Below are 57,671 nucleotides of genomic sequence, written 5' to 3' on the forward strand. Positions count from 1 at the left end.
ATGTGCTTGGGCTTCAGCGGCGGCTTTGCACCGACGATTCGGCCGGCATTCCACGGTTCGCGCTGGGACAGGGTTTCTTGATTGATGTGCACGGCGCCCTCCTTGCGAGGAGCAGCCCCATTGTAAGCTAACGCCATGATCGGGAATCGGGAACAGATTGAAGCCCGTCCCCAGCGCCAAAAGCGGAACTTGGAGCGAAGCCAAAGAGCGGACGCTCCCTGCGGTGGGCAACGTCAATGCCAGCCTAGCAGCGCGCCGGTGTCGTCATCGACAATCGCAATGCGTTCCGATTCTGCGTCATCCTGAAACGTTAGGCGCGCCGCGGGCGAATGAGAATCGGCGTGGGGTCTACGGCTTGAGGCGCGGATGAGCCGTATTGGGGTCGCTTTCGACCATGGCGCGGACCAGTTCGGCCAGCGTCGGTGAGCCCATCTTCTGCATCATCCGCGCGCGGTGAACTTTGATGGTCTTGACCGCCGTGCCGAGCTCGGCCGCGATCTGCTTGTTCTGCCAGCCACGCACGACGAAATCGAGCACCTGGCGTTCCCGGGGCGTGAGCGTGTCGAGGCAGCTCCTGAGATCGGCATTGGCTGAACGAACAGCGCGACGGGCGCTGTCGATCGCCAAAGCCTCTTCGATGGCTGCGAGCAGGGTCGCGGCATCGACGGGCTTGGCCAGGAAATCGACCGCGCCGGCCTTTATTGCGCGAACGCTCGCCGGAATGTCGCCGGTTCCCGTGAGAAAGATGACGGGCAGAGCCGTTCCTTGGGCGCTGAGCGCGTCCTGGATGCCGAAGCCATCCATGCCCGGCAAATCGAGATCAAGCAGGATGCAGCCCGACCCGCCCGGCTCGTAACCCGAGAGAAAGGCCTCCGCGCTCTCGTAAAGGACACGGCCATAGCCCACCGCCGCCAGCAGCCGAGAGAGAGCCTTGCGGATCGCCGGATCGTCATCGACGACGTGAATGGTCGGTGGCTGGGTGGTCATGGCGCTCCTTGCGGCTCGGGCAGGACAAGGACAATGCGGGCCCCGCTCTGTGCACCGAGGGCGAAGTCGAGCGTGCCGCCATGCGCCCGCGCGATCGAGCGCCCGATCGACAGCCCTAGCCCTAGCCCCTCTGGCCGAGAGGTGACGAAGGGTCTGAAAGCCTCGGCCGCCGCCTCGGCCGAGACGCCGGGACCGTTGTCGGACACCGTCAGAGCGCGCCTGCCGTCGCCGAGAATATGGGTCTCACAAAGGATGCGGCGCTGCGCCGGCGGCAGGTCCTTCATGGCCTCGGCGGCATTCATCAGAAGGTTGAGCACCACCTGCTGGAGCTGCGTCATGTTGCCGAGGACGGGGATGCCCCTTGGGCCGCGCCGGAACTCGACAGTGGTGGACCGCGCGATGAGCTCGCTGCTCAGAAGCCGAAGAGTGGCTGAGACCGCCTCGTTGAGGTCGATCGGCGAGAAGCTGACCTTGCCTTCCTTCATCATCCGCCGGAGCTGGACAATGATTTCGGCGGCGCGGCGGTCGTCCGTGGCGATGTCCGACAGGATCTCGGAGATCTCGGCCAGATTCGGGGGCTCGGCCTGCAGCAGGCGCGTGCCCGCCTCGACGTTCGACAGGATGGCCGTCAGCGGTTGGTTCAGCTCATGGGCTATGGCGCCGGAGAGCTGGCCGAGCTGCGAGCTGCGCGCCGCACGTGCGAGCGCAAGCTGTCCTGCCTCCAGTTCCTGAGCCGCGTGCTTGCGCCGCCGCATCTCAACGATGAGCGCGCCGATCGTGACCGACTGCAGCAGCAGCACCATGGCGGCGAGCGCGATCTCGCGTCGGTATCGCTGCCATGCGGGCGGCTCGTAAAAAAGGCGCGTGGTCCCGGGCGGGACGCGATCCTCGTCGATGCCGAAGCGGGCGAGCTGGGGCCAGTTCACCATATTGGCGGCCGGCGCATCGACGATCGGCAACCTGCTGTCGCTCCCATTCTTGGTCGAGGAAAGGGCCTCGGAAGCCAGGATCCTGCCGACGTCCCGATAGCTCGTCACTTGCCCGGCCGTGATCCCCGCCTGCAGATAGGTGCTGTAGAACCCATAGGTTGGCGCGCCGGAGGTCGCCGCGATGGCCTTTGCTGCGTCGCGGGGGATGATGGTCTGACCGCTGGAATCCTGAAGGATGGTCAGAAGGAGCAGGATGGTGTCGCGGCCGTATCCGCGCGCCGCTGCAACGAACCCAGCCAACGGCAGGCCCGAGACATACGACACGGGAAGGCCCGCAAACGTCGTGCCGAGCGCCTTTTGTGCCCGCTGCTCCATGTTGCGATCGAACCCGGCCGAGCCCGACATCACGACGACCTGGCGCGCCGCGGGCTGGAGCTCCATCGCGAATTCGACCGCCCTGGCGATGTCGTAGTTCTGCAGAATGCCGCCAACATCGGGCGGCAGATCCGCTTCATCGATTCCCTCACCGGCGATCGCGTTGAACAGGATCGGGGCGCCCGGCGCCAGTTCCGCCCGCCGTTCCAGCGCAAAGGAAAGGGCGCCCCGTCCGATCGCCAGAACGGCGTCGAAGGTCATGCCCGCGAAATTGTCCTTGAGCAGACGCAGGAAATGCTGCGACGTCGGGTTGCCGGGAAACCGCGCGGTGTCGAGATAGACGCTGTAGATTTCGCGTTCGGTCGGCAAGGCCTCCGACAGCTTCTCTTCGATTCCCTGGGCGATCTCGATGTTCGCGATGAGCGAAGTGTCATATTCGTAGATGACAAGAAAGCGGCGCGGGGAGGTATCTGCATGGAGAACCTGCGCGGCATCCGCAAGCAACGCCATCAGGACTGCGCCGATGAGCAAGCACCGGCTTTTAGCTCCCCATCGTCGTCCCACTGTAGGCCCCAGGTCCCATTACGCCGCAACGTGGGAACTTGTAGCATTCGTCAGGCGAGGGGCAAGGCAACGCTTGGTCTCCCGCTCTCAAGGGGCGCGCGATCGAGAGTGACCGAACAGAGTTGAGATTCCGAATGTTCTTCCATGTCCCCTCGGACGAGGCGCCATCCACCGCCGAGGGGGGGCGTGCGCACCCGGCGCACCCTCTAAGCCTTCGCGGAATGCAGGTCCGCGGCGCCTCTCCGTGGCGCCTCCGCGTGGGCCGAGCCCCTGAGAAACGCCAACGATCGCCGGGGTGGCAAAGCGCGGTTCTGCATGCCCCCCAACCATTGGCCGACCTGGGGCGCCAACACTGCTTCAGCGATCCACCCCGCGCGAAGGCTGCAAGCTACTAAAAAGGCAAAGACCTTTGCAGAACGCGAGCGATGATTTATGCGGCAAGGAAGAAAGCAGATGCTTATAAGAAAGTTGTTTTCAGTGACGCCCTGCGCCATGGCGTTGGCGACATTCTCTTTGGCGCTGTCCCCCATTGCGATCGGCCAGAGCGGCCACGCCAGAGCGGATGAGACGGCGCAATATTCGCTCGAGCAGGCTGCGGCTATTTCCAAATGGGGGCACGCGCTCGCCCTCGAGGCGGCGACCTTCGCCGCCCCCATCGTCGCCATGTACAACTTGCGCCAGACCGTTGCGACCGGAGCCAACCCCAAGGCCAAACCCGGCACGCTGTGGCGGATGCCGAACATCAGCACGCCCCAGCTGGCCGAAGAGTCGGGCTATGTGACGCCCAACGTCAACGTCATCTACGGCTTCGGCTTCATGGATGTGTCCCAGGAGCCGGTCATCCTCACCGCGCCGGATTCCCATGGCCGCTACTACATGATCGAGATTGTCGACATGTGGAACAACGCCTTCGCCTATGCCGCGGGCAAGAACGCCGGCTACAAGGGCGGAAAATTCGCCATCGTCGGTCCTGGCTGGAAAGGAACCCTGCCGGATGGCGTGAAGCGCATCGACAGCCCCACGGCCTGGGTCGAGCTCCAGCCCCGTGTGCATGTGAAGGATCAGGCCGACCTGCCCGGCGCGCAAGCGGTTCTGTCCGCGATCACCGTGCAAAGCCTATCGGAATATGAGGGCAAGGGGGCTCCGGCGCCGAAGGCCTACGATTACTTGACCCCGAAACTCGATCCGAACGTCGCCAGCAGCCGGCTGACCTTTGAGGATCCGCTCCAGTTCTGGACGATCTTCGTCGACGCGATGAACGAGAACCCGCCGCCGAAGACGATGATCGAGGCGAAGCTCCCGAGCTACAAGTATCTGGGTATCGAGCTGGGCAAGGCGTGGGACCCCGCCAAGGTCGACCCGCTCTTTCTCGCAGAAATGAAGAAGGTGGTGCCGGAGATCGGCCCCATGATGGCCGAGATGGTCTATGTGATCGGGCCCCACGCCAATGGCTGGATGGCCACGCCGTATAATCTCGCCGCCGCCACCACCCCGCCGCATGCGGATTACCTCACTGCCGCCATCAGCGCCGTCGTCGGGCTCACGGCCAATACGGCCGAGGAGGCGTTCTACCTGTGGGGTCAGTATGACTACAAGATGCAGGGGCTGACCGGTGAGAAGAAGTACACCCTGACGCTGCCGGCCAACTTTCCCTATTTCCAAGTCGTTCCGCCAGGCTTCTGGTCCGTCACCATGTACGACCTGAAGTCGAACTACACGGTTCCCAATCCGATCAATCGCTATACGCTTGGTAGCGACAACGACCTGAAGAAGAACGCGGACGGTTCGATCACCATCTATCTTCAGACGGAGAGCCCGGGCAAGGACAAGGAGTCCAACTGGCTGCCCACGCCAGCCGGGCCGTTCTACATGGCGATGCGCAACTACGCGCCCACGGAAGCGGCATTCGGCGTGCTCAAGGATCCCGCCAAGGCGGCGGAGTTCATGCCGAAGGTCGTGCCCGTCCAATAATTGCGGGCAACGGCACTGAACGAAGCGGTCGGCGGCGCCATCACAGGCGGCGCCGACTGGCGTCCGCTTAGGCTATGGCAGCGGCTCTGCCACTGTCGACCAACGCACCGCCCCCGCCATGTTCCTCGACCACTCGGCGCCGGATCCGCATCTCCCTCTCCACAAGCAGACCTTGCATAGGTCCGCGATGGGTCATCTTTTGCCTTTGCAAACAGGGGTACTCCGGCCCGATCGTTTGCCTCGATAAACCCTGAAGCACAGTCCCGTTGGAAGCGGAGATACGGCGCCTGCTGCGGCTGCTGTGCCCTGGTTCAGAACGGTGAGATAGCGCCACCATCGCACGACGCGTCCGTCGCAGGGCATGTTCAGATCGGTTGCCAACGAACGGGAAGTGAAAGCGAGGGCTCGGCGGCAGGATGAAAGACGGGAGCTGTCCCGGTGCTTGGAAAGGAAGGCCGGATCGCCGCAGCGAGGCATAGGGGGCTACCGACCTCGTGGCACGCCAGAGGCCGAGGGAGCCAGGGGCGCCAAGCCGCGCGTCTCATACCCTGTCGAATTTTGGGGCAGACGGGATTCGGATGCAGGTAGGGGCTGCGTCACGACCCTGCCAAGGCGGCCAATCAGCTTTCAGCACGGGGACAAAAACGGGCGTCCCCCACCCAGCCACCAAGACAGCTATTAGTTGAAATGGTGCGCCGCGCCGGGCGATGATGAGAACTATGTCTACGCCATAGCCCTCCTTTAAGCGGAGTTCGAATCCCTCGCGTTCCGCCACTTCAGTCCCTGAGTGGGCACTGCGCTTACGCCGCCGCCCGACACCAGCGCCTGAAGCAGCTGGGTCTTCGATCCCATGATCCGAACCTCGCCGTCCGCGACCTCGACACGCTGGGCTAGCGCGCGCAGGTGGTCGCGGCGGTAGCCGCCGCCTTCGAGGCGGATGCGCTGGCGGGCTGTCTTGGCGAAGGTGCGGACCATTTGCGGGGTGACGGCCTTGGAGCCGGAGCTGTCGAGCATGGCCTGGGCGCGCTCGGCGTCGGCCTTGGCCTGATCGCGGATGGCCTTGAGGCCGTCGATGCGGTCCTTGAGCGCCGGATCGTCGATGTCGGCCACGCCCGCCTCAATGGCATCGTAGAGGCGTTTCAGGCGCAGTTCCGATTCGGTAGCACGCTTGTTCAGTTCGGCGATGTGCTCGCGGCGGCGCTGGGATTGCTCCTGCCTGCGGTCGAGAACACTGGCGAGGATGGCTTCCAACCGCTCGGGCTGGAGAAGCTGGCTTTCAAGGTGATCGGCGACAAGATTGTCCAGCTTGTCCATCGGCACAGCCATGCCCTCGCAGGCGGTCGGTCCCTGCCGCGCCTTCATGGAGCAGGCATAGTAACGATAACGCCCGCCCTTGCCGGTGCGGATGGTCATGGCGCCGCCGCACTTGGCGCAGTGGATCAGGCCGGTGAGCATGGTCGGGCCGCTGATAACGGCGGAAGGGATGAGCTTGGGGTTGCGGGCCTTCAAGAGCGCCTGCACGGTGTCGAACGTCTCGCGGTCGATGATCGGCGGCACCGGAACCGTGACGATCTCGCTGACGGGTTTCAGTTCCTTGGTCTTGCTGCGCTTGTTGAACTCATGCTCGCCCATATAGGTGCGACGGGTCAGGATGCGGTGAACCTGACCGATGCCCCAGCGCCCGCCGTCGCGGGTGAAGATGCGGCGGCTGTTGAGATAGGAGACGATGTTCTTGACGCCCATCTGGCCGGTGGTGCCGTCACCTTCCAGCGCAAGCCGATAGATCAGCCGTACCGTGTCGGCGTGCAGCGGATCGATTTCGAGCTTCTTCTTGACCTTGGCCCCGCGCTGCTCGGCGGCGACAACCCGGTAGCCGATAGGTGGGAGCGCGCCGTTCCAGAAGCCTTGCCGGGCGTTCTCCTTTAAGGCGCGCATGACGTGCTTGGCGTTTTCCTTCGACTGGTATTCATCGAACAAAGCCATGATCTGGCGCATCATGACGTGCATGGGGTCGTCCCCCATTTCCTGAGTGATCGAAACCAGCTTGACGCCGTTCTTCGCCAGCTTGCGGACATAGAACTCCAGTTCGAAGTGATCGCGGAAGAAGCGGCTGAACGAATGGACTACGACGACATCGAATGGCGCGGGCTTGCTGGTCCCCGCCTCGATCATGCGCTGGAACTCGGGGCGGCGGTCGTTGGTGGCGGATGCGCCTGGCTCCACATAGGTTTCGACAAGCTGATAGCCGCGTGAGGCGCAGTAGGCTTCGCCCTGCCGCTTCTGGTCGGGGATGGAAACGTCATGCTCGGCCTGCCGCGCCGTCGAAACCCGAAGATAAAGGGCGGCACGCAGAGGGATTGTGGAAGCGGTCATGCCGGGCCTCCTTGTGCAGCCGCCTCGTCAGGCGACAACACGGCGACGCCGAACGGAAGGAAATGCTTCGTGTTTCGGGTGACGATGACGAGTTCATGCGCTGCGGCGATACCGGCAATCACGGCATCGGCCATTCCGGGGTCGTGACCGGCCGCAAGCGCCTTCGCCTCCAGCCGCCCGCCGATTGCGGCGGCCTGCGCGTCGAAGCCAATGATCTTGTCATCGTATGTGGAGACGAGACCACTGAGCCATGCTTGCAGGCTCGCGGCTTTCGTCGTCGCCCCCTTGTGGTCGAGGAGCGCGATTCCCTTCTCGATCTCGTGGATAGAAACGACCGACAGAAATAGCCGACCATCGGCGTCCATACGGTCCAGCCAGGTGAGGAAGTCAGTGGATGCTTCCGCCTTCGACGGCGCGAGCATGGAGACGACGTTGGTGTCGAGAAGGAAGCCGCTCAAAGCTCGACATCCCGCGATGGTTTGCGGTTGCGCGGGAACTCTCCGCCTGGGAACGTCCTGAGATAACTGACAAGGCCCGCCCGTTTACGTTCGAGCGCTTTGCGCGCGATCTCCGCCGCCTCAACCGAGACCAGGGCCGCAACGGGTTTGCCATGACGGGTGATGGTCACGATTTCTCCTTTGACGGCTTCATCGACCAGGCTCGAAAATCCAGCCTTGGCGTCTCTGAGGTTGATGGTCAGCATGTTGCGCCCTCACATATGTAGACACTTGTGACTACAAGTAGTCTGTCGGAGGGCAGATTTCAACGTCGATTTCGACGCCTGAAGCATCAGCCGCCGGAACAGAATAGTTCATCGAACAGGTCGCCGAACCATTGCTCGAACACCTCGATCTCAGCCTCTGTGACCGGAACGGGGCGCGGCCAATCGTCGGTGACGGTCCAGATGGACAGGTCGTGTTTGGGCGGTCGGCCCATGGGAACATGGTATCCCAGCAGCGCCTCAAGCTGCTCCGACGCTGTGGGCGGCCTGACGCGCCGGGCGCGGGAGCGCGCTCCGCGATCAGACGCCATCGCGGCCGCGCCCGCTTCCGGGCCGCCACGCCACGGGGTTGGCGACCCAACGGTCGATGTCGGATTCCCGCCAGCCCGCGCCGTTGATGCTGATCTTGATCTGGGGCGGGAACGTACCCTCGGCGATCTTGCGGTAGATGGTGGACCGGGACAGGCCGGTGCGGTCGCGGACGGTGTTCATGCGGATGATACGATCTGGCTGGCGCATGGCTGGGCTGCCTCCTGCTGGCTTTTCGTGGGACTGCCAGGAGAGGCAAAGGCAAGGGTTTATTGTTGTGCAATAGGGATTTAGCCGTCGTAGGGCCGTGGCGCAGAGGGGGCGGTAAATAGGACGGTTTACAGCCCGAGACCCCGGCCCCGGCCAAGCCCGAACGTGAGGGTGAGGTCACGGGCGACGCCCATTCCCGAATCGAATGAGATGCCGAGTTCGCGTTTGCGGTTGGCGAGCAGGGATTCCATCTGCGGGTCGCGTTCGAGGCTCTGCGCCATGTTCCCCATCGCCGCCCGCGCCGCCCTGTGACCTGCATAGTCGCCCGCCGCATAGCGTTGGTCGCTGGCCCGGTGGAGTTTCTGCCAGCGCTCCACGAAACGGTCGGCTCGCAGGCCGGGATCGGTGCGCAACTCGGTTTCCAGTTGCAGGGCGTGGATCGCGCGCCGGGCGTCACCTGACGCCGCCTCCGCCGCAAGCTGCGGGTTTTTCTTGTAGGCCGCTTCGGCGTCATGCGAGCCGTGGGGGCGCACCTCCTCGAACCGCTGGCGCGCCTCCTGCAATTCCCTGACCTGATCAGGTCTGGCCTCGCCGCCCTGATCCTGCGCCGCGAAGATCGCATCGACGGCGCGGGCATGACGGACGAGCGCCCGCCCACGCGCCCGGCGTAACGCCGCCTCCGGGTCTTCCTCCACCTTCCTTTCCGGCCCCTGTCCGTCTGCGGCGGGCAGGCGCAAGTCGTCGAAGATGCCGCGCACCTTCTCGGGAACTCGGCGGGCGATCTCCACAACACGCTCGACGTGCTCGCGGAAGGTGATGCCGCGCCGCTCGGCGTAATCCTGGGCCGGGTCGATCCGCTGGTAATCCGCTGCCATGTCCTTGGCGCGGTCGCGCGACAGGGTGTTGATAAGCCGGTCCCGGCTGGCGAAGTCGTCGTGGCCGTAATGCAGGTCCATGCCGTCGCGGTGTCTTGACAGGGCGACATAGCTGCCATGGCGGTCCATGCCGGGCGTCGCCAGCACATGGGCGCGGTCCACGGTCATGCCCTGCGCCTTGTGGATCGTGGCGGCATAGCCGTGGTCGATCTTGTTGTAGCCCTTCAGGTCGAACGTGACATTGCGCCCATCGTCGGCGCGGACGGTCATGCTCTGCCCGCTGACCTGCTCAATGGTGCCGAGCGTGCCGTTCTTCACGCCAAGGCTGCGCTCGTTTTGCAGGAACATAATGCGGTCGCCGGTGGCGAAATTCCGCACGCCGCGTTCGGCGGCGATATGCACATCCGCGCCAAGCTCGCCTGCATCGCGCACCCGTTCGCGGGCCGCCTCGTTCAATTCCCGCACGTCAGCATTGGTGTGGGTGAGGATGATACGGGTTGCGTCTGGGCTGGCCTGCCGGTCACGGTCCCAGCGGTCGATCAGGTCACGCCGCGCTTCTTCCCGCGTTCCAGCCTCATGCACCATGTCGCGGGCGCGGTAGGCGTTCAGGGCTTCGCCCGTCCGGCCGCTGGCGAGGTCGCGGGTCGCCTCACGCTGCCAGTCCTCATGCTGGCGGCGAACCTCGCTGATCTCCGCGCCGCCGTGGCGTTCGTGGATCGAGCGGAACGCCGCGCCCGCCTCGATGGATTGAAGCTGTTCCGGATCGCCGACCAGCACCACCTTCGCGCCGGCCTCGGCGGCATGGGACAGCACGCGCTCCAACTGCCGCGTGCCGACCATCCCGGCCTCGTCGATGACAAGCACGTCGCGGCTGGTGAGCATGTCGCGGCCCTGCGACCAGCGATGCTCCAGGCTGGCGATGGTGCGCGAGGCGATGCCCGATCCGCCTTCCAGACTCTCGGCGGCGATGCCGGAGAGCGCCGCGCCGCGAACCTCATAGCCCGCCGCTTCCCAGGCTTCGCGCGCCACACCCAGCATCGCGCTCTTCCCCGTCCCGGCATAGCCGACGACAATCCCAAGGTCGCGCCCGTCCGTGACATGCGCCAGCGCCTCGGTCTGCTCGCCGGAAAGGGTCAGCCCGCGATCCGCCGCGCGCGCCAACGCGGCTTCTCGGCCCCTGTCATTCACCTCATGGCGTTCGCGCTCGGCCATCATCGCGGTGGCGCGATGCAGGCGCTGTTCGGCCTCGATCATGCCGCGGCTGGTGAAGCGGTCCTGCCCAACATCGTCCTTGCCGAGTTCGACAAGATCGGGCGCGCCGCGCATCGCGCCCATGACCTCGTTGAACTGGTCGATGCCATCGCTGTGCCGGTGCGCGAACATCGCCATGTCGCGCCGTGTAAAGGTCGATTGCTGCTGGGTGATCGCGTCCAGGGCGATGTTCGGGTTCTGGATGATGCGCGCGCCGTTCTCGCGGGCGATGCGCCGGTGATCCTCGGCGCGGTCGGCCTCGATCCCGGTAGCCTCGATGCGCTGCGCCGGTGCGCCGATCTTGGTCTGCGGCTCAAGACCGATGCCCTGCGCCTCAAGGCTGCGGTGGTCGATCCGCGCGTCGATGTCGAGTTCGGCAAGACGCTCGTTGACGTGATCGGCCCAGCGTTCGCGCCAACGTTCGACCAGCTCGGTGCGGTTCCACTCCCGCACCTTCTGGCCGAACCCGTTGTCGTCCACGCTGCGCATGGTCAGCATGACATGGGCATGGGGTTTCGGCATTCCGTCTTCGCCGATATCCCAATGCACGTTCACATCGGCGATCATGCCCTGATCGACAAATTCGGCTTGGGCAAAATCGCGGGCCAGTTCGACGCCTTGGCGCTCCGTCATCTCACGCGGAAGGGCGAACTCCACCTCGCGGCAAAGCTGGGCGTCCTTCCTTTTCTCGAACGCCTCGACATCGTTCCAAAGCTTTTCGCGGTCGTTCCATTCCTCCGGTGCGTTCTCCGGCAGCATGACCTCGGAATGGACGACGCCGCGCTTGGCGGAAAAGTCCTGATCGCGGCCCAGCCGGTCGTCGCGCAACCGCGAGGCCGAGCGGTAGGCGGCGGCAGCCACCACGCTGCGGCCCGCCGCGCGTCCGATGACCTGAACGGAGAAATGGTAGATCGCCATGGCGACCGACCAGATACTGCTCCCAAGCGCACGTCGGAACGACGTATAAGCGCGCCCTAGAAATGAATTTCTCGGGACGGTCCGCGCCGTTCCAGGCCGTCCCGGCAACCTTACAGCATTCCGGCCGACACGAAACTATCATCGCTCCATCCATTGCTTATGGAGACGACGATGCGGAAACCACGGGACTATGGCGCTGAACTGAAGGCGCTGGAGGACAAGGCGCGGGAACTTAAAACGCGCAAGGTGCAGCAACTCGGCGAACTGGTGATCTTGACCGGAGCCGACGCGCTCACCGTCGACGAACTGGCGGGCGCGCTGATCGTGCTGGCCGAAACCAAGGACGCCGGAAAGAGGGAGGCGTGGGCCAAGCGCGGGGCCGCGTTCTTTCAAAGCCGGGCGCGGCGATCTGCATCGGCATCTGACCGCGACGCGGGCGGCGCTCAACCGCAACCGGACGGTGCGCAACCGGCATCAGGCAGCACGAGCGCGGCATGATATGCGAACCTGGCAGGTCGAACGCCGCCAACGCACGCGGCATCTGATCGAACTCGGCGGTCTCGTCGTCAAAGCCGGGATCGTGGACCTGACCTGCGATGATCGCGCCATCATCTACGGCGCCCTGCTCTGGGCGGCCGACAAGCTCCAAAGCGATGAACGCGACAAGGCGTTGGCGCTCTGGGCCGACAAGGGAAAGCAGGCGTTCGAGCATGAAGCTACGGCATGAATCCCATCACCGCGCAGGATCGGCATGGCAGGGTATGACCGATGGCGGGCGGCGCGGAGACATCACATATCGCAGCGCCACCCGTCATCGCGCGGCAACGCCGCGCAACGGCGACGCACATCACGGGCTCGAGGTTTCGCGCACCTCGCGCAAGGCCCGGCTGAAGAGGTGATTGAAGATGCGATCGCAATTTCCGCATTGGTCATGATGATGCTTTGAAGGCTGCTGTCGCGCTGGTATTGCTTGATGGCCACCGACGGGCCGTGTCAGGCGGCAGAGCGATCGTGCGAAGGTGGCTCCCGCTGCAATCCGTCCAGATGGCGCAGGATGTTGCGAGCGGCGGCGAGGGCGATGTCCCGCCGCACGCTGTCGACCGCCGAGCCAATGTGGGGGGTCAGAACCGTGCGGGCATGAGAGAGCAGTCGCGGCTCGACGCCGGCGGGCCGATCAGGCCGGGCCCAGTCCTCCGTCTCGAACACGTCGGCCGCATACCCGCCGAGATGGTTCGCCTCTAGGGCGTTGGCGACCGCCGCCTCGTCCACCAGCGATCCGCGGGCGGGGTTGATGAGGAGCGCGCCCGGCTTCATGGCCGCGATCGCCGCCGCATCGATCAGGTGGCGCGACTCCGCGTTCAATGGCAGCGCCAACACCAGATAGTCACTGCGTGCCAGCAACTCTGCCAGATCGCGCCGCAGGAGCCCCTGCGCATCCTCCGCGGCGGGAGAAAGCGGGTGCGCGTCGCAATAGGAGATGCGGCAGCGGAATGGCCGCACGCGGTGGGCGATGGCCTGGCCCACGGCACCCATGCCCACGATGCCCACCTCCGCCCCATCGAGCCCCATGCCGTAGAGTACCGGCCGCCAGCCGGCGAACGGGTGCTGGCGGATCAGCCGGTCGCCGGCGAGCAGATTGCGGCCGAGGGCGATCATGAGGCCGACGGCGAGTTCTGCGGTGGGCGCGGTGAGCAGGTCGGGCACGATGGTCACGTCGACGCCGCGCGCCCGGCACGCCTCCATGTCGAAATTGTCTGCTCCCTTCAGGGCGCAGGCGACGACCTTCAGATCCGGGCAGGCTTCGAGGAAGGCGCCATCCACGTGGTCCGTCATGAAGGCCAGGATGGCGTCGGCGTCGCGCGCGCGGCGCAGGAGTTCCGCGCGCGGCCACGGCTCGCGGGTGGTGTTGGCCTCTACCGCACCGCGGGTGGAAAGCAGATCTAGCACCTCGGGGTGGACCCAGTTGGTGACGAGGGTCTTGCGAGCCATGGATGTCTCTTGCGGCAGGAGTGGGATCAAGCGGAGGCGAGGCAGAAGGTGGCGAAGCGCCGGGCCATGGAGGATTGCGGGCTTTCGCGGCCGAGGCCGATGAACAAGGTCTTGAAGATGTCGGCCTCCTCCAGTTCCAGCATGGTGAGCGTGCCGGCCTTCACCTCCTCGGCCACGGAATAGGCGAACACCACGGAAAGGCCGAGCCCGGCCTTGACCGCCTCCTTCACGGCGGCGGTGCTGCCGAGTTGGCGTGCCACGCGCAGGCGCCCAGCATCGGGCCCGAACATGCCGGCGAGCGCCCGGCCGGTGCCGGTGCCGGGCTCGCCGCCGATGATGGGATGGTCGAGCAGTGCCTGGCGCGGAATGCAGCGCTCCTTCGCGAGCGGATGGTCGGGGCCGGCAATCACCACCAACTTCTCTCGGCGCCAGCCCTGCCATTCCACGGCCGGGTGGTCCTCGCTCCATTCGGTGAGAGCGATGTCCGCCTCGCCGGCGATGAGGGCGTCCACCGCATGGCGGTTGGTGGTGATGACGAGGTCCACCGTGCCGGGCCGATCCAGGTCGCGCTCGAACACGGCGATGAGGCGCGGCGCAAGATAGACTCCTACGTTGCCGCTGGCATGCACCACCAGGCGGCGATCGGAGACGACGGCGCGGGCACGGTCGGCGCTGGCTATGAGGGAGCGGGCCTTCGGCAGGAACAAATCGCCGTCACGGGTGGGGACCGCGCGGCTGCGGTTGCGCACCACGAGGGGCACGCCGACGAACTCCTCGAGCTTGCGCAACTGCTGCGAGACGGCCGGCTGCGAGCAGGCAAGGCGCTCCGCTGCCGACTGGATGCCGCCCTCATCGATGACCGCCAGAAAGGTCTGAACCTGAGACAGATTCAGCATGCGCATGCCCCCGCCCTTGTGCGGCCACAGCCGCTCCATCCCTTGCACCGGAATGTATGCATTAAACGAATGTATGTTGCAACTTCATATTTAATTGGCATTTCCCGCACGTTGGTGAGCTCATTCATATTGTGTCGGAAACATATGGATAAAATCGCATCCGCGCGCCCTCTTCGCCGCCAGCGTCATCAAAATGAAATGCAATTGTTGTCTATTTTTCATTGAGATATGTAATCTATCTGCCGCCAAGAAGGCGCCCACGGAGTTGCATCGTGCGGCAGCCCCGCCGGCGGGCCGTCTCGGCGCGCACGCCATAAACCCATGAGGTCGACATGATCACGCGTCGTCGCTTCGGGGCGCTTGCCGCCTCCGCGCTCTCGCTTCCCCTCGTTTCCGGTGCCGCGCACGGCCAGCAGATGCGCGACGGCAAGCTCCACCTGCGCTTCGCCATCGCCCCCCTGCGGCCAACTCCCGCCATCACCATCAAGGAATTTGAACCGGTGTTCCGCTATCTGGCGGGCGAACTCGGCGCCACCTACGAGTTGGTCAGCCCGGAGAGCTGGGCTGCCATCTCGGTGGCCATGAGCAACGGCCACGTGGATGTGGGCTGGCTCGGCCCGTGGGGCTACGTGCTGGCCAACCAGCACGCCGGCACCGAGGTGATCGCCACCGCCAAGTATCGCGGCAAGCCGTTCTACCACGCCATCATCGAGGGGCGGCCGGATCTCCCCATCAAGGAGTTTCCAAAGGATGCCAGGGGCATGAAGCTGTCCCTAAGCGACCAGGGCAACACCTCCGGCTGGCTCATCCCCTACGCCTTCCTGGTGAAGAGCGGCATCGATCCGCGCGACTTCTTCCAACTGCGCGAGGGGGCCACCTTCGGCAACAACGTGTCCATGATCCAGCAGGGCCTCATCGACCTCGGTTCCGACATGGACCGCGGCCGCAACGGCATGATCGAGGCCGGCGAGATGGATCCGGCCAAGGTGGTCGTCTACTGGACCTCCCAGGAACTGCCCAATGACGCAATCTGTGTGCCCAAGGGCTTCGACCCGGCGTTGAAGACGAAGATCCGCGACATTCTCGTCTCCCTCCCGGAGGACAAGGCGCAGGCGCTCATGGGCAGCGGCTACAACGGCTTCGTGCCAGCCACCCATGCCGATTACGGCATCATAGAGGAAGCCGGCCGCGTCACCGGCAAGCTGAAGTCCTGATCCGCGCGGGCCGGTGCCTTCGGGCACCGGCCACGTCGCGCCCGGCATGAAGCCGGGCGTCCGTTTCATAGCGCGCCGAGCCAGGGGAGACCGTCCATGACCATCGCAAGCTTCGAGGAGACACGCTACGTCGAGCCGGCCCGGTCGCTACTAACGTGGCACAATCTGCGGCGGGGGCTCGTCTTCCTCGCCGTGACCCTGTTCCTCGGGATGTGCTTCGCGGCGGCGAAGGTGGACCTGGCGAAGCTCGTGGACGGGCTGCCGAAGATCGCCTCCTGGTTCCAGCAGATGTTTCCGCCGGACGTACGGGATATCGACCGGGTGCTGCGCGACGCATTCCAGACCCTCGCCATGGCCACGGTGGGCACCATCGGCGCCCTTCTCGTGTGCATCCCACTGGTGCCGCTTGCCGCGCGCAACACCACGCCGAATCTTCTGGTCTATCGTTTGGTGCGGGCGGTGTTCGGGGTGCTGCGCGGCACCGAGATCCTGGTATTCGCCCTCATCTTCGTGGCGGCGGTGGGGTTCGGCCCTTTCACTGGCGTGCTGGCCGTCATGTTCAACATGGTGGGCGCCCTCGGCAAGCTGCTCACTGAGGTGATCGAGCCGGCCGATCGCGGCCCGGTGGAGGCGTTGGAGCTCACCGGTGCCGGCCCGGTGCGCGCGTTCCGCTACGCCCTCCTGCCGGACGTGTGGCCGAACATCGTCGCCGTCACCCTCTACATCTGGGAGTTCAACGTGCGCGCCTCCACGGTGCTGGGCATCGTCGGTGCCGGCGGCATCGGCCAGACGCTGAAGGACTCCATCGACCTGCTCGACTTTCCTAAGTTGGCCACCGTGCTGGGCGTCATCCTCGCCATGGTGATCGCCATCGACACCCTGAGCGCCCACTTGCGCCGTCTCGTGCTGAGCCCCGAGACCGCCGCCACCCGCGCCGGCACGCCGACGCGCCTTTTCGAAGGCGAAAGCCGCGCCTGAGCGGCCCATGGGAGTTGACCGATGAAGAGCATCGCCCCTGCGCATCTGCCGCACGACCGTTCCCTGGGCGAGGAGGAGGGTGCCGCAATCGTCGTGCGCGACCTGAGCAAGGCGTTCGACGGTCGCGTGGTGCTGGATCGCGTCTCCTGCACCGTGCCTGCCGGCCAGTTCGTGGTGCTGCTCGGCCCCTCCGGGTGCGGCAAGTCCACCCTGTTCCGCTGCCTGACCCGCCTGGTGGAGCCGGATGCCGGAAGCGTCACCATCCGCGGCACCGAGGTGACTGCCCTGAAGCCCGCTGCCCTTGAGGCGCTGCGCCGGGAGGTGGGGTTCGTGTTTCAGCAGTTCAATCTGGTAAAGCGCTTCAGCGCCATCGACAACGTGCTGGCGGCCCGGCTCGCGACGACGCCCCTGTGGCGGGTGCTGCTGCGCCGCTTCCGCGCGCGGGACCGGCAATTGGCGCTCGCCTGCCTCGACAGCGTGGGCCTCATGGACCAAGCCTATCAGCGCGCGGAGCGTCTTTCCGGCGGGCAGCAGCAGCGGGTCGCCATCGCCCGCGCCTTCGCCCAGCAGGCGGAACTGATCCTCGCCGACGAGCCCATATCCAGCCTCGATCCGGAATCCTCCGAGAACGTGCTGCAGATCCTGCAGCGGGCGGCGCGGGAGCGCGGCTTCTCGGTGTTGTGCAGCCTGCATCAGGTGGATCTCGCCGTGCGCTACGCCGACCGCATCATCGCCCTGCGCCAGGGGCGCCTGTTCTTCGACGGCCCGGCGGCCGCCTTCACCCCCGGCCTGCGGGAGGACCTGTATCGTGCCGCCCGTTCCTGAGACCGCGACGCCCGCTGACACCGCAGAATGGGCCGCGATCGCCACCGTGCTTGCCCGCGGCGATGATCGCGGCCGGCTTCTGGAAATCCTGCTGGAGGTCCGCGACGCCAAGGGCGGGATCGGCATCTCTCAGGCCGGGCTTCTGGCGCTGGCCGAGCGCCTGCGCCTGTTCCCCTCCGAGGCATACGAGGTGGCCACCGCATTTCCGGCGGTGAACTACGCCGCCACCACGCCCTATGCCGCCGACGGCTGCGGCGATCTGGTGTGCGGCCTGCTGCACGGCGCGCTCGGCGCCGGAGTGTGCCGCAACCGTTGTGACGGGCCCCGCCCCGAACCCGTTCCGCGCTCCTTCGCGGCCTACCGGGCGGCAGGGGGCTACGGGCAGCTCGGCCGCATCATGGCCGATCCCGGCGCGGCGGCGCAGATGTTGGAGCGGCTGTCGGTGCACCAGGCGGTGGGGCGGGCGGGCGTCGGCTTCCCGGTGGCGGAGAAGTGGCGGCAGGTGATCGCTGCCGGCGGCACGCCGGTGGTCATCGTGAACGGCGACGAGGGCGAGCTTGCCATCTTCAAGGACCGCTTCATCCTGGAGAACGACCCGCACGGCGTGATCGAGGCGGCCCTGGTGGCCGCGCGGGTGATAGGCGCGGACCAGGTGTTCCTCTACGTGCGCGACGACTACGTCCCCATCCACGCCATCCTGCGTCAAGCGCTGATGGAGGTGGCGGGGGCCGGCCTCGCGGAGGGCCTCGCCCTGGAGCTGCGGCGCAGCGGTGGTGCTTTCATCTGCGGCGAGGAAACGGCGCTCATCGCGAGCCTCGAGGGACGCCCGGCCCGCCCTGTCGAGCGCCCGCCCTTTCCCACCGCCTGCGGCTATCTCGGCCGGCCCACCTTGCTGCACAACGTGGAGACCTTCTATCGCGTCACTGCAGCGTGGGGCGGCACGCTGGGCTCGCCTGCCTCGGCCCTCCTGGATCCCGAGGTTCGGCTGTTCAGCGTCTCGGGCCGGGTGTGCGCACCGGGGCCGAAGCCGATGCGCGGTCTGTTGCGCCTCGCCGACCTGGTGGAGATCGCCGGTGGAATGCAGGACGGCCATGCCCTCGGCGGCATGGTGATCGGCGGATCGGCGGGGGCGCTGGTGAGCGCCGCAGACTGCTACAGGCCGCTTGCCGATCTGCTGGACGAAGGGCTGCGCCTCGGCACGGGCGGGGCGATCGTGTTCGGCGCGACAGACGAGCCGCGCGCCATTGCCGCCCGCATGGCGGCCTATCTGGCACGGGAGAGCTGTGGCCAGTGTGGGCCCTGCCGCATCGGCACCGCGCACGCCTCGCGCGCCCTGGCTGCGCCGGGCCCGCTGGATCAGCATCTTCTCGAAGACCTCGCAGCGGTCATGGGCGAAGCCTCCCTGTGCGCGCTCGGGCGCAATGCGGGCCGCTTCCTCGGGCGGCTGTCCATCCCCGGCCGCGGTGTTAGCGCATGAGCCTCATCAACTTCACCATCGACGGCCAGCCCGTTGCCGCGCAGGACGGGCAGAGCCTGCTGCAGGCGGCCACCGCCGCCGGACTCGACCTACCTCACCTGTGCGCTTCTACGCGCGATGGCTTCGCGCCCATGGGCAGCTGTCGCACCTGCCTGGTGGAGGTGGAGGGCGAAGCCGAGTTGGTTCCTGCCTGCCGCCACAGGGTCCGGACCGGACTCGCCGTGCGCACCGACACGCCGCGCGCCGCGCGGGTGCGGCGGCTCGCGGTCAGCCTGCTCGCCTCCGAGATGAGCGCCGCGGCGAAGGCGCGCCACCCCGACACGCCGTTCCTCGATCTCGTCGCGCGCACCGGAGCCGATCCCGATCGCTTCGGCCACCGGGCGGCAGGCCGTCCCGCGGATGCCAGCCACCCCGCCATTGTCCTCGACCCGGAGGCGTGCATCCGCTGCGGCAAGTGCCGGGCGGGATGCCGTGACGTGCAGGTGAATGGGGTCATCGCCCTCGCCGGGCGAGGCGACGGCATCCACGTGACATTCGATGCCGGGATGGCCATGGGGGAGAGCAACTGCGCCTCCTGCGGGGAATGCGCCCAGCTCTGCCCCACCGGCGCGCTGGCGCCCAAGGCGCTGGAGCGGGCCGGTGGACGGACCGCGGTGACGGCCAAGGGCGAAACGGTCTGCCCCTTCTGCAGCGTCGGCTGCCGGGTCACCCTGCATATGGTCGACGACGAGGTGGCGTGGGCGGAAGGTGCCGACGGCCCGGCGAACCGCGGTCGGTTGTGTGTCAAGGGCCGCTTCGGCTTTTCCTACCTGAGGCATCCGGATCGCCTCACCGTGCCCCTGGTGCGCCGGGCGGATGCGCCCAAGGATCCGGCCCTCGCCCTGCGCGGCGCCGCGGTGCTGGACCTGTTCCGTCCCGTTGACTGGGACGAGGCGCTGGACACCGCCGCTCGTGGCTTCGCCCGGTTGCGCGCGGCGCACGGCCCCGGATCTCTGGCGGTGCTAGGGTCGGCAAAGGGTTCGAACGAAGATGCCTATCTCCTGCAGAAACTCGCACGCATGGGCTTGGGCACCCCCCATGTTGACCACTGCACACGCTTGTGCGCCTCGGTGCCGCCGCTGGCGGAGGCCACCGGCTTCGCCGCCGTGACCGCCCCCATCGAGGAGATCGCCTGCGCCGAGGTGGTGCTGATGGTGGGCAGCAACCCGGACAGCAACCATCCGGTGGCCGCCTCCTTCATGAAGAATGCCTTTCGGCGTGGGACGAAGCTCATCCTGGTGGATCCCGGCATTCAGGCCCTGTCGCGGTTCGCCACCCATCACCTCAGGACGGCCCCGGGGACGGATGTGGCCCTGCTCTCCGCCATGACGCGCGTGGTGATTGAGGAGGGGCTCCACGACCGGGATTTCGTCTCTGGGCGGCTGGAGGGCTTCGAGGCGCTGCGCGCGCGGGTCGCACCTTTCACGCCGGAGATGGCGGCCGGCCTCACGGGCGTTCCGGCGCAGGACATCGTGGCCGCCGCCCGCCTGTTCGCCGGGACGCGCGCGGCCATGACCTTCTGGGGCATGGGTGCCTCGCAGCACGCCTTCGGCGCGGACAACATCCGGGCCGTCATCGCCCTCGCTCTCGTGTGCGGGCAGGTGGGTCGTCCCGGCGCGGGCCTCCATCCCCTGCGCGGGCAGAACAACGTGCAGGGCTCCTGCGACGCCGGCCTGTTGCCCAACTATCTCCCCGGCTACCGGCCGCTTGCGCAGGCAGGTCACACGGTGGTGGAAATGTTCGATGCGGCCCGTCGAGGGGCGGTGCGCGGGCTCTATGTGGTGGGTGGCAACCCGGCCATGGCCAACCCGGACCTCGCCGTCACCCGCGCCGGGCTGGCCTGCCTGGAGCATCTGGTGGTGCAGGATATCTTCCCCACCGAGACCGCGGCCTTCGCCGATGTGATCCTGCCCGCAGCGGCGCTGGCGGAGCGGGCGGGTACCGTGACCAATACCGACCGACTGGTGCAACGCATCGCACCGGCGCTGCCCCTGCCCGGCGGCGCGCGACCGGACTGGCGCATCATTCGCGACATCGGCGCGCGCCTCGGCCTATCGTGGGCAAATCTGACTGTGGAGAGCCTGTTCGAGGACATGGCGCAGGAACTGCCCACCCTTGCCGGCTTCAGCTGGCGGATGATGGTCCAAGACGACCATGCGCGCTACCCCTTGCGCCCAGCCGGCGCCGGCGAGAGCCTGTTCGGCGATGATTTTCCCCGCGGGGCCAAGGCCGCCATCGTGCCTCTCGACGCGAGTGGTGCGGACGAGATGACGGACGCCGACTATCCCTTCATCCTGATGACCGGCCGCCTGCGCGAACACTGGCACACGGGCACCATGACCCGCCGCTCGCCGGTGCTGGAGGCCCTGAGCCCGGAGCCGCAGGCCCACATGCATCCTGACGACCTCGCCCGGCTGGGCGTGACCGTCGGAGGGGAAGTGGAGGTACGCACGCGCCGCGGGATGGTGCATCTCGCCGCTATGCCCGATCGGGCGGTGCGGCCGGGCGTCGTGTGGATGGCCATGTCCTTCTTCGAGGCGGCTGCGAACGAACTGACGGTGAACCGACTGGATCCCACCACCCGCGTGCCGGACTTCAAGTTCTGCGCGGCGGCGGTGGAGAAAAAAACATATACCTGACCACGATAGACTATAAGTTCCACGACACACTGCCGATCGCTGCCATATTAATGGCCAGATCTTCATATAATAATACTATATCTTATCGTTTATAATTGGCACCGAATTGGAAATTAATTGACCATCTTGCGCAATTCATGTGTAATCGGTTTGTGGAGTGCCACTGCGCCATATTAGGTTGTGTGGACGGATTTTGATGAGGATGAGGATGAGGATGAGGATGAGGATGAGGATGAGGATGAGGATGAGGATGAGGATGAAGCTGAAGGCGAGAGCGACGATGGCGGCGAAGCCGCATTCGGTCTTCTCGCAGCGCAGGGCGACGCGCTTGAAGCGCTTGAGCTTTCCGAAGCACTGCTCGATGCGGGCGCGCCCCCTGTAAAGCGCCTTCGGGAAGAAGGCTGGGCGCTCCTTCGCGTTGGATTTGAAAGGGATGGCGGACGCGATGCCGCGCGCCCGGGCGATGGCCCGGTTGGCCTTGGCGTCATAGCCCTTGTCGGCGAGCGCCGCGCGCGGCGTGACATCGGGACCCAGATCCAGCAGCAGCTTGAAGAGCGGACTGTCGCCGGCTTCCCCGCCGGTCAGGTGGAAGGCGATCGGCAGGCCGTCGAAGTCGCTCTTGAGGTGGATCTTGGTGGAGAAGCCGCCGCGCGAACGGCCGAGGGCTTGGCCGTCCTGCCCCCTTTTGCTCCGGCGGCGGAGACGTGGGCGCGCACCACGGTGGAATCGAACATCTGGACCAGATGGGCCGTGCGGCTCAGCGAGGCCAGGGTTTCGAAGTAAAGCTCGAACACGCCGGCCTGACGTAGCCGCCAGAACCGTTTCCAGACGCTATTCCACGCGCCGAACTCGGCAGGCAGTGCCCGCCAGGTGATGTTGTGCACAGTGAAATAGTGCATGGCTTCGAGGAACTTGCGATCGTCGCGACCCTTGTCGCCGCGCCGTGAACGGCAGGCGCGGAACACCTCCAGCGCCAGCGCCCAATCCTCGTCCGTCATCCGCGTCAGCATGGTCGATCTCGCCAAAAGCCGACCCGCTATGAATCACCGAAAGGGGCAGAAGGGAATCCCCTCTGCCTAAACCCACCGCAATCCGTCCACACGGCCTAGCGTGAGGTGTCGAGGCCTTACACCAATTGATTATAATATCGATCCGACCGCAACCCAATATATCCAGAGATAGTTTCTGAAAGTTGCTTAAATTTTCTGGACAAGCAGATTTTATGAACCGTAACCTAGACTAATTAGGTGACGAATTTTTCCATTGCCGCCATGCTCGATGGCTCTCCGAGCCAATGAGTGACAAAGGGATAGAGATACAATGCCTGACATGCTGGGCTGCGCTCGCTCTCCACCAGCGGCGAGCGACAGGCGATGCCATGTTACCGGCAGCCGCCGACCAGGGCTTTCACATCCCTGGCACCAGCACTCAAACTGAGCGATAGCTCAACAAAAAAGCACCCAAGAGAGCGATTGGCTGCACGTGTGCGCATCAAGATTCCTGCGCGACTGATGTGCCATGTCTGGCGCCGAAGGCAATCGTCGCGTCCCCTTTCTGCCATCATAGACCCTCCCACGCCCAAGTCGCGGGTGACCGGCAAGCTGACCTGAATTTCGAGCATTCGGTCCACTCCGTCACGGATGGCCGATCCTGTTTCCTATCAAGCGGTGAGTGGAATGCGCGTGAAAAGGCTTGTTCGATCAATCCCAACGGATCGCAGGGGCCGGCGGACATCTATCGCCTCGCTGCTGCGGCACACCGGCCTAGGGCTCGGACCCATAAAATAATTGGCCTTCGCAGCATGTTGTGATTCATCAGTCCGTGGAGGATCTGATGATGAGCGGAGACCGTTTCTGGCTCACGGATGCGCAGTTTGCGCGGCTTGAGCCGTATCTGCCCAGGGACACGCGCGGCAAGCCGCGTGTCGATGACCGGCGGGTGATCAGCGGCATCGTGCATGTCCTGAAATCGGGCGGCCGATGGATCGACGCGCCGCCCGAATATGGGCCGCGCAAGACGCTCTACAACCGCTTTGTCCGATGGGCTGCCAAGGGGATCTGGACAGACCTCTTCCATGCTCTCGCCAGCGCAGGAGGTCCTCCCGCCCAGGTGCTGATCGACAGTTCTGCGGTCAAAGCTCATCGCTCCGCTTCTGGTGGAAAAGGGGGGAGAGCAGTCAGGCGATCGGCCGCTCGCGGGGCGGGCGCACGACCAAAATCCATGCGCTGACAGACCGCCACTGCCGACCGGTCGCATTCCTGCTGACCGGCGGACAGGTCGCAGATTGCACCGCTGGAGCGGTTCTGCTGCGCCAGATGTCCAGTGCCCGCATCCTCCATGGTGACAAGGGCTACGATAGCGATGCGATCCGCCGACAGGTCGAGGGCATGGGCGCCATGCCGAACATTCCGCCCCGCTCCAACAGGCTCTGGAAGAACTGCTTCTCTCCCGTGCTCTACCGCGACCGAAACGCCATCGAGCGCATGTTCTGCCGCCTGAAAGACTTCCGGCGCATCGCCACACGATATGACCGCCTCGCCATCAACTTCCTTGCAGCAGTCAGCATCGCGGCAACCGTCAGCTACTGGTTATGAGTCTGGACCCTAGGGCTGGCCGCGCTCGGCGCGTCGGTGTCGCATAACGCCTTGGCGCAGAGTCTGTCCACCGCCGATCCCGCGAGTTGGCGCACGCCGGAATACAAGGCCGATTGGGGCTTGGAAGCCATGCACGCCGCCAACGCCTATGCGGCGGGCTACACCGGCCTGGGTGTGACGGTGGGTGTTGTTGATTCAGGTGTCTATAGTGCCCACCCGGAATTCGCCGATGGCCGCGTCAAGCCGCTCACCATCACCGGGACCTTCGGATCGGACGGCTTCTATTTTATGGACGGGTCCGGAAAGCCGCAGAATCAGTCGCCACAACCAAGCTTCTTCAAGGCGGGTGATTCTTATACCGCTCCGGGAACGTACAGCCCCATCTACAACGATCCACACGGGACACACGTCACAGGGACGATCGGGGCCTCCCGAGACGGCGTCGGCATGCAAGGCGTGGCGTTCAATGCCAATGTCTACGTCACCAACACACAAACGAACGACTCGGCACGATACGGAACGAACGTTGATTATGCCTACTTCAAAAACGCTTATGGTAGCCTAGCGGCGGCCGGCGCACGTGTGATTAATTCCTCTTGGGGCAGCCCGCCTACTGGAGACAATTACAACACCATCCAAGGCTTACGCACAGCTTATTCTAAATTTTCTGGCAAGCTCAGCTACGTCGACGCGCTTTCCGAGACCACAAAACAATACAATATTATTCAGGTATTTGCGGCGGGAAACACCGGATACAGCAACCCAAACGTTAGATCTTCGCTACCTTATTTCAGACCGGATCTTGAGAGCAATTGGCTTGCCGTAGGCGCAGCTGCTAAGGGGGGCAATGGCGGCCTAAATCCCGGAGATCTTGTCCTCGCGAGCTATTCAAATCGAGCCGGCGTCGCCAAATATTGGTACGTTGTCGCACCAGGCAGCGCTATCAACAGTACGGTTCCTACCTATGCGCCAGGCGCTCGATGGAATCTCGGTGAATGGGCTATCAATCCAAACAAGCAGACCGGCTACACAACAGTGAACGGCACCTCCATGGCCGCGCCCCATGCCACTGGCGCGCTGGCCCTGATCATGGAGCGATTTCCCTATATGACCAACCAGCAGGCCCGCGATGTCCTGCTCACCACGGCCTATCACCGCAACGTGGTCGCCGGCGTGGCGGATGCCAATCCCAATGCTCCCAACGCCGTCTGGGGTTGGGGCGTGATCGATCTCAATAAGGCCATGAATGGCCCAGGGCAATTTCTTGGCTCAGTCGCCGCGAACCTCCCGGCCGGCACCCGCGATACCTGGTCCAACAACATCTCCGAGGACGCCCTCATCCAGCGCAAGCAGGAGAATGACGCAGCGGCGGCCGCATGGGCAGCCCGCAAGGCCGCCCATGATCCGACACTCACCCCCGAGTGGCAGACCGAGATTCAGGTGGAGACCACGCGCGTCGCGGCTTTCGCCGATGTCCCTACCCGCGGCAGCCTGATTAAGGCCGGAGACGGCATTCTCACGCTCACCGGAACCAATAGCTATTCCGGCGGCACCACATTCGCTGGGGGTATTCTGTCGGTGGCCCGTGACGCCAACCTCGGCGCGGCGGCGGGGGGCCTTACCTTTGACGGCGGCATCCTCCAGGTCACCGGCACCAGCTTCACCACCACCGGCCGGGCCATCACCTGGGGCAACGGCGGCGGCGGCTTCGATATTGCCAGCCTGGACAATACCTTCACCCTGAACCAGTCCCTTTCCGGCACCGGCGGCCTCGCCAAGCTCGGGGCAGGAACCCTGGTTTTCACCGCCACCCACAGCTTCACCGGCCAGGCGACCCTCGCCGGCGGCGGCCTCCAGCTTACCGAAACCGCGAGCCTCATCGCCCCGGTCGTCACCTTGGCAGGAACCACCCTCACCAACGCAGGAACCCTGGCCGGCGGCGTCACCAATGCCGGCACCCTGATCACCACCGGCACCATTGCCGGCGGGCTCAGCAATACCGGCTTTGTCCAGGCCGCCGGCGTGCTCGCCGGAACGGTGAGCAATGCCTCCGGCGCAGCCGTCGCCCTCACCGGCAGCACCACAGGCATCACCCGCCTAAGCAATAACGGCGCCATCGATCTCGGCGGCACCGCCCTGACGGTCGGATCGCTCACCGGCACCACAGCCACCGCCGTTATTGGCAATGGCCAGCTCACGGTAGGCACAGACGGCAGCTCCGCCAGCTATGCCGGACAGATCGTCGATGGCGCCAGCCGCACCAGCCTCACCAAGGCCGGTGCCGGCACCCTCACCCTCACCGGCAACAACTCCTATACCGGCCTCACCACCGTCACCGGCGGCCTGCTGTCGGTGAACGGCGCCTTCTCCTCGACGCTGGCCATCGGCACCTCGGGCACCCTGCGCGGCTCCGGCACCCTCTCCGGCCCGCTGGTGGTGGCCGGGCGGCTGGCGCCGGGCAACTCGCCCGGCACCCTCACCGTCAACGGGCCGGTGACGCTCGCCAGCACCTCCACCTTCCAGACCGACATCGACGGCACCGGCACCGGAACCGGCGCGGGCAATTATTCCCGCCTCGTCACCACCGGCACCAACGGCACAGTCACCGTGGCCGGAACCCTGGCGCCCACCCTGCGCGGCATCACCGGCAGCGCAACCAACAGCTACACCCCGCCGCTGGGCACCAGCTTCACGGTGATCCAGAGCAGCGCCGGCCTCTCCGGCTCCTTCGCCGGCCTGGCCCAGCCGGCGAGCGGCCTGCCCGCCTCCACCCGCTTCGATGCCCTCTACGGCCCCACCAGCCTGGCGCTGGTGGTCACCCCGCTGTGGTACGGCAACCTGGCGGCCAACGGCCTGGCCACCACCGCCAATGCCAGCGCGCTCGGCAGCGCGGTGGACAGCATTCGCCCGGTGGCCGGCATTGCTCTGACCGGAGCCAATGCCGGGCTGTTCAACAGCCTCTACAGCCTGGCCCCGACGGCATTGGCCGCCGCCCTCAGCCAGATGACCGGCGAGGTCTATGCCTCCACCGCCGCCCAGACCTTCGATGACGCCCGCCAGGTGCGCGCCGCCATCAACGAGCGCCTGGACGACGCCACCGGGCCCAAGCCCGACAAGGCCACCGCCAAGCTCTCGTCGAGCCTGAACGTCGCCGTGTGGGCCACCGGCTACGGCGGCTGGGGCAATGCCTCCGGCGACGGCCTCGCCTCCCTGGGCTGGACCCAGAGCGGCTTCATCGCCGGTGCCGACGTCAAGGTGTTCGACACCACCCGCCTCGGCATCGCCGCCGGCTTCGGCCAGTCCGATGGCCATGTGGACAGCCTCAACTCCAAGGCCGACAACAGCCACACCGACCTGGCGCTCTATGGCGTCTCGCAACGTCGCCTTCGGCACCTTCTCCAACGGCCTGGGTAGCAGCTACAACGGCAACACCGCCCAGGTGTTCGGCGAAGTCTCGCGTCCGTTCGCTTTCGGACCGGCTCAGGTGTCGCCGTTCGCGGCGGTGGCCTATGTGAACCAGAACTTCGACGCCTTCTCCGAAACCGGCGGCGCCGCCGCACTCTCAGGCTCGGCGCAGTCCATGAGCACCACGCTTACCACCCTGGGCGCGCGGCTAAGCACCGACATGGTGGTGGGCAACGGCCTCTTCACCCCCAGCCTCAAGCTGGGCTGGCAGCATGCCTTCGGCGACGTGGACACGACGTCGGTGATGTGGCTGAACGGCTCCACCCCGTTCCTGGTCTCCGGCACGCCCATCGCCCGCGATGCGCTGGCGCTCAATGTGGGCCTCAGCTATGCCTTCAACGACGCGGTCAGCGCCGGCTTCGCCTATGACGGCGTGCTCGGCTCCGATGCGCAGAGCAACACGCTCAAGGGCAATCTGCGGGTCAATTTCTGAGCCATCCCCCAGACAAAGAGGACGGCATCCTGCATCGGATGCCGTCCTCATCACTGCCGATAACATGTATGGGTAAGTGGGTGTCCTGGCTCACCTTTTTTACGTAAGGTTACAGGGGATGTTCCGAGCCTGGAGGGCGTGAACTGATGGGGTGGATGCCCCCTCCTGCGGGCTCGTATTGTGTCCGGGCAGCGCCGTGGTGGCGCTTTCAAGGGAGGGGCACATGCCAGATGTTCATGTCCTTGCGATCGACCTGGCCAAGCGGAGTTTCCAGGTCTGCGGCACGGATCGGGGCGGGGCGGTTCTGTTCAACCGGACGGTGTCCCGCGCGAAGCTGATCCAACTGTTGAGCGCGCCGCCGCCTTGCATCGTGGCGATGGAGGCCTGCGCAACGAGCCATTATTGGGGCCGCGTCGCTCAAGGCCTTGGACGCCACGTGCGGCTGGTTCCGCCGATCTACGTGAAGCCCTTTGTGAAGCGGCAGAAGAATGATGCCGCTGACGCGGCCGCGATCGCCGAAGCCGCGCTGCGTCCGAACATGCATTGCGTCGCGGTTTGAAAAGTCATGGCTGCATGGGAAAGCACGTACCCTCGCACGCCAGCAACCGCGAACGCGAAATGCCATATCGAAAATACGAAAGTCATGTTGAATTTCGCGTCGTCCGACTTGAGGTGGTCCCCATACAATCAAAGCCACACGCTGCGCAATTCGTTCGATCTCGCGCGCAACATGGGGCGGCGAGCGATTTCATAGTGCTATAGCGAAAACGTAGTGATCATCACTATCGGACGCGGCCCGCCAAACACCGCCGATTGCCGCCGAAAATAGCCTATGTGCCGCCGATCACCGCATGCCACAAAGTTGGTGTAACGAACGCTCACGCCCCTGTCTTGCAAACCCTGAGGCTGAAGATCGCGGTGTTCGGCCCTGAGCCGTCCTTCACGCAAGGCGCGGCGGATGACCGGTTCCAGCCCCAATGCGGACTTACGGAGTGTCTGCTCTTGGGCCAGCGTTGAAACATGACAGCCGCGGGTGCCCACAACATCGGCTCCATGCAAGCCTTCGCGCGCACTAGGGTCGAGACTCATAACCAATAGCCGACGATCGCGGCGATGCAAACGGCGGCGAGGAAGTTGACGGCAAGGCGGTCGTATCGGGTTGCGACACGCCGGAAGTCCTTCAGCCGGCAGAACATGCGCTCAATGGCGTTGCGATCACGGTAAAGCACTGGAGAGAAGCATGGTTTCCAGCGCCGGTTGGCCTTGGGCGGGATGTTGGGCATGGCGCCGGCCTCTTCCACCTGACGGCGGACCGCGTTGCTGTCATAGCCTTTGTCTCCATGCAGGATGCGGGCTTTCGGCATCTGCTGGAGCAAGGTCGCCGCGGCCGTGCAGTCGGCCACCTGGCCGCCGGTGAGCAGGAAGGCGATGGGCCGACACTTGCGGTCGGTCAGCGCGTGGATCTTGGTCGTGCGCCCGCCGCGGGAGCGGCCGATGGCTTGGCTTCGCTCCCCCCTTTCCCGCCCGAGGCAGAGCGGTGGGCCTTGACGGCGGAACTGTCGATCAGCACCTGCGCGGGCGGCCCGCCCGCTCCGGCGAGCGCCTGGAAGAGCCCGCTCCACACACCCTTGGCGGCCCAGCGGACATAGCGATTGTAGAGCGTCTTGCGCGGGCCATAGTCGGCCGGTGCATCAACCCAGCGTCCGCCGGATTTCAGGACATGGATGATCCCACTGATCACCCGGCGGTCATCCACACGCGGCTTGCCGCGCGTGTCCGTCGGCAGATGGGGTTCGATCCGCGCAAACTGCGCATCCGTCAGCCAGAACAGGTCCCGATTCATCGTCTCTTCCTCTCGGAAGCCGTGAATCACAATCCAACCCCAACGCCAACCACTTTATGGGTCTGGACCCTAGTCGAACAGTTGGTCGAAGCATGCAGCAACGCAGATCAAACGACGGCAAAGAACGCCCAGCGCTTCATTGTGGGGCTGTCTTATCTGCGGCGGGACGACTTGACGTCTCACATCCGTAATCGTTTGGTCAAAGCAAAGGCGGAGAACTCGGACTACCGGAGCGTGATCATGCGGGCGGCGTCAGCCAATGCGGCCATTCTCGACGGCTACGACGCGCCATCGCAGATGAGAATTCGGTCTCTTTTGGAAGCGGCGGTCGATGAAACCAAGGCTTCGGTCGCAGTCACGCAATTAAGTCATCCTGTCTATCTGTTGGGGTCCATGCTCGAGACGCTTGGTGAAGCGAAGGTGCTCGCAGAATTCGCAGATATCGCCCACAAGATCGTTGATAAGTACAGCTACACAGGCTCGCTCGTGAAAAGGCTTGCAGGAGCGCCGGAGTTGAAAAAGCCTTGGCTAACAAAAATGAAAAAAGAAGCAGGCTCTTCAACCTTCGACACGGCGAACCGGTTTGCAGCCAACATCCCGGACATCGACGAGCTGTTGGGGGAATTGATTAAGTCCAAGGATGCCTTTGAAATCGTGGTTGCGGTCTGCGGTGCGGCTGACACAGGAGCGTTCACGTCCAAGGACTTGCGCTCAGGACGGTTCTTGGCTGCACCGAAACTTCGTGAGATGGCACTCACATTTGTCAAGAAGAGTGCGACGACGGCAGGCAAGATCGTGAAGGAAGCAGGCGTGGCTAAAGACCTGAAAGGTTTCCTCGAAACCTATCTGGATGATGAGAAGTGATTACAACGAATCCTGTCATGCATTCGTGATTGCCCTAAAGTCATTGCATGACGGCCTGATGATCCATGCACGTTTATTCTTTCAGGGGCGTGCGTTCACGCACATTTCCGGTCATTTCGACATAAAGTCACAAAGAGGTCGAATGCAACCTTGGGACTGTTGGATCGAGATGGGGCGCAGAGCCGTAGATCGTGCTGGCTGTCCGTAAGTCCGCTTGGTTCATCTGCTCGCCCGCAAGCGGCCATTCCCATTTCCACCCCTTAGTGGCCCGGGCGGCACGCTGTTTCGCGCGTCGAAGCGGCCATCCGCGCTACCTCGGATGACCGCCCGACGTCAGATTTCCGCCCGCTCTGCCAGCAGCAGTGCGTCCTCCACGTCGACACCAAGATATCGGACGGTGTTCTCAATCTTGGAGTGACCGAGCAAGATCTGGATGGCGCGGATGTTGCCCGTCGCCTTGTAGATCATCGACGCCTTCGTGCGACGGAGCGAATGCGTGCCATACTCCTCTTGGCGCAGGCCGATCGCGGTCACCCATTCGTCAACGAGGCGAGCATACTGCCTTGTGCTCATGTGGTGCGCGTGATCGATCCGACTCGGAAAGGCATAATCCTCGACGGTGCCACCGCGCCGTTCCAGCCAGGCCAGCAGGCTCGCTCTCACGTCGCTGGTGATCTCGAACTGGACGGGCCGCCCCGTCTTCTGCTGGACGACGATCGCGCGAGTCCTAATCTCCGAACCGGCGACCACATCACGGATCTTGATCTTGACCAGGTCGCAGCCGCGAAGCTTGCTGTCGATGGCCAGATCGAACAGCGCACGGTCACGCATGCGTCTTTCGCGATCGAGGAAGAATCGAATTGCCCAGATCTGTTTCTGAGTGAGAGGGCGCTTGATGCCGACCAGCTTTCCGGCATTCCAAGCCGCACGCTCGCAGCTGGCATCGTCAAATTGAGAATGGCCCATGTGAGTTCTCCCTGACCTTGATTGGCCTAGGGAGAAACGTCGAGAGGGCGCCTACCACGCAGGGGCCGCTAGCCGACAGGCGGCTTTCCCAGTCAAAATTAGGTCAACAGACGTTTTCTCTCGGCTTCGACGCCCTTCAATCACAAACAGGCCAAGCTGAAGACAGGAATAGTCGTTTCATATTGCGGCGCTCACGCGCTAGAATCTACGCGACATTGAAACTGGATGGCGGGCACGCCGGAATCGTGGTCAAGGCACTCGGTACGCGGACCTCCGATCACCTTCTCAGCAAAGTGAAGGGACCCCATGTTCTCGCGATCGACCACCGCGTCGAAATACAGCTTCGGAATCCCGTTCCGGCGAAGCCCGCGGCATATCTCGTTGATCGCGGCCATCGCGACACGCTGCGCGCGCCCGGCACGTCGCCGAGATTCCATCACCGCGTAGCCAAGCTGGAAAGTTGGTACGCCCTCGATCGGCTCGGTCAGCGCGAGGAGCGCGACCGCCGCGACCTCGCCGCCTTCGACCAGCGCATATGTATATCTCGGTGCGCCGGCCGGCTTATCGACATGCACGAAGATGTCAGGATGGAAGTCCGCTGGCTGAACGGGAATTTCCCGCTGTGCGATCGCCCTGCGGAAGTCGATCAGAGCGTCCATCGGATCGGTCATGGCCGGCATCCTATTTCCTTCCATTGCGATCCCGAGCAGCAAGGCCAGCGCCTCATGAAGGCAGCTCAAACAGGATTCCGACGACCTCCATCAGCGCTGTCAATTTGGGCAGCCCCTGTTCCCCGCCGAAACTCAGCAACTCAGCTGGCGTCATCCCATCCGGGTTAAGGCTCTCGAGAACAACAAGTTGGCCGTGCGGTCGGAACCGCTTGAGGTACCGGGCGTCGGTATCGTCCACGGCGATTACCAGCCGTCCCTCCAATTGTGCGATCGCCGCGCTTGTCATCGGGACAGGATGGGTGATGATGTACTGGCCATCCAGCGCGACGGGTTCCGCACTGCGCCCCTCCACCTGAAACAGCTTGGCGTTCTTGAGCATTGCGTGGACCGCCGCGAAATCGGCGAGCGCGAGGAACTCCACATTGCCCGACTTGGGCGGCACCGGCAGTCGGCGTTTCGCAAAGAGGGTGCCGACTATCTTGCGCATGTGGATCTGCTCCTTTGGAGCGATCACGGGTTGTACGAGCGATGTCGGACCGGTGGCTTGGCCCGTCAGCACGGCGATGTGCGGGTGCACTTCGGTTTCGTTGTACCGACGCGCGAGCAGCTGGTCCTGAAACGTGGTGACGACGAGGTTGCGTTCGTGCACCGTTGCATAGTTGCTCACGATGATCACGTCGCCGATGTCAGCCACCGGGTCGAGCGTCCCCGCGGCCAGCTGAAAGGCCGCGTGGTTGTAGAGCGTGACCTGCTGCGCTTCCGACAAGTCCTCCATCTTGATTAGGCCATCGCCCGCGCGCCCATCGGTTTTCGCTGCCGCGGCGATGCCGGTGTGGAAAAACGGGACGGCTTTGAGGTCGGCGGGATCGGTCGCCGGGAACTCCACCACATTGTCCATCCAGGCGAACAAGCGCGGCTCGCCCACATGGGCCTCGAATTCGGCAAAGATCTTGAAGCAGGTGTGAAGCCGTGATTCGACCTTCCCCTCCCAGAACTCCCTGACGTCGATCGCCTGCGCGACACCGATCGTGCCGTCAAAATGATGATGCGCCTCGTTGATATGCTGCATTGCCTTACCGCCACCGCCGCCCGCGATGTACTCGAGCAGCTTGCCGAAGGACGGATTGGTGAATGGAGGCACGCTCGCAGTGCGCCGCGCCTTCATCAGCGTGACGAGTTCGTCCAGTGTCTTGTTGACGATGCCCGGATCCTCGGCGCGAAGCATGATCTTGAGCAGATCCTCCAGATAAATGCGGACATTCTGGACATAGGCGTGCCCCTTTTGGTCGTCGTTCGTGGCCAGTGCGTCGGCGAAAGCGCTTGCGAGCGAATCTCCGAATATGATCGTCGCCACCTTGGAGGCGTTGCACAGGCGCACGACCAGGCCCTGCTGGCCAGGCAGCTTCTCCGAGTTGACCAGCATCTGAAAAAACTGGCGCTCATGGGTGATCATGAGGATCTGCGCGCCCGCGATGTCGGTTGGATCGGCCTTGCCCAGCCTGGCGATCTCCTCGGCCCATTTGCGTTTGTTGCGCGGGTCGAAGGTGACCTGAGGATCGTCCAGCAACATCAAAGGAAATGGATTGGCACCAGCGTCGATGATCGCCTGCTCGCGCACGGCGAGCACGAAGGCCCAAAGGATCGCGCGCAACCAAGAGCTGTTGGCGACCAGCGACGCATCGACGCGCACACCGGGATCGAAGCTGGCCGCGATGAGGACCGCCTTCTTCGCCAGGGCGGCGTCCTCGAACGACAGTCGCTCCTTGAAATGGATCCGGTCCAGGATTGCCTTCATGCGCTCGGACAGCGCCGAGATCGATCCGGCGGTCTGGCCGGCGACGAGCAGACGCAGGTCCTTTAGAGGTATCAGCGCCGTTGCTATTGCTTCGCGGACGCGTTGCTGTTCGTGGATTGGAAGCCACAGATCCGCTTCCTTCGCGGCCGTTCCCAGGTCCTTGGCGAGTTGGTCGAGCGGGGCAGCGCGCTCCAAGGCCGCCTCCAGCGCCTGGATCCTGCCCTCGATGGAGTCGGCCGGATACGTTCCGTCCTCTGCCGCGCTGCCCGCCATCTCGCGCCAACCCGACGCGAACTGGGGCCGATGCTCATGCCACCACCCGGCCAGCGCCATCACACGCTCTACCTTGGCGATATAGCTCAGCAGCCCGGATGCCGCTGGCGGCGAGGCCGAATCCGGCGCCGTCATGGTGTGCACGAAGACGGGAAGTTTCTGCACTATGCTGTCAACGGCATCTGATGCGAATGCCGCTACGCCGGTCAGGACAGTTGAGAACGGTGCTCCTTGGACGAACACCTGTTTGGCAGCCTTCGAAAAGGCGTCGCGCGGCTGCATCGTCGACAAGATGTCGAAATGGGCGCCAACGGCCTGCGGCACAGAATCTTGGATCGATTTCTCGAGCTCTGTACAAACATCCGCTAGTCTTCGCTCGGCGACGGACGCTGCCTGCTTCAGAGTCGCAAGCTCGTGGGCTAGCGCAGCGCGCTTCTCGCCGGTCAGCTTTCCCTCGCACAAAGGGCAATCGGCGCTCTCGTGAGAATGGAGCGCCGGCTCGTAGAATCGGGATGCTAGCGCCTTCAGCCGCAGCTTCTGATCCTCGGCCTGTCGCTTGTCCCAAAGGATCGCTTCGGCAAGCCGGGCTTTTGCTTCGGTAAGCAGGTTCGGCAACGCCTGAAATTGCGTGTCTCCCGGAGCATTTGCGAGCGCTTTCCAGGCCGAGAACACATCGACGCCTTTGGAACTGTCGCCTAGTATCGCCCGCGCCGAATTGACCGCAGCCTTGATCTTGCTGCGATCGTCCGCATTGGCCGTGTCGAGTGTGGGTGCGATCTCCGAGGTCAGCACAGCGAGATGTGCGGCGGCCTGATCCGAAGCCAACTTCGCGGCGTCGCGAAGCTCCTCGGCGTAGCCCTTGTCCTCGCGCTTGCCCGCGACCTTCAGGTTGAAGTCGATCGCGCCCGCTGTTTGGGACGCGCGTTCAAGAGCGGCATCAAGGCGCGCCGCAATGGTGTCGCCCCCCTTGTCCAGCGTATATTTGAGAAAGCGCTTGGACCGATGGGTGAAATTGGCCGCGCCATCCGCGATGGCAGCCAGCTGATCGAGCCCGGTCAGGAGTTTGACTGCATCGTAGATCGACTGGCTGCGCTCGCCAAAGCCGATACGGGCGAGGCGAGCGGGCATAAGGAGGCCGACCTCCAGCAACTGGGGTGCCATCAGAAGGTCCGCCGAAATATCGACCTCGATCACGGGCTGGACGCCAGGCGCGGCCAGCAGTCTGCGGTATGCGTGGGCGGTGTTGCCGGTCGGATCGTGGAAGGTCAGCCGCACCCAGGTCTCGGCAGTGCCGGCCAAAGCGATTGCGCTGGCCGGATAGGACACAATGGAAGGCCAGTTTCCGATCGCTGAGCCAGCATCATTCTCGACAGGAGTTCGGACTCCGGTGTCGAGATGCAGCCCGTCTTGGTCGCGGCACCGATAGCCGGTCATCGCCCAGATGATCGCGCTGGCCAGCGACGTCTTGCCCGATCCGTTCTGACCTTCGAGGCACCAGTTTGCGCCGTCGAAAGGTACGGAAAAGACAGGTCCCCCGACCTGGTTCAATCCGCCGAAGCCGCTGGTTTCAAGTCGGGCCAGGCGCCAGGGGCCGGCATTCGTTGCCGGCCCGCTCTGCTCCGTCTCGGTCGCAGGATCGAAGGTCTCAAGCTCCCAAGCCGCAATTAGATCGTCGAAGAGGCTCTCGTGTGCGTCGGCCACTTTGGATTGCTCGCACGTGAGCAGGAAGTGGAATAAGCGCCGCGCACCGGCGGAGGCGAGGTGCACCGAGCCCGCCTTGTGGTCGCCGAACTTCGCCCAAGTGAGCGGCAGACCAGATAGAAGCCGCTGTTTTGCCTCGTAGAATGATAGCGCCATGTCCCCTCCGTGGAGGCAGGATAGCGCCGCAACAGATCGTCGATCCAGAGCAATAATAGCTTGAAATTGGATCGATCTCGCCAGCCACTAAACTTTATCGATGGCAGCTCCCAGGAGGATTCACAGAGCGTCTGAACGGCCGGAATGGGGGCGCAAAGCGGACGTGGCAGCAAGGGGCAGCTATGGGTCATCTTTGCCCTTGCAAACAGGGCTACTCCCTTCGGCCCGATCGTTAGGGTTCGACAAATCCTGAAGTACAATCCCGTTGGAAGCGGAGAGGGGAGCCCCTGCTGCGGGTGCTGTGCCTGTCATTCAGAGCGGCGGGATAGCGCCCTCCTTTGCACGACGCATCCGTCACAGAGAGCGTTCAGATCAGCAACCAGGGAGCGAGAAGTGGAGGCGAGAGCTGGGCGGCGGGATGAAAGACGGAAGCTCCCGGTGCTTGTAAGGAAGACCTGATCACCGCGGCGAGGCATAGGGGATCTACCGACCTCGTGGCACGCAAGAGACCGTGGGAGCCAGGGGCGCCAAGCCGCGCGTCTCATACCCTGTCGAATTTTGGGGCAGACAGGATTCGGATGCAGGTAGGGGCTGCGTCACGACCCTGCCAAGGCGGCCAATCAGCTTCCAGCGCGAGGGCAAAAACGGGCGTCCCCCCAACCCAAATGCCATGACAACCATTAGTTGAAATGGCGCACCCGACACGATTCGAACGTGTGGCCTCCGCCTTCGGAGGGATTACTGGTAGCTCCGCCGAGATCACGATGGAGCGCGAGAAAATGCGCTATTATACTGCTATTGAAAAAGAATTTGTGGCACCCGCTAGCCCAGGCTACGCTTCTCCACGCCACCTCTTTCTTCCCGTTGCTTACGTGGTGCTTACGCGAAACGGGGCGACCAGGGCGGAGGATCTCCATGGCTAAGCTCACCAAGAGGGCCGTCGATGCCGCGGAAGCCGGCGCCAAGGACTACGTGATCTGGGACGATGAGCTCCCTGGTTTTGGCCTCCGGGTTTTCACGTCCGGAAAGCGAAGCTACGTCCTTCAGTATCGGTCGGCCGGCCGATCGCGCCGGTTCACGATCGGGCTGCACGGAGTGTGGACACCGGAACGCGCGCGCCAGGAAGCCAAGGCGCAATTGGGCCGGATCGCGCAAGGCGACGACCCGGCCGAAGAACGGCTGCTCGATCGGAAAGCACTCACAGTCAAGGAACTCTGTGACCTCTACCTTGCCGATCTGCAGGCGGGTCTCATCCTCGGAAAGGGTGGGCGCCCCAAGAAGCCGGGCACGATCGCCTCCGATCTCGGCCGCATCCACCGTCATATCGTCCCTCTCCTCGGCTCGCGTCGCGTCAGGGACCTGACGAAAGCCGACATCACGAGGGCCATGAAGGACATCATGGCAGGGAAGACGCGTGTCACCGTCATGACGAAGAACCTGCGTGGCAAGTCCATCGTGAGAGGCGGCGCCGGCACAGCTACGCGGACAATCGGTCTACTCGGCGGCATCCTCACCTATGCGGTCGAAGCCGGGGTTATCGAAACGAACCCGGCACACGGCGTGCGGCGGCCGAAGGACAATGTCCGCGCCCGGCGACTGAGCGAAGCCGAATATCGCGTCCTCGGCGACCTGCTCAAGACGGCTTTCAAGAACGAGAACTACCGGATATCGGTCGAGATCATCCGCCAGATCGCCCTCACCGGCTGCCGGCGCATGGAGATGGTGACACTGCGATGGGACGAAGCCGATACCGATTGCAGTTGCCTGCGCCTGAAGGATAGCAAGGAGGGAAGCTCCGTCCGGCCTATCGGGCTACCCGTGGTGGAATATCTGGAGAGGCGCCGGAAGGACGCTATCGGAGATTACGTCTTCCCGGGCCGCGGCGGCGAGAGTGCGTTCGGCAGCTTCCCCAATCACTGGACGAAGATCTTCGCCAATTCGCCCTTGGCTGACATCAGCCCTCACGTCCTCCGCCACAGCTTCGCCAGCGTCGCGAACGACCTGGGTTTCACCGAGGTCACCATCGCCGCCTTGGTCGGCCATGCGAAGGGATCGGTCACGAGCAACTATATCCATACGCTCGACACTGCGCTGATCATGGCCGCCGATACCATCTCGGGCTACATCCAAGGGCTGCTCGACGGGATTGAGTTCAGGCAGACCGCCTATGCACTTGATCGCGGATCCCGGAAAGCAGCGTTGGCGCGGTTTTTGCTGAGCGCAGCAGGAAACTCGGATAGCGAGAGTAACCGCAACGAAGGCCTTGCCGTATGAAGCTGGTCGATGTTTCTAGGCTCAGGACTTTTCGATCGGAGTCAGAAGTGGGAGGCAGTTTCTACCAAGGCCCGTAGGCGACAAGGACGTGAGACTGCATCTGAGTGCATAAGATCAATGTCCCTCCGCGAGTTCCCCGTTTTATCACTTTTGAGCGTCATCCAACGCACGTCCTCTCAACCGCATTCATCACGGACTGCGCCCCAAAACTGAAACAAATGTTCAAGTTAGGTTCATTCCGCCAGATATCGGCGCTGAAGAAGCACCGCATTCGAGCAACTCTCCCATGCCTGCATCTCGCCGGCCCCATATCACAGAGAAGATGCGACGGTCCGTCATCGTATCCTCTCTTGACAGACGGGCGTTCATGCAGCCATTCAAGGGCATGCATCGCGTTCTGACCCGCATGTTGATCGCTTGTCGCGCACTGGCCTTTCGCCAGAGCGTGGTGCTTGTGCTCGTCATGGGTCTCGTCGCTGGCCCGATGCTCAACACGCTCACGGCGCGCCACTCTGAAGAGGCGGAAGCTGCTGTTGCCGGATTTTTGTTGGGCTTTTCAGATCCAGGCGCCGTGTTGCCGGACGCCCTCGCGATGGAACACGCTGAGGAGCGGTCTCAGAGTGGCGATAAATCCTCACCTCTGGCTGACACATCCACGGTAGATCACAGCTGTCACGGCTGCTCCGCGTTCGTGCTGCCTGTCGTGACCGCTGCGCCTCTTAGCCGCCTGACGCCAGTGCGCCTCGCGATTGAGCCGGCGGCCGTTTCGGGCCGCACCGTTCCTACCGAAATCCGCCCTCCTTCCGTCTGATCTGACCCCTGTCCGCGCGCCGGCGCTTTGCGCCTGCGTCCAGCTCACAGCTATCGGATCAGATCATGCCTTCCCGTGCCCTTGCGCGCGCGCTTGTGGCGGCCTTTGCGCTGCTTCCGGCGTCACAGACGCTTGCCGAATCCGCTCGTCTCCAACCCTCGCGCACTTCAACCGCAGGCCCTGCGGCCACGCGCCCGATCACATTGACCAGCGCTCTGGCGAGTGCGCTTGCCGCGAACCCCCGCCTCACCGCAGCAGAGCGGGACGTCGGCATGGCCTCGGGTCGTTCCGTTCAGGCGGCGGTTTTGCCCAATCCCGAATTGTCCCTCGAGGTCGACAATGCAATGGGCACTGGTTCCTACCAGGGGCTAGACCTCGCCGAGCAGACTCTACAGCTCAGCCAGTTGATCGAGCTGGGCGGCAAGCGAGAGGCGCGAATGGCGGCCGCGGGTGCGGGTGTCTCCGTCGCACGCTGGCAGCGTGAAGCGATCCGCCTGCAGGTGCTGGCGGAGACCACCGCGGCATTCTCCGCGGTGCTGGGGGCGCAGAATCGTGTGTCCATTCTCGCCCGACAAGAAAGAGCAATCGCCCGCTGGGCTCCCCTACTACAAATGCGGGTGGACGCGGGGGCCTCCTCGCCTGCCGAAATCTCCCGAGCGCGGGTCGCCGGCGACCTCGCAAGGGTGGAATTGGACCGCGCCAAGGCCGCTCTCGGCACCGCGCGACGCGATCTCGCTGTGCTCATGGGGCAGACTGAAGCGAGGTTCGGCCTCGCCACCGGCAATCTCTTCGGGGTCAGCGCCCCGCCACCCTTGTCACGCCTCCTCAAGGAAGCGCAAGGCAACCCTCAGCTCACACGCTTTACGGCTGTCCAGGGACAAAGACGGGCGGAACTAAGCGCCGCTCGTGCGAAAGCCGTGCCAGACGTGACCCTGGGCGTCGGCTACCGCCACTACAATGAGACCGCAGACAGCGGCGTACGCGTCACGCTCTCGATGCCGATTCCGATTTTCGACCGCAACGAAGGCGGCATCTACGAAGCACAGGAATCCCTACGTAAAGCCCAGGCGGAGGAGGCCATCGCGCGCAGCGCGCTGATCTCTCAGCTAGGAGCCGCCCACGACGCGCTCAAGGCCGCTTACGACGAAATCAGCCTGTTGCGCGACAGCACCATCCCGGGCGCACGCAGCGCCTTCGAGGGCGTGGAGCGCGGCTATGGCGAGGGGCGCTACACGCTGCTGGAATTGTTGGACGCCCAGTCCGCGCTCACTGATGCGTCGCTCCGCGAACTCGACGCTCTGGTCAAGTTCCACACCGCGCTCGCGACCATTGAGGGGCTGACCGGTCGGCCCGCGAAACTCAGCAAGGGAAAGACGAAATGAGCCGCACGGCGCGACGAGACCTGGCAATGCTCGTAGTCGGCCTCTTAGCCGGCGCGGGTGCCATCTACGCCTTCCAGGGACACCCGATGCAGGTCACCGAAGGAGTGGCAGCTCAGGCCGGCAGCGAGGCCGAAGAGAACCACAGCGAAGGCAGCGAATCCCATGGCGAAGGCGCCGTGGAACTGAACGAGGCGAAGCTCTCAACCGCCGGCATCGGACTTGAGACGGCGGGGCCGGAGAAGCTGCGGCAGAAGTTACGACTCAACGGCCTCGTTCAGACGAACCAGGAAACCGTGGTGCAGGTGACCCCACGGTTTCCTGGCATCGTGCGCGAAATCAAAAAGCGCATCGGCGACACCGTGCAGAAAGGCGACGTGCTCGCCATCATCGAAAGCAACCAAAGCCTGACCACCTATGACTTGAAATCTCCCATCGGTGGCACGGTCGTGGAACGGCAGGTCGCTCTGGGCGAATACGCCTCGGAGCAGAAGCCGGCTTTCGTCGTGGCTAATCTCTCCACCTTGTGGGTCGACTTGTCCGTTTATCGGCGCGACTTCGCCCGGGTGAGGGTCGGCGACAAGGTGGAGGTCGACCCCGATGATGGCGGCGCCCCCATCGCCGGTGAGGTGTCCTATGTCTCGCCTATCGGCGCCTCAGACACGCAAACGGCGCTCGCCCGCGTCGTAATCTCGAACGATGGTCTTCGCCTGCGCCCCGGCCTGTTTGCCGTAGGCACTATCACGCTCACGGAGAAACCAGTGGACCTGGCGGTACGCACCAGCGCGCTGCAGGCCATCGACGGGCGCCCAGTGGTGTTCGTGCGCAATGGCGACGCTTTCGAGCCGCGCGATGTGGAGATCGGCGACCGCGATGCCGAATGGGCCGAAGTGCTGTTCGGCCTGATGCCGGGGGATGTCTATGCCGCCAAGAACTCCTTCGTGGTGAAGGCCGAACTCGCCAAAGGGAGCGCCAGCCATGAGCACTGATCCCATCACCCGGATTGATCAACCGTCCCAGCGGGATCTGAAGCTGCTGACCGCACTTATCCATCCCTACCTTGAGGAGCGGGTGGTGCGGGCTCTCCAGGAACTGCCGCAATTCCCCGGATTCACGCTGGTGGAAGTCCGCGGTCAGGGCCGCGGCCGCGGTGTCGGCGGCACTTATGTGGCGACAGAATACGACCTCGTCTACCAGCGTCACCTGCGGTTAGAGATCGTCTGCACCGCCAGCGATTCAACGTCCATCGCCAACCTCATCGCCCGCGCCGGCTGGACCGGCGGACGCGGCGACGGAGTGGTGTTTGTCACGGCCGTAGACAGTTTCGCCCGCATCCGCGAGGCGGGCGCCCCACCCGAAAGCACGGAGGCGGCGCGATGATCGACGCCATCCTCGCCTTCTCCATCCGTCAGCGCTGGTTGGTGGTGCTCGGCTGCCTCATCGTCGGCGCGTTCGGAGCCTGGAATTTCACGCGTTTACCCATCGACGCGGTACCAGACATCACCAATGTCCAGGTGCAGATCAACACTTCCGCGCCAGGCTTCTCGCCGCTGGAGGTTGAGCAGCGCATCACCTTCCCCATCGAGACCGCCATGGGAGGCCTGCCAGGACTGCAATACACCCGCTCGCTCTCCCGCTACGGCCTCTCCCAGGTCACGGTGGTCTTTCAGGACGGTACCGACATCTATTTTGCCCGCCAACTGGTGAACGAGCGCATCCAGCAGGCGAAGGATCAGTTGCCGCAAGGCGTGGAGACCGCCCCTGGGCCCATCTCCACGGGCCTCGGCGAAATCTACATGTACACAGTGGAGGCGAAGCCCGGCTCCAAGAAGCCGGACGGCACACCCTATTCCCCCACCGAGTTACGGACCATCCAAGACTGGATCATCAAGCCGCAGTTGCGCACCGTGCCCGGCGTGGTGGAGGTGAACACCATCGGCGGTTTCGCCCGGCAGTTCCATGTGCTGCCCGATCCGGCGCGGCTGATGGCCTACAACATCTCGTTCCGCGATGTGATGACGGCGCTCGCCGCCAACAATGCCAATGTCGGCGCCGGCTACATTGAGCGCAATGGCGAGCAATATCTCGTGCGCACCCCGGGCCAGGTGGCCAACCTGGAAGAGATCCGGGACATCGTCATCGGCAGCCGCGATGGCACGCCTATCCGCGTCGGCGACATCGGCGAGGTGCGCGAGGGCCGCGAGTTGCGCACCGGGGCGGCAACGCTCAATGGCGAGGAGGTGGTACTCGCCACCACTATGCTCCTCATCGGCGAGAATAGCCGGACCGTGGCCCAGAGGGTGGCGGCGAAGCTTCAGGAGATCTCTGGCTCCTTGCCAGAAGGTGTGGTCGCCCGCGCCGTCTATGACCGTGCCCATCTGGTGGAAGCCACCATCGCCACGGTGGAAAAAAATCTTGTGGAGGGCGCGCTGTTCGTCGTGGTGGTGCTGTTCGTCCTGCTCGGCAATTTCCGGGCGGCGATCGTCACGGCATGCGTGATCCCACTGTCCATGATGCTCACCGTCACCGGCATGGTGGAGAACAAGGTCTCCGCCAACCTCATGAGCCTCGGCGCCATCGATTTCGGCATCATCATCGATGGGGCGGTGATCATCGTGGAGAACTGCCTGCGCCTTCTGGCAGAGGAGCAGCACAAGCGTGGCCGCCTGCTGACGCGGGCCGAGCGGTTCCAGACCATCTTCGCCGGCTCCAAGGAGGTGATCCGCCCGAGCCTGTTCGGCACCATGATCATCGCGGTGGTGTATCTGCCCGTGCTTACCCTCACCGGGGTGGAAGGCAAGATGTTCACGCCCATGGCGGTCACGGTGCTGATGGCCCTGGCCGCAGCGGCGCTGTTCTCCATGACGTTCGTGCCGGCGGCGGTGGCGCTGCTCGTCACCGGCAAGGTATCGGAACACGAGAACATCATCATGCGCACCGCTCGGCGCATCTACACGCCGCTGCTGGACGCCGCCATCAACTATCGCGCCGTGGTAGCGCTGGCGGCGGTGGGGCTCATCCTCGCCACGGGCGTCGCGGCATCGCGCATGGGTGGCGAGTTCATCCCGAGCCTGGACGAAGGCGACGCTGCCATCCAAGCCCTGCGCGTGCCCGGCACCAGCCTCACCCAATCGGTGGAAATGCAAGAGGCCCTGGAAAAGCGCCTGTTGCAGGTGCCTGAGGTGAAGGAGGTGTTCGCCCGCACCGGCACCGCCGAGGTCGCCACCGACCCGATGCCCCCCTCCATCTCGGACGGCTACATCATCCTGAAGTCCCGCGCCGAGTGGCCCGATCCGGGCAAGCCCAAATCCCAGGTGATGACCGAGATCGAAGAAGCCGCCGAGGATGTCGCCGGTAGCAATTACGAGCTGTCCCAGCCCATCCAGCTGCGCTTCAACGAACTGATTTCGGGCATCCGCTCGGATGTGGGCGTGAAGATTTTCGGCGACGATCTGGACACCCTACTGCAGGTGGCGGGGCAAGTGGAGGCCGTCATCCGCGCCATTCCTGGCGCGGCGGATGTGAAGAGCGAGCAGGTCTCCGGCCTGCCGATGCTCACCGTCTCACTCAACCGACCCGCCATGGCCCGCTACGGCGTCAGCGTGGCGGAGGTGCAGGAGTTGATCGAAGTGGCGGTGGGCGGCCGCGAAGCGGGGGTGCTGTTCGAGGGCGACCGGCGCTTCGAGATCATGGTGCGTCTGCCGGAGGAGTTGCGCACCGACATCGAGGCCCTGCGAGCCCTGCCCGTCCCCCTTCCGCCGTCCGTGGCCGACCCGGAGAAACCGCGTCCCGCGGTATGGGCCTCGGGCGCGAATGCCCAGATCCGCTATGTGCCGCTCGCCTCCATCGCCACCCTCGCCATTGCCCCCGGTCCCAACCAGATCAGCCGTGAGAATGGCAAGCGCCGTATCGTGGTAAGCGCCAATGTACGCGAACGCGACCTCGGCTCCTTCGTGAGCGAGGCGCAACGCCAGGTGACCGAGAAGGTAAAACTGCCAGAAGGCTATTGGATCGGCTGGGGCGGGCAGTTCGAGCAACTCGTCTCCGCCACCCAACGCCTGGCCATCGTGGTGCCCATCGCACTCGCGCTCATCTTTCTGCTGCTGTTCATGAGCTTCGGCTCAACGGCGGATGCGGCGCTCGTGTTCTCCGGCGTGCCGCTGGCCCTCACCGGTGGCATCGCGGCGCTGCTGCTGCGGGACCTGCCCCTCTCCATCAGCGCCGGCATCGGCTTCATCGCACTTTCGGGCGTGGCGGTGTTGAACGGCCTCGTCATCATCGCCTTCATCCAGAGGCTGCGTGACGAGGGACGGGACATCGTCACCGCCGTACGGGAAGGCGCCCTCACGCGCCTGCGGCCCGTGCTCATGACGGCGCTGGTGGCCTCCCTTGGCTTCGTTCCCATGGCGCTCGCCACGGGTGCCGGCGCCGAGGTGCAACGGCCACTCGCCACCGTGGTCATTGGCGGCATCGTGTCGTCCACCATCCTCACATTGCTCGTGCTGCCAGCGCTCTACGTGCTGTTCCGACGCGAAACCAAGGCCGCCGCGCCCGCCGACGCCGTGGTGGAAAATCCAGCTTCCTGAACTTCTGAGAACGGAGACCGACCCATGCTGAAGCATCTGATCGTCGCCACAGGTCTACTCATTGCCAGCCCCATACTGACCCAGGCCAACGCCGAAAGCGGCCACGCGCACGGTGCCCAGAAGGGCCCCCACGGTGGCGCGCTGGAGGATATCGCTGGCGTGCACGCCGAGATCGAAGTTTCCGGCAACACTCTGACGGTCCATGTGCTCGACGGCACTGGCAAGGGCGTGGACACCACGGGCTTCAGCGGCTCCGCCATGCTGGTTCTGGGCGGCACTCGCAAGACCCTGCCGCTAAGGCCCTCTGGCGAGACCCTGATCGGCGAGGTCGCCACGCCCATTGCGCCGGGCACAGCCGTGACGCTGGTGCTGAAGACCGCCGCCGGCAAGTCCGGTCAAGCCAAGTTCACAACTAACTGAGGAACGCCCATGACTGGAACACGCACGCCATGGCGACGCATCGCCACCCTCGCCGCCCTCGCCGCTCTTACCCTCCCGACCAGCGCCGCCTTCGCGCTCGACCCCCAGCCAAAGACCTATCGCGCGAAGCAGCAGCACGAATTCCGCGATGTGCAGTTGGGCCTTTCCCATCCCCCACCTCACGGTCGCAGCACCTCCACCAACCGAGCAGGAAACGGCCGCATGAATGGAAACAACGGCAGCACAAACGCGGCTACACAGGGCCACGGACTGCCAGGCGACCAGAGTTCTCGGCAGAGAGCCTTCTGGTGATGAAGCAAGTTTTCAACCCACTGGCGGGACTTATGACATGAGAGGGAGGCTGCTGCGGGGTATTCTATTATCCCTCCTGCTTGCGCTTGGGCTATGTCTTGCGCCGCTTGGCGGCAGCAATGCCCTGTATGTGCAGCCCATGACTGCAGCAAACCTGACCAATGCCGCGCACCATCAGGAGCAGGATTCGTCCTCAGGGAAACCGGTCTGCGCGCTGGTGCGGTGCGAGTGCCACGCCTGCCCACACCTCGCTGTGACGGCGCCGTCGAAGTCGGCAGTCCGGTCGGATCTGAGGAGCAGGTGGCCGCAGGACGATTCTGTTGTGGTCGGCGTCATCCTTGAGCTGATTCCTCCCCCGCCCCGAACCGCGGATGTTGAAATGGACTGAACAATTGCAACCGACGCTCAACATTCGAGATTCGATCATGAAACGCTATATCGTCGCCCTTAGCTTCACTCTCCTTCCGGTCATGGCCGTAGCCGAGCCCTATCCCTCGACGCTCACGGTAGAGGAACAAGAGCGGCACGAATTCATCGACGCCCAGAAAAATAGCTACCCCAGCGGGCGAGACGAAGGCGCTGCAAAGTCGTCCCCTCCTCTGCCTACCGGTGCCACAAAATCGACGGGCAGGGCGACCTGGACAGCCCCCGGCACACAGCAGTGATGTCGAAGGCTTGAACCGAGAGGGGCGGCAATTTCTGCCCCTCTCACCCTTAGATGCCACCAATATGCGCGAGATGAAATCATGCGGATCTTTTTGGCCTTGGTCACGCTTCTTGCCCTGACTACAGGACCTTCCGGTATGGGGCCGGTGCGGGCGGCCGCTATTGCCGGCAACCAACCGGCTCCTGCGGACATGAGAACGCAAGCCACCGCACACCTTAAATTCCTCTACGCGATGTATTTTGCCATCCGAGGCTGCACGGAAGCGGCCGACGAACAATCAGAACCTAAGTTCAAGCCCACAGTGAGCCTCGCCGAGGCTCAACGGATTCTTCGTGCAGCGGACGTCTCTGCCCGATCGGTAGGCATAGATGTTGATCAGGCCTGGCTCGAGATGAGCTCGATCGGCCAAGCCGCAGGTGAAGCACTGAAGCAGAAGGACGAAAACAATTTTCAGAAATGTCATCAAAGTGGAATGTTCTTCAGAACAATTACATCAAAATTGCAAATGACAATTATCCAGCTTAAGGGGTCAATTCCTTTGATCGAAAAGGACTTCTGAGGTGTATCGAGCACCGTCGACCGTGGACGGATTCCCTGCCTCGCCACCAGCGTCGATGGCTCTGACCGTCAATGTGTCAAGAGATGGAAATGTCAAGTCGGCCACGCCGGCAAGACCCGCCTAGCACGCTTTCACATATTTTTCTGAAATTATTAATTAATACATATCTTAAGTTATTGGTTTTGTGATGTAAATACATATCCATGCGCGTATCACGATAGACAGTATTGCATCAAAACGGATATTATTTACGAGCAGACGTAGAAGCCGAGTCAATACACCTTAAGTGCGCCACACATGCGACAACCCCCAGGAACCTCAGCGTCATGATTGAGAAGCTTCGACTAGACGTTCCGGTCCTACTTCCGACCATACCCGACACTACGGACGCCTGTGTGGCCCGGCTGATTTCCGAGTTGGAGGGACGCGAGGGCGTCGAGTATGTACATGTCGCCGCCGGAGAGCGGGCCCAGCTCTGCGTTCACTACGACGCAACTGTCATAGCTTTGTCCCACATTCGGGATTTGGCGGAAAGTGCGGGGGCGCGCCTTACCGAACGGTTCGGCCACGCGATTTGGGAGGTGGAGGGGATTGCCCACGAACGGCGCGCGCACACCGTTGCCGAAAGCTTGCGCAAACTACCTGGCGTGCTGGAAGCGGAAGCCAGTTCGTCCGGGGTCGTGCGTATCGAGTTCGACCGCGAAGTCGCGACAGAGCAGGAGATCAGAAAAGCTCTGACTCAAATGGAGGTTACTGTAGCGGAGGACGCCGCCACCCAGCCCCGACGCATAAAGCCGGATTCGCACACGGACCATAGCCACGGGGCAAGCAGCCGTGTGCATGCCGACGCGGAGCAAAGGGACGCAGAGGCCGAGCATGATCACGCCCATGGCGGCTTTCTCGGACCCAATACAGAACTGATATTCTCCCTGGTCTGCGGCGCGCTACTGGCGATCGGCGCTGTCACCGCGAACCCGATTGCTGCAGCTCCGGACTGGCTTTCCAATGCTTGTTATATCGCAGCATACGTCTTCGGTGGATTCTACACGGTACGAGAGGCTGTGGAGAATCTGCGCCTGCGCAAATTCGAGATCGATACCCTCATGCTCGTGGCGGCGGCAGGCGCGGCTTCGCTCGGGGCCCTTGCTGAAGGTGCGCTGCTGCTCTTCCTGTTCAGTCTCGGCCATGCTCTGGAGCATTACGCCATGGGCCGTGCGAAGCAAGCCATCGCGGCGCTGGCGGAACTCGCACCACGAACCGCAACCGTCCGTCGCGAAGGGAGCAACATCGAGTTACCCGTCGAGGACCTCCTGATCGGCGACGTGGTGATCGTCCGGCCTAACGCGCGGTTGCCGGCCGACGGCTTCGTGGTGGCGGGCTCGTCCCCGGTCAATCAGGCCCCGGTCACGGGGGAGAGCATTCCCGTGGATAAGAGCCCCGTGGAGGATGCGGCGGCGGCGCGTGAGCGTCCGGATACTGTCGATGCCAGTTCGCGCATCTTCGCTGGAACGATCAACGGCGCCGGAGCGATTGAGGTGGAGGTCACTCGCCTGTCGGAGGACACGGCGCTCGCCAAGGTCGTGAAAATGGTGAGTGAGGCGGAAACACAGAAATCTCCGACACAACGCTTTACCGAGAAATTTGAGCGCTTCTTCGTCCCGGTAGTCCTGGGACTTGCCGTCCTGCTACTGTTTGCCTGGGTGGTCGTGGACGAGCCGTTCAGCGCCAGTTTCTACCGCTCGATGGCCGTCCTGGTTGCGGCGAGCCCTTGCGCCCTCGCAATCGCCACCCCCAGCGCCGTGCTCTCTGGCGTTGCACGGGCCGCGCGCGGCGGTGTGCTTGTAAAGGGAGGCGCGCCGCTGGAGAATCTCGGCGCCCTCAAAGCCATCGCCTTCGACAAGACCGGAACATTGACGGAGGGCAGGCCTCAGATCACCGATGTGATGCCAGCCCCAGGTGTTTCCTCTGAAGACCTGCTCACCGTGGCCGTAGCTGTGGAGGCTCTCAGCGACCATCCCCTCGCCGCCGCCATCGCTCGCGACGGGCGCAAGCGGCTCGAGGGGCATGACATCGGTGAGGCTCGCGATCTCGAAAGCCTGATCGGACGTGGAGTGACCGCAATGTTCGCTGGTGAGCGCGCATGGATTGGGAAAGCGGAGATGTTCGGGAGCGAAGGGATCGCACCTCTGAGCCCCGCAATGGTGCAGACGATCGGGACGCTGAGGGAAAAGGGCCGCACCACGATGATCGTGCGGCTCGGAGACCGGGATTTGGGAGCCATCGGCCTGATGGACACCCCGAGGTCCGAAGCGAGGTCCGCGCTGAAGCGTCTCCGCGAGCTCGGCATGACGCGGATGATCATGATATCCGGCGACCACCAGAAGGTTGCTCAAGCCATTGGCCAGGATGTGGGCGTGGACGAGGCTTGGGGCGACCTGATGCCTGAGGACAAGGTCAAGGCCGTCCGGGCGCTGCGAGATGAAGCAAAGGTCGCGATGGTCGGAGACGGCGTGAACGACGCGCCGGCTATGGCCAATGCCACAGTCGGTATCGCTATGGGCGCCGCCGGCTCCGACGTCGCCTTGGAAACAGCAGATGTCGCGCTCATGGCCGATGATCTAAGGCATCTGCCGTTTGCGGTTGGACTCAGCCGCCACACCCGCGCGATCATCCTGCAAAATGTGTTCATCAGCCTCGGCGTTGTGGCTCTCCTGCTTCCCGCAACCGTTTTGGGCCTCGGCATCGGGCCCGCTGTCGCAGCACATGAAGGCTCCACACTCGTGGTCGTATTCAATGCTCTACGCCTGTTAAAATACCGTGACCCGAAAAATAGAAGTGGACTTTGATAAAAAACTACCAACCACCATTCACGGCCATGCGCGAGAGGCATATCGCTATGCAAAAATTCCAAAATTTCCGCATATCTAATGCGATAAATTCATCGCAAATGACCTGACAATGAATGAAACCCTGCGGTTTGCATTTGGAAGCATGAGACATTTGCAATATTTTGTCACCGCTGCGGAGGCGGGAAGCCTCCGACGAGCTGGGGAGGTGCTGGGGTTACAGGAATCGACAGTTAGCCGAGCAGTACGAGATCTAGAGGATCGACTCGGCGCCTCGTTGTTTATTCGGCATCCCAGCGGTGTGACTCTTACATTGGCTGGACAGTGTTTTCTCCGTCGCGCACGTCAGGCACTCGTTCAAATTCAGCAAGGTTTAGATGAGGTCGCAGCAATCGGATGCTCGCAAGACGGCATCTTAAGGATTGGAATTTTCCCCACTTTGGCCTCTGGCTTTTTGGGCGACCTTTTTCGTGCTTATGACACACATCATTCAAACGTGCATATTGAATTTGTCGATGCGGAAGCTAATGACCACGCGGCTGCCATTCGCAACTTCGACATTGATGCTGCGTTCGTTTTCGGCAAATTTCAATGGGCTCAATGTGATTCTCTACATCTTTGGACCGAAGAAGTCTTCGTAGCTCTATCGGAAGGCCATCCGTTGACGCGCAAGGAAAAAGTCACATGGCAGGATCTTGTTGACGAAAAGTTTCTTGTGCGGAGTGCTGGCTCGGGAGGCGAGGTGCGCGAATATCTTAGAAGGCGCCTAGCCGTTCTTGGGCGCCGCCCGCTCATCAATGCACAACGGATCGGTCGTTCCAGTTTGCTGGGACTTGTTGCCACGGGTCGCGGGGTGGCTGCCGCCACGCAGTCTGAAACTGTGATCTCAGTGCCTGGCGTCGTCTATCGTCCTATCATGGGCGAAGCACTGCCCATCTCGGTGATATTCTCACGACGAAACGACAATCCAGCCTTTCGAGCTCTGCTTAGTCTCGCACGCAGCATGGCTCAGGGGTCGGATCGAAGCTGATTGACGTAGAAAGCACAGGCTTCACTGGGCTCCGAGACGCATTTTCATGAAAACTCGATCTGTGGAGATGAAGCGTTCGAGCATCGGCGCTATCAGCTTTGTTGGATCAGCGGCCGACCGGCCCGATTGTTCGCCAAGCATGTTAGCATAGGCAGCAAGATCGCGATGGAGTTTGGCCGGCAGTTCCACAGTCACCTTCACTGGTTTGTCGTCGAGAATCTCCGCGAGCTTCAGCTTAGCCACGTCAGCCTCCATAGGGTTCGAGAACGAGATCGCGCGTGACGATGACCCGCACCGGGAAGCCTGGCCGGATGGTCAGCGTCGGCGAGATGTTGAGCTGGCGCTGGACGATCTGCCGACCGGTCTGGCTGATACTGTCGGAGGCGCCTTCGCGCAGGGCGCTCATGAGGTCGCTGTCGTTACCTGAAGAGCCGGCGTTCGCGCCGATGCTCAGGATGGTGGAGAGCACCGCGGCCTTGAACAGCTCGCCCCAGTGATAGTCGACCCCATCCTCAAGCCCGGCATAACCCTCAACATCGGCGCCAGGCTGGCGCTCCAGCACGATGGAGCGGCCATTGGGGAAGACGAGGCGGTTCCAGACAAGGAGAACCCGGCGCTGCCCGAGGCCGACGCCATTGTCATACTGGCCGACAATGCGGGTGCCCTGGGGGATCAGGAGGATCCGGCCCGTCGGGCTGTCATGGACATTCTCGGTGACCTGGGCCGTGATCAGCCCCGGTAGGTCGGAGCGGATGCCGGTGATCAGCGCCGCAGGGATGACGGCGCCCGCCTGCAAGATGGCGGCAGAGGCCGGAGCCACCACACGGTCTGGCGATACGGTGCGTCGGTCCACTGCCTGGTTGAGGAAGGCGAGCTGGCGTTCTTGGGCTTTTGGTGTCGCCCCCTGGGGGGCAAGACCGAGAGACGTGAGGTCCGGGGCAGGTGTCGCAGCTGGCACCGAAGTGACGCTCGCCTGTTGCGCCACAATCGGGCTCTCCGGCCGCGTATTGGTCTGGGCAAACAGCCGCCCGGTCCGCGCCGCCTCGCTCTCCTGTTGCAAACGCTGCTCTTCGGGACTCAAAGCAGGACTGGGCATGCCTCCCATTGTCGGAACTAGTGGCTGGGTTGCAGTCTGCGTATTCAAGATCGGCCGGCCGAGGTCGCCCGGCAGCGGCGGCCCCAACTTGGGGATGCCAGTGTAGTCCTTGGGCAGCTCGGCGAGCCCGTCCGGCGTCCCCTTGACGTCGGTGGCGTAGAGCTCCTGGCCCGGCCCGTGGTCCTTGCGGACCTGGAGGGCGTAGATCAGCGCTCCACCGATCCCGAGACCAGCGATCAGCCCCATTCCGGCCAGCACCTTCCGGGACAGGCGGGCCACCCGCGGCGGCTCCGGCCGCAGCCGCATGGCCGCAGCGGACTCGCCTGTCAGCGGCCGGGCGCCGTCATCGCCGTCCGGTCCAGGTCCTTTCTCCTTCCCGGGGTCGATGCCGCTCATATGACCGGTCTCCCGTCGGTGCGGGAGATGCGCACGCGCTTTTGGTTATTGTCGGAGCCAAAGCGCAGCTCGGCCGCGGCGAACAGCCGGTCGACGATCATGTAATTGCCGCGCACGCGATAGTTCACCAGCTCGGAGGTGTCGCCCTCAGGGCCCACCACGAAGAGCGGCGGCATCTCGCCCTGGGCGATGCCGCGGGGAAACTCGATGAACACCTGCTGGCCATCGTCGAAGGCGCGCAGCGGTCGCCATGGTGCCCGGTCGCCCGAGACCTCGTAGCGGAAGTTCACCCGCGAGAGGTCGATGCCGGTGGCGACCGGCTGCACCGCCTGGGCCTCGGCATTCTGACGCCGCAGGGCGATGAGCTGGTCCTGCGGGTACTGCCAGGAGACCGAAGCCATGTAGGTTTTCTCGGTGGAGCGCAGCTCCATGTGATAGGTGCGCAGATTGGTGTTGATGACGAGATTGGTGGTGAGGTCGGGCCGCGTCGGCTTCACCAGGATGTGGACCTGCTTCCCAGTCCCCGCCCCGCTCTCGGTGTCGCCGATGATCCAGCGCACCGTGTCGCCGGCGGCGACCGGCCCCGAGCCCACCAGTTGCTCGCCAAGCTGGAGGGCGATGTCGGTGACCTGCCCGGGCGCGGCATAGACCTGATAGAGGGCACCCTCCACGAAGGGATAGACCTGCATGGAGTTGATGAAGCCATTGCGCACCGGCTGGACCCGGGCGGCCGCATTGGCCTGCTTGACGCGGGCTTTCGGATCGGCCGGCTCGGGTTCCGCTTTCCCGTCCTTGCCCACCGGCTTGAGTTGGCCGGGCAGCGGGAGGGGCTTCGGCAGCTCGACGATGCGCACCGGCCCCGGCGGCTCGGCCTTGAAGATGGCCGGCGGGGAATCGTCGTAGGCGATCTCCGGCGGCTTCTGGAATGTGGCGCAGCCCCCGAGCGCGGAGGTGCAAAGCAGCAGAAGCGGTAAGCCGGACTTACGGAAATCCGGAAAGAAGAGGACACGGGAAGCCGGCCTCCCGGAAGTGCGGACGGCAGGCGTCATTGGGCGAGTTCCTTCGACCAGTTGATGGCGTTGACGTAGATCCCGAGGGGATTGGCGCGGAGCCGCTCGGCATCCCGCGGCGCTTGCACCACGACGGTGAGGATGGCGCTCCAGCGGGCGGTGTCGGCGAGGCTGCCGTCCTGGTAGCGGCGCTCAGTCCAGGCGATGCGGAAGGAGTCCGGCGAGGCGCGGATGACGCTCGAGACCTCCACCGCCACCTGCTGCTTGCCGACCCGGGCGAAGGGATCGTTGGCGCGGGCGTAATCGTTGAGGGCGATGGCGCCGGCCTGGGTCGTATAGGCATATGCCCTGAGCCAGTTCTGCCGCACGATGACAGGATCGGCGGAGATGCCGCGCACCTCCTCGATGAAGCGGGCAAGGTGGAAGGCGATCTGGGGATCGGACGGGCGGAAGTCCGCGGCGGCGGGCGCCACCGCCTGCGCCTGGCCGAGCTTGTCCACCTGCACGACCCAAGGGACCACCGAACCACTCAGGGCCTGCCAGGCCAAGGCGCCAGAGAGGCCGGCCGAGAGGGCAAGGCAGCCGAAGGCCATGAGGCGCCAGTTCTTCGCCTGGACTCGGGCTGAACCGATGCGATCGTCCCAGACTTGGGCCGCGCGCTGATAGGGCGTCTCGGGCTCGGGTGCGCGGCCGTAATGAACCGCAGGTCGCTTGAAGAGCGTCATGGGCGATCGCTTTCAGAGAGGGAGATGGACGATCCGCCGCCATGGCTGTCGCCGGACCGCACCGCATGGGTCGCGGCCTGGACCCCATGGGACATCTGCTGGGAGCGCCGCATGCGCCGCGCCCAATCGGGGACATCGCTGGTGGAGGCACTTGTCGGAGCTGGACCGCTCGGCGAAGGGGGATTCGGGCTGGCTGCGGTCGATGCCGTCTCGCCCGCGGCATCGGTGGAACGCCGCAGGGGAGATGTCGCTGCCGCACCGGCCGCCCTCGCCATGCCGCCAAGGCCACCTGCGACACCGGAAAGACCCGACTGGCCAGTAGCGCCGGCGCCGTACGCAGATGCTGCGCTTCCAGCGAGGCTCGCTCCCGCTTGCGCGGCGGCAGCGGTCCCGGAGAGCGCCGCGCCGGCCCCGCGTGCGGCAAGGCCCGCGGCACCGGCTCCAGCGAACGCGACGCCACCCGCGGCAAGCCCGGCCCCTACGGCAGCGCCGGCCCCGAGCTGGGGGGCGCCCGTGATCAGTCCGGTGGCGATCCCGGGCCCGAAGATCCCGAGGCCCAGGAGCGCCAGCGCGGCCAGGACGGCGGACAGGGCCTGGCTAATGGTCGGCTGGGCATCGCCATAGCTTGAGGTGAATTGGGAGAAGAGCCCCGAGCCGATGCCGACAATGACGGCGAGCACCATCACCTTCACGCCGGAGGCCACGATGTTGCCGAGCACCTTCTCGGCCAGGAAGGCGGTCTTACCGAAGAAGGCGAAGGGGATGAGGACGAAGCCGGCGAGCGTCGTCAGCTTGAACTCGATGAGGGTGACGAAGAGCTGCACCGCCAGGATGAAGAACGCGATCAGGATTAAGAGCCAGGAGACGAGAAGCACGGCGATCTGCACGGCATTGACGAAGATCGCCACCGGTCCGGTGAGCTGGCTTGCCGCATCGAGCATCGGCTGGCCGGCGGAGAGGCCCACTTCCGCAAGACGCCCCGGCCGCAGGAAGTCCGCAGTGCTGATGGCGGACCCGCCGGCCTTGAGGCCGAGCCCGGCGAAGCTCTCGAAGACGATCTGGGCCAGAGAATTGAAGTTGCCGATGATCCAGGCGAAGAAGCCGATGGCAAGGGTCTTCTTCACCAGCCGGCGCATGACGTCCTCGTCGGCACCCCAGGCCCAGAACAGGCCGGCAAGGGTGATGTCGAGGGCGATCAGAATGGAGGAGAGGCCCGTCACGTCTCCCTTGATCAGGCCGAAGCCGGAATCGATGTAGCTGGTGAAGGTGTTGAGGAAGGTGTCGATGACCCCTACGTCGTTCATGGCGCGGCTCCTTCCACGGGCTTGCCGAAGAAGTGGCGGCGGTTCTGCTCCCAGAGCGAGGCGCAGCGCGGATCGATAGGATCGGCCGCCTCCTGCGTGGCGCAGCTCTTGAGATCGGCCGAGGAGACGGGCGCGGCCTTCCCCCACACAACAACGTCGGGCTCCGACCGCTGACCCGCGGCGGCAGCGAGCGCAGCCAGCACCGCGCCCACCAGGCCGGCGACGATGAGGGTTCGAAGTGCGGTGTCCCGGTCCATGGGGTCGCCTCACTTGCCGTGGAACATGGTGACGGCGGCGGGCTGATAGCTCGATCGCACGGAGAAGCGCCTGTAGCGCTCCTGCCCCTCCGACACGGCAGTTGCCCGCTCGGCTTCCGACAGGGCCTGCGCTCGCCCATTGGCCGTGATCACGGCGGTGAGGTCGGAGAGTTGCTGGGCCTGGAGGGCCTGGAGCTGGTTGCCCGCCTGCATGGCTTGCAGCGCGCCGGTTGCCGCCTGGCTCTGGTCCACCAAGGTCGAGGATTGCGCCCGGTTGGTATCGAGATTGCCGACGACACCGGCCTGCACCCGCATCGCGTCCTGAAAGCCCGCGAGCGTGGTCTCCCAGCGGCTCTTGGCCTGGGAAACGAGCGTGGCATCGGAGGTGCTGAGGGAGACGGAGCCATATTGGCCCTGGAAGGCCTGATCGATGGCGCTGACGTCATAGGCGATCTTCTGTGCCTGATTGAGCAATTGCTGGGTGCGCTGGGCCGCCTGCTGGAACGCGCTGATGGAGGAGTAAGGCAAGTTCGCGAGATTGCGGGCCTGGTTGATCAGCATCTGCGCTTCGTTCTGCAGCGACGTGATCTGGTTGGTGACCTGCTGCAGCGCCCGAGCGGCCTGGAGGACGTTCTGGGAATAGTTGGAGGGGTCATAGACCACGTACTGCGCCACGGCCGGCGCCAGCGGGCAGATGAGGAGCGGCGCGGCGACGAGCGCCGCCCGCAACGAACGGCGGATCATGAGCGTGGCTCCAGATTGTCGAGGGTGAGGATGAGATCGGCGGCCCAGCCGAGGCCGCGATGCCGGAGCCAGGCGGAAAGGAAGCCGTCACGCCCGTGCTCGGCGAGGATCTGCGCGATGGCGGCCTGATCGGTCTTTGACGACGCGGCGCAGAGCGCGAGCGCCACCTGGGAGAGCCCGAGTTCGAACAGGCGGTTGCCGCGCCTGGACTGGCAGTAATAGTCCCGCTTGGGCGTCGCCCGCGCGAGGATCTCGATCTGCCGGTCGTTGAGACCGAAGCGGCGATAGATGGCGGTGATCTGGGGCTCGATCGCTCGCTCGTTGGGGAGCAGCAGCCTCGTCTGGCAGCTCTCGATGATGGCGGGGGCGATGGCGGAGCCGTCGATGTCCGAGAGGGACTGGGTAGCGAACACCACGCTGGCGTTCTTCTTGCGCAGGGTCTTGAGCCATTCCCGCAGCTGCCCGGCGAAGCCTGGGTCATCAAGGGCGAGCCATCCCTCGTCGATGATGAGGAGCGTGGGAGACCCGTCGAGGCGGTCCTCGATGCGGTGGAAGAGATAGGAGAGCACCGCCGGCGCCGCGCTGGTGCCGATCAGCCCCTCCGTCTCGAAAGCCTGGACGGAGGCTTGCCCCAGATGCTCGGCCTCGGCATCGAGCAGCCGGCCATGGGCACCGCCGATGCAATAGGGCCGCAGGGCCTGCTTCAGCGCGTTCGACTGCAGCAGAACCGCGAGGCCGGTCAGCGTGTGTTCCTCCACCGGAGCGGAGGCGAGCGAAGAGAGCGCCGACCAGATATGCTCCTTCACCTCGGGGGTGATGGAGACGCCTTCCCGCAAGAGGATCGCCACGATCCAATCCGCGGCCCAGGTGCGCTCGGAAAGCTCGTCCACGCGGGCGAGCGGCTGGAGGGCGATGCTGTCTTCGGCAAGATTTCCGCCGAGATCGTGCCAGTCA

General features: G+C 64.2%; 47 protein-coding genes and 2 pseudogenes (2 of these 49 running past the window's edge). 25 read left to right on the forward strand and 24 right to left on the reverse strand.

Annotated elements, in window-relative coordinates; genetic code table 11:
• Positions 1–81, forward strand: partial view of a hypothetical protein gene (locus tag ACU4E7_RS22110; RefSeq protein WP_447020166.1) — the 3' end only. Its footprint begins 327 nt before the window's first position; only the last 81 of its 408 coding nucleotides appear in the window; its start codon lies off the left edge, out of view; the stop codon is at positions 79–81.
• 267 nt (positions 82–348) lie between these two features.
• Here the strand turns inward: ACU4E7_RS22110 and ACU4E7_RS22115 are convergent, their stop codons facing one another.
• Positions 349–987: a response regulator transcription factor gene (locus ACU4E7_RS22115; RefSeq protein WP_447020167.1), complete on the reverse strand. Its 639-nt coding sequence runs from the start codon at positions 985–987 to the stop codon at positions 349–351.
• Positions 984–2,822 carry an ATP-binding protein gene (locus tag ACU4E7_RS22120; protein ID WP_447020168.1) on the reverse strand — a complete coding sequence of 613 codons (1,839 nt, stop codon included), beginning with the start codon at positions 2,820–2,822 and terminating at the stop codon, positions 984–986. Before ACU4E7_RS22120 ends, ACU4E7_RS22115 begins: the two co-directional genes overlap by 4 nt.
• Before the next feature lie 525 nt (positions 2,823–3,347).
• Between ACU4E7_RS22120 and ACU4E7_RS22125 the strand changes: the two genes are divergently transcribed.
• Positions 3,348–4,826, forward strand: coding sequence for a DUF1254 domain-containing protein (locus ACU4E7_RS22125; protein WP_238123846.1), 1,479 nt, complete (start codon positions 3,348–3,350; stop codon positions 4,824–4,826).
• 741 nt (positions 4,827–5,567) lie between these two features.
• Here the strand turns inward: ACU4E7_RS22125 and ACU4E7_RS22130 are convergent.
• The 6 genes from ACU4E7_RS22130 to traA form a co-directional block, all read right to left on the reverse strand.
• Positions 5,568–7,199 (reverse strand): recombinase family protein, encoded by a 1,632-nt coding sequence (locus ACU4E7_RS22130; protein WP_447020169.1) that lies wholly within the window; start codon positions 7,197–7,199, stop codon positions 5,568–5,570.
• Positions 7,196–7,657, reverse strand: a complete 462-nt coding sequence (locus ACU4E7_RS22135) for a type II toxin-antitoxin system VapC family toxin (RefSeq protein ID WP_063112035.1) — start codon at positions 7,655–7,657, stop codon at positions 7,196–7,198. Before ACU4E7_RS22135 ends, ACU4E7_RS22130 begins: the two co-directional genes overlap by 4 nt.
• Complete coding sequence (locus ACU4E7_RS22140) at positions 7,654–7,902, reverse strand: type II toxin-antitoxin system Phd/YefM family antitoxin (protein WP_082772848.1); 249 nt, start codon at positions 7,900–7,902, stop codon at positions 7,654–7,656. The genes ACU4E7_RS22135 and ACU4E7_RS22140 overlap by 4 nt, the downstream gene beginning before the upstream one ends.
• 86 nt (positions 7,903–7,988) lie before the next feature.
• Positions 7,989–8,135: a hypothetical protein gene (locus ACU4E7_RS22145; RefSeq protein ID WP_229644492.1), complete on the reverse strand. Its 147-nt coding sequence runs from the start codon at positions 8,133–8,135 to the stop codon at positions 7,989–7,991.
• Between the two features lie 85 nt (positions 8,136–8,220).
• On the reverse strand, positions 8,221–8,439 hold the full coding sequence (locus ACU4E7_RS22150) for a helix-turn-helix transcriptional regulator (protein ID WP_063112037.1): 219 nt from the start codon (positions 8,437–8,439) through the stop codon (positions 8,221–8,223).
• Between the two features lie 128 nt (positions 8,440–8,567).
• The gene (traA, locus tag ACU4E7_RS22155) at positions 8,568–11,483 is read right to left on the reverse strand and encodes a Ti-type conjugative transfer relaxase TraA (RefSeq protein ID WP_063112038.1); all 2,916 of its coding nucleotides are present in this window, start codon (positions 11,481–11,483) and stop codon (positions 8,568–8,570) included.
• Between the two features lie 171 nt (positions 11,484–11,654).
• Here traA and ACU4E7_RS22160 point away from each other — a divergent pair, with 171 nt between their 5' ends.
• Entirely contained in the window at positions 11,655–11,981 is a 327-nt protein-coding gene (locus tag ACU4E7_RS22160; protein WP_197430434.1) for a conjugal transfer protein TraD, read from the forward strand.
• 1 nt (position 11,982) lies between these two features.
• Positions 11,983–12,210, forward strand: coding sequence for a conjugal transfer protein TraD (locus tag ACU4E7_RS22165; protein ID WP_063112040.1), 228 nt, complete (start codon positions 11,983–11,985; stop codon positions 12,208–12,210).
• Between the two features lie 266 nt (positions 12,211–12,476).
• Here ACU4E7_RS22165 and ACU4E7_RS22170 read toward each other — a convergent pair whose 3' ends face one another.
• Positions 12,477–13,472, reverse strand: a complete 996-nt coding sequence (locus ACU4E7_RS22170) for a phosphonate dehydrogenase (protein WP_063112041.1) — start codon at positions 13,470–13,472, stop codon at positions 12,477–12,479.
• Positions 13,473–13,498: 26 nt separating this feature from the next.
• Positions 13,499–14,368, reverse strand: coding sequence for a LysR family transcriptional regulator (locus tag ACU4E7_RS22175; protein ID WP_166657128.1), 870 nt, complete (start codon positions 14,366–14,368; stop codon positions 13,499–13,501).
• A gap of 332 nt (positions 14,369–14,700) precedes the next feature.
• Between ACU4E7_RS22175 and ACU4E7_RS22180 the strand changes: the two genes are divergently transcribed.
• From ACU4E7_RS22180 to ACU4E7_RS22200, 5 genes are all read left to right on the forward strand, one after another.
• Positions 14,701–15,582, forward strand: a complete 882-nt coding sequence (locus tag ACU4E7_RS22180; protein ID WP_082772847.1) for a phosphate/phosphite/phosphonate ABC transporter substrate-binding protein — start codon at positions 14,701–14,703, stop codon at positions 15,580–15,582.
• A gap of 96 nt (positions 15,583–15,678) precedes the next feature.
• A complete protein-coding gene (phnE, locus tag ACU4E7_RS22185) occupies positions 15,679–16,560 on the forward strand; it encodes a phosphonate ABC transporter, permease protein PhnE (protein WP_063112043.1) in 882 nt (293 codons plus the stop codon).
• 21 nt (positions 16,561–16,581) lie between these two features.
• A complete protein-coding gene (gene phnC, locus ACU4E7_RS22190; RefSeq protein WP_082772846.1) occupies positions 16,582–17,385 on the forward strand; it encodes a phosphonate ABC transporter ATP-binding protein in 804 nt (267 codons plus the stop codon).
• Positions 17,369–18,862, forward strand: coding sequence for an NADH-ubiquinone oxidoreductase-F iron-sulfur binding region domain-containing protein (locus tag ACU4E7_RS22195; protein ID WP_063112044.1), 1,494 nt, complete (start codon positions 17,369–17,371; stop codon positions 18,860–18,862). The genes phnC and ACU4E7_RS22195 overlap by 17 nt, the downstream gene beginning before the upstream one ends.
• On the forward strand, positions 18,859–21,540 hold the full coding sequence (locus ACU4E7_RS22200) for a molybdopterin-dependent oxidoreductase (RefSeq protein WP_063112045.1): 2,682 nt from the start codon (positions 18,859–18,861) through the stop codon (positions 21,538–21,540). Before ACU4E7_RS22195 ends, ACU4E7_RS22200 begins: the two co-directional genes overlap by 4 nt.
• A 135-nt stretch (positions 21,541–21,675) precedes the next feature.
• Here the strand turns inward: ACU4E7_RS22200 and ACU4E7_RS22205 are convergent, their stop codons facing one another.
• Positions 21,676–22,368, reverse strand: a complete 693-nt coding sequence (locus ACU4E7_RS22205; protein ID WP_447021690.1) for an IS5 family transposase — start codon at positions 22,366–22,368, stop codon at positions 21,676–21,678.
• Positions 22,338–22,550 (reverse strand): annotated as a pseudogene (locus tag ACU4E7_RS22210) (transposase); the annotation flags it as partial. The pseudogene ACU4E7_RS22210 and the gene ACU4E7_RS22205, both read right to left, overlap by 31 nt.
• Positions 22,551–23,376: 826 nt before the next feature.
• Here ACU4E7_RS22210 and ACU4E7_RS22215 point away from each other — a divergent pair.
• The 4 genes and pseudogenes from ACU4E7_RS22215 to ACU4E7_RS22230 form a co-directional block, all read left to right on the forward strand.
• Positions 23,377–24,134, forward strand: a protein-coding gene (locus ACU4E7_RS22215; RefSeq protein ID WP_133866454.1) for an IS5 family transposase whose coding sequence is annotated in 2 segments (ribosomal slippage) — positions 23,377–23,713 and positions 23,713–24,134 — 759 coding nt in all. Because the reading frame shifts where the segments join, the coding sequence is not laid out codon by codon here.
• A 129-nt stretch (positions 24,135–24,263) separates the two neighbouring features.
• Positions 24,264–27,548 carry a S8 family serine peptidase gene (locus tag ACU4E7_RS22220; protein WP_082772844.1) on the forward strand — a complete coding sequence of 1,095 codons (3,285 nt, stop codon included), beginning with the start codon at positions 24,264–24,266 and terminating at the stop codon, positions 27,546–27,548.
• Positions 27,499–28,032: an autotransporter outer membrane beta-barrel domain-containing protein gene (locus ACU4E7_RS22225; RefSeq protein WP_063112050.1), complete on the forward strand. Its 534-nt coding sequence runs from the start codon at positions 27,499–27,501 to the stop codon at positions 28,030–28,032. The genes ACU4E7_RS22220 and ACU4E7_RS22225 overlap by 50 nt, the downstream gene beginning before the upstream one ends.
• 223 nt (positions 28,033–28,255) lie before the next feature.
• Positions 28,256–28,588, forward strand: a pseudogene (locus ACU4E7_RS22230) (IS110 family transposase); the annotation flags it as partial.
• Between the two features lie 529 nt (positions 28,589–29,117).
• Here the strand turns inward: ACU4E7_RS22230 and ACU4E7_RS22235 are convergent.
• Positions 29,118–29,875, reverse strand: a protein-coding gene (locus ACU4E7_RS22235) for an IS5 family transposase (RefSeq protein ID WP_447020170.1) whose coding sequence is annotated in 2 segments (ribosomal slippage) — positions 29,118–29,542 and positions 29,542–29,875 — 759 coding nt in all. Because the reading frame shifts where the segments join, the coding sequence is not laid out codon by codon here.
• Between the two features lie 21 nt (positions 29,876–29,896).
• Here ACU4E7_RS22235 and ACU4E7_RS22240 point away from each other — a divergent pair.
• Positions 29,897–30,739 (forward strand): hypothetical protein, encoded by an 843-nt coding sequence (locus ACU4E7_RS22240; RefSeq protein ID WP_447020171.1) that lies wholly within the window; start codon positions 29,897–29,899, stop codon positions 30,737–30,739.
• Positions 30,740–31,072: 333 nt separating this feature from the next.
• On the opposite strand, the gene ACU4E7_RS22245 is transcribed toward ACU4E7_RS22240, so the two are convergent.
• The 3 genes from ACU4E7_RS22245 to ACU4E7_RS22255 form a co-directional block, all read right to left on the reverse strand.
• Positions 31,073–31,705 (reverse strand): tyrosine-type recombinase/integrase, encoded by a 633-nt coding sequence (locus ACU4E7_RS22245; RefSeq protein ID WP_447020172.1) that lies wholly within the window; start codon positions 31,703–31,705, stop codon positions 31,073–31,075.
• A gap of 191 nt (positions 31,706–31,896) precedes the next feature.
• Entirely contained in the window at positions 31,897–32,376 is a 480-nt protein-coding gene (locus ACU4E7_RS22250) for a GNAT family N-acetyltransferase (RefSeq protein WP_447020173.1), read from the reverse strand.
• Between the two features lie 52 nt (positions 32,377–32,428).
• Positions 32,429–36,301, reverse strand: a complete 3,873-nt coding sequence (locus tag ACU4E7_RS22255) for a hypothetical protein (protein WP_447020174.1) — start codon at positions 36,299–36,301, stop codon at positions 32,429–32,431.
• 915 nt (positions 36,302–37,216) lie between these two features.
• Here ACU4E7_RS22255 and ACU4E7_RS22260 point away from each other — a divergent pair.
• The 11 genes from ACU4E7_RS22260 to ACU4E7_RS22310 all read left to right on the forward strand — a co-directional run bounded on the left by ACU4E7_RS22260 (position 37,217) and on the right by ACU4E7_RS22310 (position 51,185).
• On the forward strand, positions 37,217–38,575 hold the full coding sequence (locus ACU4E7_RS22260; RefSeq protein WP_447020175.1) for a tyrosine-type recombinase/integrase: 1,359 nt from the start codon (positions 37,217–37,219) through the stop codon (positions 38,573–38,575).
• 367 nt (positions 38,576–38,942) lie between these two features.
• Complete coding sequence (locus ACU4E7_RS22265; RefSeq protein WP_447020176.1) at positions 38,943–39,386, forward strand: hypothetical protein; 444 nt, start codon at positions 38,943–38,945, stop codon at positions 39,384–39,386.
• Between the two features lie 65 nt (positions 39,387–39,451).
• Positions 39,452–40,768, forward strand: coding sequence for a TolC family protein (locus ACU4E7_RS22270; protein WP_447020177.1), 1,317 nt, complete (start codon positions 39,452–39,454; stop codon positions 40,766–40,768).
• Entirely contained in the window at positions 40,765–41,754 is a 990-nt protein-coding gene (gene ihpB, locus ACU4E7_RS22275; RefSeq protein WP_447020178.1) for a divalent metal ion exporter adaptor subunit IhpB, read from the forward strand. Before ACU4E7_RS22270 ends, ihpB begins: the two co-directional genes overlap by 4 nt.
• Positions 41,744–42,145: a P-II family nitrogen regulator gene (locus tag ACU4E7_RS22280; protein ID WP_447020179.1), complete on the forward strand. Its 402-nt coding sequence runs from the start codon at positions 41,744–41,746 to the stop codon at positions 42,143–42,145. The genes ihpB and ACU4E7_RS22280 overlap by 11 nt, the downstream gene beginning before the upstream one ends.
• On the forward strand, positions 42,142–45,351 hold the full coding sequence (locus ACU4E7_RS22285) for an efflux RND transporter permease subunit (protein ID WP_447020180.1): 3,210 nt from the start codon (positions 42,142–42,144) through the stop codon (positions 45,349–45,351). Before ACU4E7_RS22280 ends, ACU4E7_RS22285 begins: the two co-directional genes overlap by 4 nt.
• Positions 45,352–45,375: 24 nt before the next feature.
• Complete coding sequence (locus tag ACU4E7_RS22290; protein WP_447020181.1) at positions 45,376–45,771, forward strand: hypothetical protein; 396 nt, start codon at positions 45,376–45,378, stop codon at positions 45,769–45,771.
• Positions 45,772–46,508: 737 nt separating this feature from the next.
• Positions 46,509–46,748 (forward strand): hypothetical protein, encoded by a 240-nt coding sequence (locus ACU4E7_RS22295; protein WP_447020182.1) that lies wholly within the window; start codon positions 46,509–46,511, stop codon positions 46,746–46,748.
• Between the two features lie 81 nt (positions 46,749–46,829).
• Complete coding sequence (locus ACU4E7_RS22300) at positions 46,830–47,309, forward strand: hypothetical protein (RefSeq protein ID WP_447020183.1); 480 nt, start codon at positions 46,830–46,832, stop codon at positions 47,307–47,309.
• 326 nt (positions 47,310–47,635) lie between these two features.
• On the forward strand, positions 47,636–50,155 hold the full coding sequence (locus ACU4E7_RS22305) for a heavy metal translocating P-type ATPase (protein WP_447020184.1): 2,520 nt from the start codon (positions 47,636–47,638) through the stop codon (positions 50,153–50,155).
• A gap of 112 nt (positions 50,156–50,267) precedes the next feature.
• Positions 50,268–51,185, forward strand: a complete 918-nt coding sequence (locus ACU4E7_RS22310) for a LysR family transcriptional regulator (RefSeq protein WP_447020185.1) — start codon at positions 50,268–50,270, stop codon at positions 51,183–51,185.
• A gap of 21 nt (positions 51,186–51,206) precedes the next feature.
• Here the strand turns inward: ACU4E7_RS22310 and ACU4E7_RS22315 are convergent, their stop codons facing one another.
• The 8 genes in view from ACU4E7_RS22315 to trbE are tightly spaced (at most 9 nt apart) and all read right to left on the reverse strand, a layout consistent with a single transcriptional unit that may run on beyond the window.
• Positions 51,207–51,428 (reverse strand): DUF2274 domain-containing protein, encoded by a 222-nt coding sequence (locus tag ACU4E7_RS22315; protein WP_447020186.1) that lies wholly within the window; start codon positions 51,426–51,428, stop codon positions 51,207–51,209.
• A gap of 1 nt (position 51,429) precedes the next feature.
• A complete protein-coding gene (locus ACU4E7_RS22320) occupies positions 51,430–52,677 on the reverse strand; it encodes a TrbI/VirB10 family protein (RefSeq protein WP_447020187.1) in 1,248 nt (415 codons plus the stop codon).
• Positions 52,674–53,726, reverse strand: a complete 1,053-nt coding sequence (trbG, locus tag ACU4E7_RS22325; protein ID WP_447020188.1) for a P-type conjugative transfer protein TrbG — start codon at positions 53,724–53,726, stop codon at positions 52,674–52,676. The genes ACU4E7_RS22320 and trbG overlap by 4 nt, the downstream gene beginning before the upstream one ends.
• On the reverse strand, positions 53,723–54,412 hold the full coding sequence (trbF, locus tag ACU4E7_RS22330) for a conjugal transfer protein TrbF (RefSeq protein WP_447020189.1): 690 nt from the start codon (positions 54,410–54,412) through the stop codon (positions 53,723–53,725). Before trbF ends, trbG begins: the two co-directional genes overlap by 4 nt.
• The gene (gene trbL / locus ACU4E7_RS22335) at positions 54,409–55,716 is read right to left on the reverse strand and encodes a P-type conjugative transfer protein TrbL (RefSeq protein ID WP_447020190.1); all 1,308 of its coding nucleotides are present in this window, start codon (positions 55,714–55,716) and stop codon (positions 54,409–54,411) included. The genes trbF and trbL overlap by 4 nt, the downstream gene beginning before the upstream one ends.
• Positions 55,713–55,973, reverse strand: coding sequence for a putative entry exclusion protein TrbK-alt (gene trbK-alt / locus ACU4E7_RS22340; protein WP_447020191.1), 261 nt, complete (start codon positions 55,971–55,973; stop codon positions 55,713–55,715). Before trbK-alt ends, trbL begins: the two co-directional genes overlap by 4 nt.
• Before the next feature lie 9 nt (positions 55,974–55,982).
• Complete coding sequence (trbJ, locus tag ACU4E7_RS22345; RefSeq protein WP_447020192.1) at positions 55,983–56,717, reverse strand: P-type conjugative transfer protein TrbJ; 735 nt, start codon at positions 56,715–56,717, stop codon at positions 55,983–55,985.
• Positions 56,714–57,671, reverse strand: partial view of a conjugal transfer protein TrbE gene (trbE, locus tag ACU4E7_RS22350; protein WP_447020193.1) — the final stretch only. It continues 1,472 nt past the right edge of the window; 958 of the gene's 2,430 nt are visible here — the last part of the coding sequence; the start codon falls outside the window, past its right edge; it ends in the stop codon at positions 56,714–56,716. The genes trbJ and trbE overlap by 4 nt, the downstream gene beginning before the upstream one ends.

It is taken from the genome of Xanthobacter sp. ZOL 2024, from assembly GCF_052932325.1.

Coding starts and splice junctions, on each gene's coding strand:
- ACU4E7_RS22270 (WP_447020177.1), top strand. CDS start 39,452: ATGCCTTCCCGTGCCCTTGCGCGCGCGCTTGTGGCGGCCTTTGCGCTG.
- ACU4E7_RS22165 (WP_063112040.1), top strand. CDS start 11,983: ATGCGAACCTGGCAGGTCGAACGCCGCCAACGCACGCGGCATCTGATC.
- ACU4E7_RS22245 (WP_447020172.1), bottom strand. CDS start 31,705: ATGGGCCATTCTCAATTTGACGATGCCAGCTGCGAGCGTGCGGCTTGG.
- ACU4E7_RS22170 (WP_063112041.1), bottom strand. CDS start 13,472: ATGGCTCGCAAGACCCTCGTCACCAACTGGGTCCACCCCGAGGTGCTA.
- ACU4E7_RS22220 (WP_082772844.1), top strand. CDS start 24,264: ATGCACGCCGCCAACGCCTATGCGGCGGGCTACACCGGCCTGGGTGTG.
- ACU4E7_RS22145 (WP_229644492.1), bottom strand. CDS start 8,135: ATGGGCCGACCGCCCAAACACGACCTGTCCATCTGGACCGTCACCGAC.
- ACU4E7_RS22125 (WP_238123846.1), top strand. CDS start 3,348: ATGGCGTTGGCGACATTCTCTTTGGCGCTGTCCCCCATTGCGATCGGC.
- ACU4E7_RS22300 (WP_447020183.1), top strand. CDS start 46,830: ATGCGGATCTTTTTGGCCTTGGTCACGCTTCTTGCCCTGACTACAGGA.
- ACU4E7_RS22290 (WP_447020181.1), top strand. CDS start 45,376: ATGCTGAAGCATCTGATCGTCGCCACAGGTCTACTCATTGCCAGCCCC.
- ACU4E7_RS22265 (WP_447020176.1), top strand. CDS start 38,943: ATGCAGCCATTCAAGGGCATGCATCGCGTTCTGACCCGCATGTTGATC.
- trbF (WP_447020189.1), bottom strand. CDS start 54,412: ATGACGCTCTTCAAGCGACCTGCGGTTCATTACGGCCGCGCACCCGAG.
- ACU4E7_RS22225 (WP_063112050.1), top strand. CDS start 27,499: ATGGCGTCTCGCAACGTCGCCTTCGGCACCTTCTCCAACGGCCTGGGT.
- ACU4E7_RS22130 (WP_447020169.1), bottom strand. CDS start 7,199: ATGACCGCTTCCACAATCCCTCTGCGTGCCGCCCTTTATCTTCGGGTT.
- ACU4E7_RS22180 (WP_082772847.1), top strand. CDS start 14,701: ATGATCACGCGTCGTCGCTTCGGGGCGCTTGCCGCCTCCGCGCTCTCG.
- ihpB (WP_447020178.1), top strand. CDS start 40,765: ATGAGCCGCACGGCGCGACGAGACCTGGCAATGCTCGTAGTCGGCCTC.
- ACU4E7_RS22160 (WP_197430434.1), top strand. CDS start 11,655: ATGCGGAAACCACGGGACTATGGCGCTGAACTGAAGGCGCTGGAGGAC.
- ACU4E7_RS22200 (WP_063112045.1), top strand. CDS start 18,859: ATGAGCCTCATCAACTTCACCATCGACGGCCAGCCCGTTGCCGCGCAG.
- phnE (WP_063112043.1), top strand. CDS start 15,679: ATGACCATCGCAAGCTTCGAGGAGACACGCTACGTCGAGCCGGCCCGG.
- trbK-alt (WP_447020191.1), bottom strand. CDS start 55,973: ATGGACCGGGACACCGCACTTCGAACCCTCATCGTCGCCGGCCTGGTG.
- ACU4E7_RS22175 (WP_166657128.1), bottom strand. CDS start 14,368: ATGCTGAATCTGTCTCAGGTTCAGACCTTTCTGGCGGTCATCGATGAG.
- ACU4E7_RS22295 (WP_447020182.1), top strand. CDS start 46,509: ATGAAACGCTATATCGTCGCCCTTAGCTTCACTCTCCTTCCGGTCATG.
- trbJ (WP_447020192.1), bottom strand. CDS start 56,717: ATGATCCGCCGTTCGTTGCGGGCGGCGCTCGTCGCCGCGCCGCTCCTC.
- ACU4E7_RS22305 (WP_447020184.1), top strand. CDS start 47,636: ATGATTGAGAAGCTTCGACTAGACGTTCCGGTCCTACTTCCGACCATA.
- ACU4E7_RS22310 (WP_447020185.1), top strand. CDS start 50,268: ATGAATGAAACCCTGCGGTTTGCATTTGGAAGCATGAGACATTTGCAA.
- ACU4E7_RS22140 (WP_082772848.1), bottom strand. CDS start 7,902: ATGCTGACCATCAACCTCAGAGACGCCAAGGCTGGATTTTCGAGCCTG.
- ACU4E7_RS22150 (WP_063112037.1), bottom strand. CDS start 8,439: ATGCGCCAGCCAGATCGTATCATCCGCATGAACACCGTCCGCGACCGC.
- ACU4E7_RS22255 (WP_447020174.1), bottom strand. CDS start 36,301: ATGGCGCTATCATTCTACGAGGCAAAACAGCGGCTTCTATCTGGTCTG.
- traA (WP_063112038.1), bottom strand. CDS start 11,483: ATGGCGATCTACCATTTCTCCGTTCAGGTCATCGGACGCGCGGCGGGC.
- trbG (WP_447020188.1), bottom strand. CDS start 53,726: ATGACGCCTGCCGTCCGCACTTCCGGGAGGCCGGCTTCCCGTGTCCTC.
- ACU4E7_RS22250 (WP_447020173.1), bottom strand. CDS start 32,376: ATGACCGATCCGATGGACGCTCTGATCGACTTCCGCAGGGCGATCGCA.
- ACU4E7_RS22115 (WP_447020167.1), bottom strand. CDS start 987: ATGACCACCCAGCCACCGACCATTCACGTCGTCGATGACGATCCGGCG.
- ACU4E7_RS22320 (WP_447020187.1), bottom strand. CDS start 52,677: ATGAGCGGCATCGACCCCGGGAAGGAGAAAGGACCTGGACCGGACGGC.
- ACU4E7_RS22260 (WP_447020175.1), top strand. CDS start 37,217: ATGGCTAAGCTCACCAAGAGGGCCGTCGATGCCGCGGAAGCCGGCGCC.
- trbL (WP_447020190.1), bottom strand. CDS start 55,716: ATGAACGACGTAGGGGTCATCGACACCTTCCTCAACACCTTCACCAGC.
- ACU4E7_RS22280 (WP_447020179.1), top strand. CDS start 41,744: ATGAGCACTGATCCCATCACCCGGATTGATCAACCGTCCCAGCGGGAT.
- phnC (WP_082772846.1), top strand. CDS start 16,582: ATGAAGAGCATCGCCCCTGCGCATCTGCCGCACGACCGTTCCCTGGGC.
- ACU4E7_RS22285 (WP_447020180.1), top strand. CDS start 42,142: ATGATCGACGCCATCCTCGCCTTCTCCATCCGTCAGCGCTGGTTGGTG.